General features: G+C 61.0%; 51 protein-coding genes and 1 tRNA gene (2 of these 52 cut by a window edge). 30 read left to right on the forward strand and 22 right to left on the reverse strand.

Going from position 1 to position 56603, the window contains the following annotated elements:
• Both ACIQ1A_RS05980 and ACIQ1A_RS05985 read right to left on the reverse strand, forming a co-directional pair.
• On the reverse strand, positions 1-121 hold the 5' end (the start) of the coding sequence (locus ACIQ1A_RS05980) for a sialidase family protein (RefSeq protein ID WP_395770160.1). Its footprint begins 1091 nt before the window's first position; only the first 121 of its 1212 coding nucleotides appear in the window; its start codon is at positions 119-121; its stop codon lies beyond the left edge, outside the window.
• 29 nt (positions 122-150) lie between these two features.
• Positions 151-2241 carry a TonB-dependent receptor gene (locus tag ACIQ1A_RS05985; RefSeq protein WP_395770161.1) on the reverse strand — a complete coding sequence of 697 codons (2091 nt, stop codon included), beginning with the start codon at positions 2239-2241 and terminating at the stop codon, positions 151-153.
• Between the two features lie 167 nt (positions 2242-2408).
• Between ACIQ1A_RS05985 and ACIQ1A_RS05990 the strand changes: the two genes are divergently transcribed.
• Positions 2409-2639 (forward strand): hypothetical protein, encoded by a 231-nt coding sequence (locus ACIQ1A_RS05990; protein WP_395770162.1) that lies wholly within the window; start codon positions 2409-2411, stop codon positions 2637-2639.
• Positions 2640-2719: 80 nt separating this feature from the next.
• The gene (locus ACIQ1A_RS05995) at positions 2720-5776 is read left to right on the forward strand and encodes a S8 family serine peptidase (protein WP_395770163.1); all 3057 of its coding nucleotides are present in this window, start codon (positions 2720-2722) and stop codon (positions 5774-5776) included.
• 5 nt (positions 5777-5781) lie between these two features.
• Here the strand turns inward: ACIQ1A_RS05995 and ACIQ1A_RS06000 are convergent, their stop codons facing one another.
• The 3 genes from ACIQ1A_RS06000 to ACIQ1A_RS06010 form a co-directional block, all read right to left on the reverse strand.
• Positions 5782-6384: a response regulator gene (locus ACIQ1A_RS06000; RefSeq protein WP_395770164.1), complete on the reverse strand. Its 603-nt coding sequence runs from the start codon at positions 6382-6384 to the stop codon at positions 5782-5784.
• 112 nt (positions 6385-6496) lie between these two features.
• Positions 6497-8701, reverse strand: a complete 2205-nt coding sequence (locus tag ACIQ1A_RS06005) for a primosomal protein N' (RefSeq protein WP_395770220.1) — start codon at positions 8699-8701, stop codon at positions 6497-6499.
• A 656-nt stretch (positions 8702-9357) separates the two neighbouring features.
• Complete coding sequence (locus ACIQ1A_RS06010; protein WP_395770165.1) at positions 9358-10296, reverse strand: DUF3667 domain-containing protein; 939 nt, start codon at positions 10294-10296, stop codon at positions 9358-9360.
• Between the two features lie 43 nt (positions 10297-10339).
• On the opposite strand from ACIQ1A_RS06010, the gene ACIQ1A_RS06015 reads away from it, so the two are divergent.
• The 3 genes from ACIQ1A_RS06015 to ACIQ1A_RS06025 all read left to right on the forward strand — a co-directional run bounded on the left by ACIQ1A_RS06015 (position 10340) and on the right by ACIQ1A_RS06025 (position 14434).
• On the forward strand, positions 10340-11707 hold the full coding sequence (locus ACIQ1A_RS06015) for an MATE family efflux transporter (protein ID WP_395770166.1): 1368 nt from the start codon (positions 10340-10342) through the stop codon (positions 11705-11707).
• 68 nt (positions 11708-11775) lie between these two features.
• Positions 11776-13656 (forward strand): signal peptide peptidase SppA, encoded by a 1881-nt coding sequence (gene sppA, locus ACIQ1A_RS06020; protein ID WP_395770167.1) that lies wholly within the window; start codon positions 11776-11778, stop codon positions 13654-13656.
• Positions 13657-13660: 4 nt separating this feature from the next.
• Positions 13661-14434, forward strand: coding sequence for an SDR family oxidoreductase (locus ACIQ1A_RS06025; protein WP_395770168.1), 774 nt, complete (start codon positions 13661-13663; stop codon positions 14432-14434).
• Positions 14435-14563: 129 nt separating this feature from the next.
• Here ACIQ1A_RS06025 and ACIQ1A_RS06030 read toward each other — a convergent pair whose 3' ends face one another.
• The 5 genes from ACIQ1A_RS06030 to ACIQ1A_RS06050 form a co-directional block, all read right to left on the reverse strand.
• The gene (locus ACIQ1A_RS06030) at positions 14564-15079 is read right to left on the reverse strand and encodes a GNAT family N-acetyltransferase (protein WP_395770169.1); all 516 of its coding nucleotides are present in this window, start codon (positions 15077-15079) and stop codon (positions 14564-14566) included.
• 14 nt (positions 15080-15093) lie between these two features.
• Entirely contained in the window at positions 15094-17583 is a 2490-nt protein-coding gene (locus ACIQ1A_RS06035) for a DNA topoisomerase I (protein WP_395770170.1), read from the reverse strand.
• 112 nt (positions 17584-17695) lie between these two features.
• Complete coding sequence (locus ACIQ1A_RS06040; RefSeq protein ID WP_395770171.1) at positions 17696-18169, reverse strand: DUF494 family protein; 474 nt, start codon at positions 18167-18169, stop codon at positions 17696-17698.
• A complete protein-coding gene (gene dprA, locus ACIQ1A_RS06045; protein WP_395770172.1) occupies positions 18169-19287 on the reverse strand; it encodes a DNA-processing protein DprA in 1119 nt (372 codons plus the stop codon). Before dprA ends, ACIQ1A_RS06040 begins: the two co-directional genes overlap by 1 nt.
• 63 nt (positions 19288-19350) lie before the next feature.
• On the reverse strand, positions 19351-20481 hold the full coding sequence (locus tag ACIQ1A_RS06050; protein WP_395770173.1) for a LysM peptidoglycan-binding domain-containing protein: 1131 nt from the start codon (positions 20479-20481) through the stop codon (positions 19351-19353).
• Positions 20482-20595: 114 nt separating this feature from the next.
• Between ACIQ1A_RS06050 and def the strand changes: the two genes are divergently transcribed.
• Genes def through ACIQ1A_RS06070 form a run of 4 tightly spaced genes read left to right on the forward strand, consistent with a single transcriptional unit; the run spans position 20596 to position 25020 of the window.
• A complete protein-coding gene (def, locus tag ACIQ1A_RS06055) occupies positions 20596-21105 on the forward strand; it encodes a peptide deformylase (RefSeq protein WP_395770174.1) in 510 nt (169 codons plus the stop codon).
• A gap of 6 nt (positions 21106-21111) precedes the next feature.
• The gene (gene fmt, locus ACIQ1A_RS06060) at positions 21112-22026 is read left to right on the forward strand and encodes a methionyl-tRNA formyltransferase (protein ID WP_395770221.1); all 915 of its coding nucleotides are present in this window, start codon (positions 21112-21114) and stop codon (positions 22024-22026) included.
• A complete protein-coding gene (rsmB, locus tag ACIQ1A_RS06065) occupies positions 22023-23327 on the forward strand; it encodes a 16S rRNA (cytosine(967)-C(5))-methyltransferase RsmB (protein ID WP_395770175.1) in 1305 nt (434 codons plus the stop codon). The genes fmt and rsmB overlap by 4 nt, the downstream gene beginning before the upstream one ends.
• Positions 23320-25020: an ArnT family glycosyltransferase gene (locus ACIQ1A_RS06070; RefSeq protein ID WP_395770176.1), complete on the forward strand. Its 1701-nt coding sequence runs from the start codon at positions 23320-23322 to the stop codon at positions 25018-25020. Before rsmB ends, ACIQ1A_RS06070 begins: the two co-directional genes overlap by 8 nt.
• Here ACIQ1A_RS06070 and ACIQ1A_RS06075 read toward each other — a convergent pair.
• Entirely contained in the window at positions 25003-26046 is a 1044-nt protein-coding gene (locus tag ACIQ1A_RS06075) for a hypothetical protein (RefSeq protein ID WP_395770177.1), read from the reverse strand. The two genes, ACIQ1A_RS06070 and ACIQ1A_RS06075, sit on opposite strands and share 18 nt — an antisense overlap.
• 95 nt (positions 26047-26141) lie before the next feature.
• Here ACIQ1A_RS06075 and trkA point away from each other — a divergent pair, with 95 nt between their 5' ends.
• A complete protein-coding gene (trkA, locus tag ACIQ1A_RS06080) occupies positions 26142-27521 on the forward strand; it encodes a Trk system potassium transporter TrkA (protein WP_395770178.1) in 1380 nt (459 codons plus the stop codon).
• Entirely contained in the window at positions 27518-28972 is a 1455-nt protein-coding gene (locus tag ACIQ1A_RS06085) for a TrkH family potassium uptake protein (RefSeq protein WP_395770179.1), read from the forward strand. Before trkA ends, ACIQ1A_RS06085 begins: the two co-directional genes overlap by 4 nt.
• A 10-nt stretch (positions 28973-28982) precedes the next feature.
• Here the strand turns inward: ACIQ1A_RS06085 and ACIQ1A_RS06090 are convergent, their stop codons facing one another.
• From ACIQ1A_RS06090 to ACIQ1A_RS06105, 4 genes are all read right to left on the reverse strand, one after another.
• Positions 28983-29351 (reverse strand): hypothetical protein, encoded by a 369-nt coding sequence (locus ACIQ1A_RS06090; RefSeq protein ID WP_395770180.1) that lies wholly within the window; start codon positions 29349-29351, stop codon positions 28983-28985.
• A gap of 109 nt (positions 29352-29460) precedes the next feature.
• Positions 29461-30951, reverse strand: coding sequence for a PH domain-containing protein (locus ACIQ1A_RS06095; protein WP_395770181.1), 1491 nt, complete (start codon positions 30949-30951; stop codon positions 29461-29463).
• Positions 30932-31429, reverse strand: coding sequence for a PH domain-containing protein (locus tag ACIQ1A_RS06100; RefSeq protein ID WP_395770182.1), 498 nt, complete (start codon positions 31427-31429; stop codon positions 30932-30934). The genes ACIQ1A_RS06095 and ACIQ1A_RS06100 overlap by 20 nt, the downstream gene beginning before the upstream one ends.
• Positions 31426-32319, reverse strand: a complete 894-nt coding sequence (locus ACIQ1A_RS06105; protein ID WP_395770183.1) for a lipid A biosynthesis lauroyl acyltransferase — start codon at positions 32317-32319, stop codon at positions 31426-31428. The genes ACIQ1A_RS06100 and ACIQ1A_RS06105 overlap by 4 nt, the downstream gene beginning before the upstream one ends.
• Positions 32320-32424: 105 nt before the next feature.
• Between ACIQ1A_RS06105 and dtd the strand changes: the two genes are divergently transcribed.
• The 3 genes from dtd to ACIQ1A_RS06120 all read left to right on the forward strand — a co-directional run bounded on the left by dtd (position 32425) and on the right by ACIQ1A_RS06120 (position 34861).
• Positions 32425-32862 carry a D-aminoacyl-tRNA deacylase gene (gene dtd / locus ACIQ1A_RS06110; protein ID WP_395770184.1) on the forward strand — a complete coding sequence of 146 codons (438 nt, stop codon included), beginning with the start codon at positions 32425-32427 and terminating at the stop codon, positions 32860-32862.
• Positions 32863-32948: 86 nt separating this feature from the next.
• Positions 32949-34778: an RNA polymerase sigma factor RpoD gene (gene rpoD, locus ACIQ1A_RS06115; RefSeq protein WP_395770185.1), complete on the forward strand. Its 1830-nt coding sequence runs from the start codon at positions 32949-32951 to the stop codon at positions 34776-34778.
• 7 nt (positions 34779-34785) lie between these two features.
• Positions 34786-34861 (forward strand) — tRNA-Ile (locus ACIQ1A_RS06120).
• 43 nt (positions 34862-34904) lie between these two features.
• On the opposite strand, the gene ACIQ1A_RS06125 is transcribed toward ACIQ1A_RS06120, so the two are convergent.
• A complete protein-coding gene (locus ACIQ1A_RS06125) occupies positions 34905-35564 on the reverse strand; it encodes an outer membrane protein (protein WP_395770186.1) in 660 nt (219 codons plus the stop codon).
• A gap of 173 nt (positions 35565-35737) precedes the next feature.
• Here ACIQ1A_RS06125 and ACIQ1A_RS06130 point away from each other — a divergent pair, with 173 nt between their 5' ends.
• The 5 genes from ACIQ1A_RS06130 to hemC all read left to right on the forward strand — a co-directional run bounded on the left by ACIQ1A_RS06130 (position 35738) and on the right by hemC (position 40003).
• Positions 35738-36580 (forward strand): LytTR family DNA-binding domain-containing protein, encoded by an 843-nt coding sequence (locus ACIQ1A_RS06130; protein WP_395770187.1) that lies wholly within the window; start codon positions 35738-35740, stop codon positions 36578-36580.
• 68 nt (positions 36581-36648) lie between these two features.
• Positions 36649-37314, forward strand: a complete 666-nt coding sequence (locus tag ACIQ1A_RS06135) for an alpha/beta hydrolase (RefSeq protein ID WP_395770188.1) — start codon at positions 36649-36651, stop codon at positions 37312-37314.
• Positions 37311-38345: a sensor histidine kinase gene (locus ACIQ1A_RS06140; protein WP_395770189.1), complete on the forward strand. Its 1035-nt coding sequence runs from the start codon at positions 37311-37313 to the stop codon at positions 38343-38345. The genes ACIQ1A_RS06135 and ACIQ1A_RS06140 overlap by 4 nt, the downstream gene beginning before the upstream one ends.
• Positions 38329-39051, forward strand: coding sequence for a LytR/AlgR family response regulator transcription factor (locus tag ACIQ1A_RS06145; protein ID WP_395770190.1), 723 nt, complete (start codon positions 38329-38331; stop codon positions 39049-39051). Before ACIQ1A_RS06140 ends, ACIQ1A_RS06145 begins: the two co-directional genes overlap by 17 nt.
• A gap of 34 nt (positions 39052-39085) precedes the next feature.
• Positions 39086-40003 carry a hydroxymethylbilane synthase gene (gene hemC / locus ACIQ1A_RS06150; RefSeq protein ID WP_395770191.1) on the forward strand — a complete coding sequence of 306 codons (918 nt, stop codon included), beginning with the start codon at positions 39086-39088 and terminating at the stop codon, positions 40001-40003.
• On the opposite strand, the gene ACIQ1A_RS06155 is transcribed toward hemC, so the two are convergent.
• The 4 genes from ACIQ1A_RS06155 to ACIQ1A_RS06170 are packed head-to-tail and all read right to left on the reverse strand — an operon-like array spanning position 39997 to position 45185.
• Positions 39997-40887 (reverse strand): dimethyl sulfoxide reductase anchor subunit family protein, encoded by an 891-nt coding sequence (locus ACIQ1A_RS06155; protein WP_395770192.1) that lies wholly within the window; start codon positions 40885-40887, stop codon positions 39997-39999. The two genes, hemC and ACIQ1A_RS06155, sit on opposite strands and share 7 nt — an antisense overlap.
• Complete coding sequence (locus ACIQ1A_RS06160; protein ID WP_395770193.1) at positions 40887-41624, reverse strand: 4Fe-4S dicluster domain-containing protein; 738 nt, start codon at positions 41622-41624, stop codon at positions 40887-40889. Before ACIQ1A_RS06160 ends, ACIQ1A_RS06155 begins: the two co-directional genes overlap by 1 nt.
• On the reverse strand, positions 41621-44392 hold the full coding sequence (locus tag ACIQ1A_RS06165) for a molybdopterin-dependent oxidoreductase (RefSeq protein ID WP_395770194.1): 2772 nt from the start codon (positions 44390-44392) through the stop codon (positions 41621-41623). Before ACIQ1A_RS06165 ends, ACIQ1A_RS06160 begins: the two co-directional genes overlap by 4 nt.
• A gap of 37 nt (positions 44393-44429) precedes the next feature.
• A complete protein-coding gene (locus ACIQ1A_RS06170; RefSeq protein ID WP_395770195.1) occupies positions 44430-45185 on the reverse strand; it encodes a sulfite exporter TauE/SafE family protein in 756 nt (251 codons plus the stop codon).
• A gap of 97 nt (positions 45186-45282) precedes the next feature.
• On the opposite strand from ACIQ1A_RS06170, the gene ACIQ1A_RS06175 reads away from it, so the two are divergent.
• Positions 45283-46248, forward strand: a complete 966-nt coding sequence (locus tag ACIQ1A_RS06175; RefSeq protein WP_395770196.1) for a helix-turn-helix transcriptional regulator — start codon at positions 45283-45285, stop codon at positions 46246-46248.
• 8 nt (positions 46249-46256) lie between these two features.
• Complete coding sequence (locus ACIQ1A_RS06180; protein ID WP_395770197.1) at positions 46257-47180, forward strand: patatin-like phospholipase family protein; 924 nt, start codon at positions 46257-46259, stop codon at positions 47178-47180.
• Here ACIQ1A_RS06180 and ACIQ1A_RS06185 read toward each other — a convergent pair.
• On the reverse strand, positions 47159-47716 hold the full coding sequence (locus tag ACIQ1A_RS06185) for a lipocalin family protein (RefSeq protein WP_395770198.1): 558 nt from the start codon (positions 47714-47716) through the stop codon (positions 47159-47161). The two genes, ACIQ1A_RS06180 and ACIQ1A_RS06185, sit on opposite strands and share 22 nt — an antisense overlap.
• A 122-nt stretch (positions 47717-47838) precedes the next feature.
• Between ACIQ1A_RS06185 and ACIQ1A_RS06190 the strand changes: the two genes are divergently transcribed.
• The 8 genes from ACIQ1A_RS06190 to ACIQ1A_RS06225 all read left to right on the forward strand — a co-directional run bounded on the left by ACIQ1A_RS06190 (position 47839) and on the right by ACIQ1A_RS06225 (position 55327).
• A complete protein-coding gene (locus tag ACIQ1A_RS06190) occupies positions 47839-48099 on the forward strand; it encodes a hypothetical protein (protein WP_395770199.1) in 261 nt (86 codons plus the stop codon).
• A gap of 70 nt (positions 48100-48169) precedes the next feature.
• A complete protein-coding gene (locus tag ACIQ1A_RS06195; RefSeq protein ID WP_395770200.1) occupies positions 48170-50260 on the forward strand; it encodes a prolyl oligopeptidase family protein in 2091 nt (696 codons plus the stop codon).
• On the forward strand, positions 50257-52374 hold the full coding sequence (locus ACIQ1A_RS06200; protein WP_395770201.1) for a S9 family peptidase: 2118 nt from the start codon (positions 50257-50259) through the stop codon (positions 52372-52374). The genes ACIQ1A_RS06195 and ACIQ1A_RS06200 overlap by 4 nt, the downstream gene beginning before the upstream one ends.
• A gap of 84 nt (positions 52375-52458) precedes the next feature.
• Positions 52459-52587 carry a lipoprotein gene (locus ACIQ1A_RS06205; RefSeq protein ID WP_395770202.1) on the forward strand — a complete coding sequence of 43 codons (129 nt, stop codon included), beginning with the start codon at positions 52459-52461 and terminating at the stop codon, positions 52585-52587.
• Positions 52588-52607: 20 nt separating this feature from the next.
• Positions 52608-53417 (forward strand): diaminopimelate epimerase, encoded by an 810-nt coding sequence (gene dapF, locus ACIQ1A_RS06210; protein WP_395770222.1) that lies wholly within the window; start codon positions 52608-52610, stop codon positions 53415-53417.
• On the forward strand, positions 53410-54084 hold the full coding sequence (locus tag ACIQ1A_RS06215; protein ID WP_395770203.1) for a DUF484 family protein: 675 nt from the start codon (positions 53410-53412) through the stop codon (positions 54082-54084). Before dapF ends, ACIQ1A_RS06215 begins: the two co-directional genes overlap by 8 nt.
• A complete protein-coding gene (gene xerC, locus ACIQ1A_RS06220; RefSeq protein ID WP_395770204.1) occupies positions 54081-54980 on the forward strand; it encodes a tyrosine recombinase XerC in 900 nt (299 codons plus the stop codon). The genes ACIQ1A_RS06215 and xerC overlap by 4 nt, the downstream gene beginning before the upstream one ends.
• A complete protein-coding gene (locus tag ACIQ1A_RS06225) occupies positions 54977-55327 on the forward strand; it encodes a gamma-butyrobetaine hydroxylase-like domain-containing protein (RefSeq protein ID WP_395770205.1) in 351 nt (116 codons plus the stop codon). The genes xerC and ACIQ1A_RS06225 overlap by 4 nt, the downstream gene beginning before the upstream one ends.
• A gap of 6 nt (positions 55328-55333) precedes the next feature.
• On the opposite strand, the gene ACIQ1A_RS06230 is transcribed toward ACIQ1A_RS06225, so the two are convergent.
• Complete coding sequence (locus ACIQ1A_RS06230) at positions 55334-55816, reverse strand: hypothetical protein (protein ID WP_395770206.1); 483 nt, start codon at positions 55814-55816, stop codon at positions 55334-55336.
• A gap of 101 nt (positions 55817-55917) precedes the next feature.
• Between ACIQ1A_RS06230 and ubiE the strand changes: the two genes are divergently transcribed.
• Positions 55918-56603: the 5' portion of a bifunctional demethylmenaquinone methyltransferase/2-methoxy-6-polyprenyl-1,4-benzoquinol methylase UbiE gene (gene ubiE / locus ACIQ1A_RS06235; RefSeq protein WP_395770207.1), read on the forward strand. It continues 61 nt past the right edge of the window; the window shows 686 of its 747 coding nt (coding positions 1-686); its start codon is at positions 55918-55920; its stop codon lies off the right edge, out of view.

A 56603-nucleotide genomic window follows, 5' to 3' on the forward strand; every position in this document is an offset into this window, starting at 1 on the left:
CGCCATGGCTTAGGCTCGGCTGCGCCGCCGCGGTACCTGCCGGAAGCGGCCAGGGTTCAATGGCCGCCGGCGTGGCGACGGCAGAAAGCGGTAACAGCAGTGCAGCGAGGAATCGAATCATTCCGCCATTCTAACAGTGTCGGCGCGCCTTCAGAAATCGAGGTGTGCGCTCAGCTTCACTTCCCGCGGCGATCCGATGCTGATGTTGTTGTCGTTATGCGCCGAAGCGTAATAGCGCTTGTCAGCCAGATTCTCGATGTTGGCCTGGAGTTTCAGGTGTTCGCTGGCCTTGTAATACACGGCGGCATCGATACGGCTGAAACCCGGCAGCGATACTTTGTTGCTGGTCGTGGTGTACACCGTGCCCCGGCCATTGATGCCGAGTCCAAGCCCCCATTTTTTATTGATATCCCAGCGGCCCCAGACATAGCCTGAGTGTTCAGGAACGAGGGGCAGCACGGTACCGGCCGGAATCGAAGCCGACAGCGCGCGGGTCAACTCGGCATCCTGATAGGCATAGCCGGCCACGATCTGCAGATTGCGGGTGATATTGCCACCGATTTCCCATTCCAGACCACGGCTCCGTTGCGCATCAATCAGCAGGGTCTGCGTGGGATTCGCCGGGTCGGTCACTGCGACGTTGTTGCGATCGAGTTGGTAGACGGCGACGCTGGTGAACAGGCCCTTGCTCAGCTGCCATTTCATGCCGATTTCCGCGTTGGCGAAGGCTTCAGGCGCCAGGTTGGCGGTGCTGGGCGTCAAGGAGGCCAACTGTTCGCCGGCGCGCGGTACGAAACTTTCGGCATAGCTCGCGTACACCGAAAAATCTTCCGAAGGACGGTATATCACGCCGGCACGCGGCGAAACGCGATTGTCCGTGGTCTCGATGCGGGTTCCGCTGCGCTGATTGTGAAAGTCCATGGTGAACCGGTCGAAACGAAGTCCGGCGATGATCTGCCATCGTTCACCGATATGGATCTGATCCTGGACATAGACCGCCGCGGTTTCCGCCGTGCCCTGATTGTCGGCATCGCTGGCGCTTTGGCGGAAATGCACGGGCAATGTCGGTACCGGATTCCCGACCGGCACCAGCTCACTGGTCTGCATGCTGCCGATGGCGCCGAAGTAACCGGTTTCACGGAAATTGGCGGTGTTCTGCCGCCCCAGTTCCGCGCCGACCACGATGCGATGGGTGACGTCGCCGCGGATGATATCGACGACATAATCGGTCTGGTTGAAGATATTGGTCCGGTCGGTCCGGATGTTATAGGCCAAAATCTCAACGCCGGTGCCGCCGGCATTGACCGCGCCCGGATACACGTTCTGGTAGAACTTGCCGTAATCGGCGATACGCGTCCGGTTGCGCAGCACGGCGCCGTCCATGTCGTGTTCGATCAGGGCGTCGAAGCTTGCGGCATCGGTATCGGCAGTGCTGTCCTGGGCATTGCCGAAAAAAAGACTGCGTCCGGTGTTCAAGGGCTTTCCGAGATAGGACGGAATGCCGCGGTCAACCGTACGGGTATCCGTGAACAGTTCAGCGTTGAGTACGACGCGGGTATTGCCATCGATGCCGAAGGCCAAGCTCGGCGCGAAGCCGCGCAGATTGCTGCTGACGTCATTGCGGAAGCTGCCGGCATTTTCAAGCATGGCATTGAACCGGTAGGCGACCGTATCGCTCAGCGCTTCGCCGACATCGGCCTCGGTGCGGAGAAAGTCGGCGCTGCCGGCTTGGATGGAAAACGACTGGTGGTGACCGCCATCCGCCTGTTTGCTGACGCGATTGATGACGCCGCCGGAACCGCCGCGACCGAAAATCATCGCGTTCGGTCCTTTCAGTACCTCCACCTGGCTGACGTTATAGAGGTCCCGGAAGTATTGGACATCATCGCGGATGCCGTCCGTGAAGAAATCGCCGGTGCTGGCATTCCCGCGCATGACCGGAGCATCCCGGTGTCCTTCGCCTTGTGCCATGCCGACGCCCGGCACATAGCGTAGGATGTCCGACATGCCATGCAGGGCTTGGTCGTCAATCTGCTGCTCGGTGACGACGGTAATCGCCTGCGGCGTGTCCTTCAGTGCCGTTTCGGTTTTCATGGCGCTGCTCGGGTCACTGGCCTGGTACCGGAACGGAAATCCCTTGACCTCGATCTTGTCCAGGACCGCCGGATCTTCCGGACTGGCCTGGGCGACTGAAGAAAGGGCCATGGTCAGGCTGAGTGCGAGTAAAGAGCGCGCGTGCATGCAAGGCAGTACCAATAATCTAAATGAGAATCAATCTTATTAATATTTAGCACAAATAGCAAGTCCTGCGCTTGAAAATACAGCTAAGCGCTTGATTTATTGTGATGAATTGACCGATGATGGTGTTAAGCGTACGGCAATCACCTTTAACTATTGCGAGTAATAACATGAATTCAAGTCAAGGCAGTACCGGTAATGTCATTGCAGCGCTTTGCAGCCTTTTCATTCCCGGCTTGGGGCAGTTGATTCAAGGTCGTTTGCTCTCGGCAATGTTCTGGTTTCTGACCGCTTGCATCGCCTTCGTGGTGACCTGGCTGATCACATTAAGTCTGCTGCCCTTCGGCTGGTTTCTGGTCAGCATTTTCTCCTGCATCAGTGCCGCCCGCTTCCGGGCTTAATTTCGAAAGGCGTGACCGTCTTCACAACACGGTGTGCTTTTTCCGTTAGAATTGAATCACATCCTTTAGTGAGTAAAGCCATGCGCCATTTTCATCTGACGCCCATGCTTGCCATTCTGCTGCTGGTCGGTTGCGGTGGCGGCGGTGGTTCCACCAAGCCCGATCCCGAACCGACGGTTGCCTGTTCGCAGCGTCTGGGGACCGGGAGTTTCGTCACCTCCACGGTCAACAACCCCGCGGTCAGCGATTCCACCTGCCCGACCGGATCGACGTTGACCACGGCGGGCAGTTCGTACACCACGACCACGACCACTTATTCCTGTCCGAATCCGAACAGCAACACCAATCCGGTTGCCGCCACCAGCACATCGGCACCGATTGTGACCCAGACCAAAGTGTGCACGGTGACGCCGGTATTGACCTGCGCCCAGAAGGACGGTCAGGGTGCATTCGTTGACAGCAGCACCACCGAGACCATCAGCGATGGCACCTGTCCCGTCGGGCAGTTCATGGTGCAGAACGGGCTCTCGAATGTCACCACCACCACCACCTACAGTTGTGCCGACCCCAGCAGCACGGCCGATCCAGTAGCCTCCATCATTACCGGCAGCCCGGTGCTGCGGCAACCCAAAGTCTGCAATCTCAACGCACCCATCAACTACAGCACCTACTTTCGTGATAAAACCGGCGTGACCGAGGCCAATGCCGCCGGGTTCACCGGCGCCGGCGTGAAACTGGTGGTCTACGACAACGGCTTCAATATCAATAATGCCTCGCTCAAGAACCGATACAGCATCACCTTCGGCGATCTCACCGATGACGATCCGGACAATACCAGTCACGGCACCAGCGTTTCCGCCATCGCCGCTGGTGCCGCGGTCGGCAATTATCCCGGCGGTGTCGCGCCGAACGCCGTTCTGGCATTGAGCGATTGGGATGCTCCGATTCAGCAGATCATCGATTGGGGCGCCAAGGTCTACAATTTCTCCTTCGGCTACGACCCCGAAAGTGCAGGAGCCACGCAGACGCAGATCTCGACCTATGTCGATCCATGGGTTTCCGAGATGCGTGCCATCAAAAATTCCGGAGCGTTCATCGCCATTTCCGCCGGCAACGAATCCAAGGACAGCGTCCAGATTCTCGCCGGTGCGCCGGCATTCTATCCGGACCTTGATAACATTCTGGCAGTCATTGCCATGAGCCCGCAGTTCGGCAACATCGCCGGTTATTCCAACCGCTGCGGTGCCGTCGCCAAAGAATTCTGTATTGCCGCACCGGGAACGGTGAATCTGTTGTTGCCGACGGTCAATGCCGGTGACACGATTACGGCCGATTCCTATTACAGCTTTGACGGATCTCCCGGCTTTGCCGGCACATCCACCGCCGCGCCCATCGTCAGCGGCATCGCTGCGCTGGTCTATGAAGCCTTTCCCGGCATGACCGGCAGACAGGTACGCGACACCTTGATTACCACGGCCACCGATCTGGGCGAACTCGGCGTCGACGATATTTATGGCGTCGGTTATGTCAATGCCCAGAAAGCGGTGCTCGGTCCGGCCGCGCTGCGAACGACCTTTACGGCAGCAGTGCCCGACGGCGCGACCTGGAATTTCGGAAACGATATCAGCGGCGATGGTGATTTGATCAAAGTCGGTGGCGGTGGTCTGTCGCTGACCGGCAACAACACCTATGCCGGTCCGACCCGCATCGACAGCGGCTTCCTGAATCTTTCCGGCAGTCTCGGCAGTGATGTGTTCATGAATGGCGGTGCATTCAATGCCTATGGCGGCATCGTCAACGGCAACGTGCATGCCGATGCCGGCACGCTCGGTCTGGCCGCCGGAAGCACGCTGCAGATCAATGGCATGCTGGATCTGAACGGTGCCGGCCTGACGCTGCTGGCGCCGTCCGGTTATACCAGTCAGTGGCAGGGTACCGTACTGACCGCCGCATCCATCACCGGCAGTACCGAAAGCCGGATGGATTCACCTTGGTTCAGCAGCAGCGCCACGGTGCAGGAGGCGCGTATCGACGCCAGCATCCAGCGCCGCGCGGTGACCGATGTCCTGGAAAGCTACAGTGCGACGCAGCTGAATTCGGCAGCCAACCTCGAGGCGGCATTTGCGCAGCTCGATCGTGGCGTCGGCAGCGAAGTTCTCCGTCAATCGGCGGCCGCCTTGCAATCCACCGACCCCGATCGCGCGGCGGCGGCGATTCTGGCCTTGTCCGGACAGTCGCAGACCACCATGAAAGATGTCGTGCTTGAAACCGGCGATGCCCTGCAGCCCCTTCTGAACGAGCGCCTGCGCGACATCGAGCGCGTTGATGGCGAACGTGGCGGCGCATGGTTCATGTTCGCCAGCCCGGATTCGCGTAAACGTGAAGCCGGTTTCCTGGATACCGACATCAACAGTACGCTGTGGGCCGCCGGTGCCGACTGGCGCTGGCAGGATGTCAGCATCGGCGCCGCAATCTTCACGGCCGATGACCGCATACAGTACGGCGGTGTCCTCGATCAGATCCGCGGTGATCGTGCCGGCATTGCCCTTTATGCGCGCCAACAAGGCGAGACGTGGTACTGGCAAGGTTATGCCCTGTATTCGCAATTCGACAGCCGTACCACGCGGACATTGGATACCGGACTCAACGATACGCTGGCGGAAAGCCGCAGTGAAGGCGATTCACGCGGGCTTTCCATCGAAACCGGCCGTAAATTCGGCGAGCATTTCGGATTGGCCTTGCTCGCCAGTGCCGATTGGGCCGAATTGGATGCCTATGCGGAAACCGGCAGCACCGGTCTGGAGCTTGGTTTTCCGGCTGCCAGCCTGAGCCGGGTGCTGCTTGGTCCGGATCTGCGCTATGGCCGTGCGCTGAAGAACGGTTTTGCCTGGGATGTGCAGGCCGGTTACCGGTTCGTACTCAATGATGTCGATACCGGGATGCGTGCCTACTACACCGGGCTGCCGGGTACCGGCTTCACCGTGGATGGCATGCCGTATCCGGATGGCTTCCTGAGCTGGGGCCTGGGTCTGGGTTATCGCCGCGGGGAGTCGCACTGGTACCTGCGTGGCAATGGCCAAGACAGCGGCAATGCTGATCGCTTCACGCTCTCCGCCGGTGTCCGTATCGGTTTTTGATCCGATCAGATCAGGCCCAGGCTGAGCGCGTACTCCTGCAACTCCGAGTGCGAGCGGGCCTGGGTTTTCTGCATGATGTGGCTGCGGTGCGCATACAGGGTCTTGTCGGTGATGCCCAGTTCGGCCGCGATGGCTTTCGGGTTCTTGCCCTGCAGCAGGGCCCGCAGCACATCGCGTTCGCGCGGACTGAGCCGGATTTCCGAGTGTTGCATTCCGCGCGCGATGTCCGAAGACAGATAGCGGTTGCCGTTGACCACGGTGCGGAGGGCCAGCACCAGTTCTTCAGCCGCACGGGTCTTGGTGATGTAGGCATTCACGCCGAATGAAAGCGCCTTGGAAACGAAACCGGGGTTTTCATGCATGCTGAGCACAATCACCAGCAACTCCGGATAACCGGGCCGGATGCGTTGCAGCAGCGGGAAGCCGCCGCCCTCGGGCATGTTCAGGTCGATGATCAGCAGATCGGGTTGGTGCCTTTCCAGCAGAGGTTCGAGCTGGCTTGGCCGCTCGCATTCGGCACAGACCTGCAGATCCGCCTCGCTGTTCAGCAGATGCTTGATGCCGTCTCGCAGGATGGCGTGGTCATCGAGGAGCGCGATCTTGATCATGTCCCATTATGCCAAAGAATCCGTATCGGTACGCTAGCCCTCAATGGACGTCTGCATATCCGCTGGCGATACGGATTGCGTGTGCATGTCCTGCTGCGCCAGCCCGGCGAGGCTAAAGAAAATCGCAGGGATCGACGTCGAACGACCAGCGCACCTTCCGCGACGACTTGAGGGCGTGTACTTCAACGCGGATGGCGGCCAGAAGGTTCTGCAGCTCATGGCGCTGCGTTGCATTCAAGACCAGCTGCCAGCGGTAACGGCCCGCCCGGCGCGGCATGCCGGCCGGCAGGACACCTGAGCTGTGCACCGCCAGTTTCAGTTCACGCCGCCGCGCATCGACAAGCGCGGATACTTCTTCCAGGAAGTGTTGGGCCGTCTCGCTGTGCACCGATTCAGCGCGCAGCAATGCCATGTGGGTAAACGGCGGCAGTTCCGCCAATTGGCGTTCATCGAGGGCCTTGCGGGCGAATTCCGGATAGCCGCCCGCGAGCAGATCCGCCAACAACGGGTGGTCCGGATGATGCGTCTGGATCAGTACCTTGCCCGGTTTATCGGCGCGGCCGGCGCGGCCGGCGACCTGGATGAGCAGCTGCGACAATTTTTCATGGGCGCGGAAGTCCGATGAGAACAGGCTTTCATCGACACCGACCACGCCGACGAAACGCAGATTGGGAAGGTCATGTCCTTTGGCCAGGATCTGGGTGCCGACCAGAATGCCGGCAGCATCGCCGATTTCCGCCAATTGAGCGGCCAGTCCATCGCGCCGGCGCGTGGTGCCGCTGTCCACGCGGATGCAGGGAAAATCCGGGAACGCCGCGGTCAATCCTTCTTCCAGCCGTTCGGTGCCGAAGCCCTGCGCTTGCAGGGCCAGCGAACCGCAGTCGGGGCAGGCCGGTGGCCGCGGTTTTTGATGCCCGCAATGATGGCAATGCAGGCGCCGTTGTCCGGCGTGCAACGTCAGTGCGGTATCGCAGCGTGGGCATTGTGCCGTGAAGCCGCAGTCGTGGCAGAGCAGTGCCGGTGCGTAGCCCCTGCGGTTCTTGAACACCAGTGCCTGGCCGCCGTCATTGAGACAGGCCGCGATACCGTCCAGCATCGCTTGACACAAACCGTGCTGCAGCCGGATTTTCCGGATATCAGTGATTCGTACCGCCGGCGGCTTGGCCGATCCGGCACGTTCCGGAAGACGATGTCTCCGGTAGCGCCCGATATCGGCGTTGTGCCAGGATTCCAGAGACGGGGTTGCGCTCCCGAGCAGCACCGGAATCTCGAGGGACTTCGCACGCAGCACGGCCATATCGCGCGCGTGGTAGTGGAAACCATCCTGTTGTTTGTAGCTGCTGTCGTGCTCCTCGTCGACGATGATCAGACCGGCTTCCGGCATTGGCGTGAATACCGCCGAACGGGTGCCGATCAACACGCGGCCGATACCCTCGGCCATGGCCGTCCAGGCCTGTGCCCTGTCACCATCGGAGAGATTGGAGTGCAAGATGTGCACCGGTACCGGCAATCGTGCCCGGAAGCGCGTCACGGTTTGCGGCGTCAACCCGATTTCCGGAACCAGGACCAGCGCCTGTCGGCCGCGCGCCAGACAGTCGCGCACAGCCTGGATGTAGATTTCGGTTTTGCCACTGCCGGTGACACCTTCGATCAAATGCACGGCAAAGCCCTTTGCCGCCTGCAGTGCTTGCACGCATGCCTGCTGATCGGCATTCAGCGCCGGACCGTCCGTCGTCGGCGTTGTGCCTGTCATGTCGGCACGGTTCAAGGCGACCCGCTCAACCCAGGTCCGTGTCTGCAGACTGCGCATGCTGCTGCGCCAGCCCTTGGTATCGGAATCCAGCAAGGCCTCGGGGACGGCGCCGGAACGCAGACGCGTTGCCAGTGCCTGCGGTTTGCTGTTCCGACGCAGACTGTCGATACCGGCATCGCCTTCGACGGTCAATTGCCACGCATACATGCAGACATCCGGCGGTGCCTTGCCTTCGCGCAGCAAGGCCGGCACGGCGGCGCTCAGGACCTCTCCAAGCGGCGCCTGATAGTAATGCGCGGTCCAGCGCAGGGTCTGCAGCAGCTCCGCCGTCATCACCGGCGTCCGGTCCAGGCGAGTGACAATCGGTTTGAGGGCTTCCGGTGGCGTTTCCACCACGCCCACGGCGCTGACCCAGCCCACTAATTCGCGGGCACCGAAGGGCACCCGAACCCGGCAGCCGATCCAGTCCTGGTCTGGAGCCTTACCGTCCTCAGTCAGATAGTCGAACAAGCCCGGCAGCGGCAGGGGCAGAGCGACTTTCAGGCAGTAGGGTGGTATCGGCAAGCGGGGCGTCTCGGGTTTGGCCGGAATCGGTGGATAAGCGTGTGGATTCAAGGGTTCTAGAATAGTGCAAATGACCATGCGCCGTTGCATGTCGATGCAGCGGCCGCTCCTTCCGGCAATTGTGTCGTCTTTGCAAACAACATGTTAATGAAGTGTGTCCACCGATAACGATGCGCACGGGTCGGAAAAACGCGAATCAAATACTTAGCACAATGCTGTGTACAAGTATCAGTCGCTTAGCCGTGAGCTGTCTTCCATGCAGGCAATTCAAGGCCGCGCTGGATGGATTATGTCCTCACTTGCAGGTGATTATTGAGCGTGTCTTCCAAGACTATGGACTATCTTGTTCATCTATATCAAGAAACCGTATTATCCACACAGATTGTGGATAACAATGTGGATAGGGCTGCGTACAAGCGGTGTCGGGCTCTTTGTGGCGGTCGTTTCAGCAACTTGATTATTTTTTAATCAATTTGAAATAATATAATTAATTCAATGTGTTATAAGACTCATGGACGGCTTTGAGCGGTCATTTTGGCGCTTAACGGCGCGGAGCTGCCGTTTTTTTCACCTGTTGAAAAGGTTCCACACGCAAAGCCTTATTCAGAGCGCATTCAGTGAAAAATCCATTAAAAACCGTGTAATGTTTCACGGAATTACAGCATCAACAAACCGATCAGAACATTCAGGATTACACCGAAGGCCAGCAAATTCAGATAGCAGAATCCGAGCAACATGAATGTGAATACCGTCATTTTCCAGCTTTGCCGGTAAATCCGCTTCAGGCCGATCAGGAAATACAGCGGAACCCAGGCGAGCAGTGCGCTACTCGCCAGCCCAATCAGATTGTGCCACCAACCGGCGGCAACCCAGCCGGTCATTGCCGACAGCACCACCCCGATGGAAATCGCCAACAACAGAAAGGCATGGTTATGCAGGGCAACAATCAGATGCTCCATATACAGGCGTTTGCGGAACAGATAGGCGAGCTTCAGCAGCAGCGCAAAAAACGGCAACAGCAACAACAGGGCTTGCGGCGTGGCGGCCAGACCGGCATGTAGCAACTGCGTCCAGTCTTTATTGCGGACGGTTTTTTCCAGTCGTCCAAGGCGCTCGTTCATCAGGTCATTGGCGGCATCCGGCAAGCAACCGACCGCGATTGGATTTTTCTTGGCATCCCAGGCCTTGCCGTTGAAGTTGCCGATGCTGAGGTTCATGTCCTCGCCGGTTTTGGCTTTGTCCGGTTCGACGGCGGTCTGGGCGGTTTCCGCTTCAACGGCGGTGTCGAAACTTTGCTGGATCAGAAAGAACGCCACGATGCTGAGCAGGAAGTACAGCTTGATCGGGCTGACGTAGCGCGTGCGCCGGTCGGCGAAGTATTCATTGCTCAGCTGGCCAGGCTTGAACAGCAACGCTTTCAGGGTCTCCAGCAGGCGGGTGTCGAGATTCAGGACATCGTTGAAGAACTCGCCGGCCAACTGCCGGAAATGCCGTACCGGGGATTTCTGCTTCTGCCCGCATTGCGCGCAGTAAATGCCGGTCACCACCGCAAGGCAGTCGCCGCAGCGTCGTTGCCGCGCATTCGGCATCGTCATGGCGTGTGCTCCGTGATCTGGTTTAAACTGTGTGACTCCCCGAGTGGCCACTATGACGCATTCCCCCTCTTCCTGGCAACGGCTGCGCGCCGAGTCACGGATCACCTTCACGCTCGCATTGCCCATTGCCATCGGCCAGTTGGCGTCCATGGCCATGAGCGTGGTCGACACCCTGTTGGCCGGTCGGCACGGCCCGATCACCTTGGCGGCGGTCGCGGTCGGTAGTGCCATCTGGTCGCTGGCGATGTTGATCTGCATCGGGCTGATGATGGCGATTCCGCCGACGGTCTCCCAGCTCAACGGTGCCGGGCGCCGTTCGGAAGTCGGCCCGGTCTGGCGGCAGGCGCTGTGGCTGGCACTGGCGGTCGGTTTGTTATTGCAGCTGTTCATGCGCTGGAGCCCGCAGCTGCTGGTATGGATGCAGATCGCGCCTGAAGTTCTGGCGCCGGCTACGGCGTTCCTGCATGCCATCAGCTGGGGCGCGCCGGCACTGGCCCTGTTTTTTGCCACCCGTTATCTGAGCGAGGGTCTGTCCTGGACCCAGCCGACCCTGGTGTTCGGCATCGCCGCACTGATTCTGCTGATTCCCATCGGTGCCCTCCTGCTGTTCGGTTACGGCCCGGTTCCGGAGATGGGTGCGGCCGGCCTGGGCTATGCGACCGCCATCGTGATGTGGCTGGAGTTCATCGCCTTCGCGGCCTATCTGCAGTATTCCAGTCATTTCCGCGATCTCGGCCTGCTTTCGCATTTCGAATGGCCGAACCTCAAAACCATCCGCGAACTGCTGGTGCTCGGTGTGCCGATGGGCATCGCCATTTTCATGGAGGGCAGCCTGTTCGTGGCCACAGCTCTGTTCATCGGGCGCTTGGGTGCGGTCGATGTGGCGGCACACCAGATTGCGTTGAATGTGGCCAGTGCCAGCTTCATGATTCCGCTCGGAGTGGCCTTGGCGACCACGGTCCGGGTCGGCCATGCTGTCGGTGCCGGTGATATATCTGCGGTGCGCTGGGCCATGCGTGCGGGGCTGCTGCTGGTCTTGATCACCCAGACCCTGTCGGCCCTGATGCTGATCTTCGGCGGGCATGTCATCAGCGGTTGGTATACCGATGACGCCGCCATTGCCGGCTTGGCCGCGACCTTGATGATCTATGCCGCCGTATTCCAGTATCCAGACGGTATCCAGGCCCTGTCCGGCGGTGCCCTGCGCGGGCTGAAAGACACCACGGTGCCGGCTATCATCACGATATTCGCGTACTGGGCGGTCGGGCTCAGTTCCGGCATTTATCTCGGCTTGGTGCTGGGTTTGCGTGCACCCGGCTTCTGGATTGGCCTGAGCATCGGCCTGAGCGTGGCCGCGGTACTGCTGTTCCTGCGCTTCCAACGCGCGGTCGATAAACTCACGCGGCAATGACGCATGGCACACGAATGCGCGGGCTGAATCGGGTATTCTAGAAGCCTGATTCGAGGAGTTCATCCGCCATGAGCGACGCCAAACCGGGGCCGATCCGCACCTTCTTCCAGTTTCTGTGGAACGCGGTCAATTTCACCAATCATCTGGTGTTCAATCTGATCATGCTGATCATCCTGATTAGCATCTTCGCAGTGATTTCAGCCGGCATGTCGTCCAAGTCGTTCACGCCGCTGCGCGACAACACCGCGCTGGTGCTGGATCTTGAAGGCGTGTTGGTCGAGCAGCGCACGGTCGACTCCATCAGTACCGCTCTGGCCGAAGCCCAGGGCGGCGGCGAGCGCGAAATCCTTTTGCGCGACGTACTGAACATCATCAAAGCCGCCAAGAAAGATCCGCACATCACCCATCTGGTGCTGAACACCGACGGCTATAATGCGCCGGGCATGGCGTCCACCCGCGAAATCGCCGCCGCCCTGAAGGACTTCAAGACCAGCAAGAAGCCGGTGTATGCTTTTGCCGACAACTACGAACAGAAACAATACCTGTTGGCGGCGCAGGCTGACAAAATATTCCTGGATCCCGAAGGCGCGTTCTTCCCCGAAGGTCTCGGCCGTTACCGCTTGTTTTACCGCGAAGCCCTGCAGGACAAGCTCGGCTTGGACGTGCACCTGTTCCGCGTCGGCGAATTCAAGTCAGCCGCCGAGCCCTATATCCTCGATGCCGCTTCGGAAGAATCCAAGCAGGCCGATCTGTACTGGATGAACGACATCTGGCAGCGCTATCTGCAACAGGTCGGCAAAGCCCGTGGCATCGCTCCGGAAGCCATCAGTGCTGCCATCAATGAACTGCCGCAGCGTCTGGCTGCCGCCAAAGGGAATCTGGCGCAGCTGGCCTTGAACGAAAAGTGGGTGGATGGTTTGAAAACCGCCTACGAGATGGAGTTGTATCTGGTCGATCAGGGCGTCGCCTTTGATGACGAAAGCGGCAGCTTCCAACAGATCGACATGATTGATTACCTCGGGCACGTCAACGGCAATCAAATGGCCAAACCGAAATCCAATGCCGTTGCAGTGGTGGTCGCCCAGGGCGAAATCGTCGATGGTGAACAGCCGCAGGGCATGGTCGGCGGCGTCACCACCTCGGCGCTGATCCGCGCTGCGCGCGAGGACGACGAAATCAAGGCGCTGGTGCTACGGGTCGATTCGCCCGGTGGCAGCGTGTTCGCCTCCGAACAGATCCGCCGCGAAGTGGAGTTGACCAAAGCCGCCGGCAAGCCGGTGGTGGTGTCGATGGCGAACGTGGCCGCCTCCGGCGGTTACTGGATTTCCATGAATGCCGATCGCATCTACGCCGATGAATCGACCATCACCGGATCCATCGGCATCTACGGCCTGATGATCCGCGCGCCGCGGACGCTGGAAAAAATCGGTGTGCGCTCCGATGGCGTCACCACCACACCCTGGGCCGGTGCCTTCGACATGACCCGACCGCTGGACGAACCGACCAAACAGGTCGTGCAGAGTGTCATCGAACATGGCTATGCACAGTTCATCAGCAAAGTCGCCAAGGCCCGCAAGCAGGCTTCGGAAGCGATTGACAGCAACGCCCGTGGTCGTGTCTGGAGCGGCGCCCAAGCCAAAGAGAAAGGCCTGGTCGACGCCTTCGGTGGCCTGCAGACCGCCATTGATGACGCCGCCGTCCGCGCCAAGCTTGGCAAGAACGATTACCGCGTGGATTACATCGAAGAACCGATGTCGCCGTTCGAGCAGTTCATTTCCAATCTCGCCGGTAACAGCGAAACCCAGGGTCTGGTGCGTTGGGCTTCGCCGGCACTCGGCCTGATCCAGCAGACCCGCTTGGGCCAACAGATCCGTGCTGACCTGCAATGGCTCGACCGCAACACCAGCAAGCCGGTGAATGCCATCGCCCATTGCTTCTGTACGTTCTGAGGCCATGCAAACACGCTGGCGTCTGCAGGGACAGACCGCGCTGATTACCGGCGCCAGTGCCGGCATCGGACGCGCTGCGGCGCGCGAGTTGGCCGGCCTCGGTGCCGAAGTCCTGCTGGTGGCGCGCGATGAAACCAAGCTTGCCGAAGCCGCCGCCGAAATCGAAGAAGAATGCGACGGCGCGGTAGTGCGCTATTTCGCCGCCGATGTCAGCGATACCGAGCAGCGCCAGGAAATCTTCGACTGGATCACCGATCTGGATCTGCCGCTGTCGATACTGGTCAATAACGTCGGCACCAACATCCGCAAGCCCACGTTGGAGCTCACCGAAAACGATTTCGACGCCGTGCTCGACACCAATGTGCATGCGCTGTTCGAGCTCGCGCGTCTGGCGCACCCCTTCCTCAAGCAGCACGGCAGTGCCAGCATCGTCAATGTCGGCAGCGTGTCCGGACTCACCCACGTGCGCACCGGCCCGCTGTACGGCCTGAGCAAGGCGGCCGTTCACCAGCTCAGCAAAAATCTGGCCTGCGAGTGGGCCAGTGACGGCATCCGCGTCAACTCGGTCGCGCCCTGGTACATCCGCACCCGGCGCACTTCCGAAGCATTGAGTAATCCGGATTATTTCGAGGAAGTGATTTCGCGTACACCGATGAAACGCATCGGCGAGCCGGAAGAAGTGGCGGCCGCCATCGCGTTTCTGTGCCTGCCGGCGGCCAGTTACATCACCGGCGAATGCATCGCGGTGGATGGCGGGTTCCTGCGTTACGGTTTTTGACGCTCGGCCTGCTTCGCGCAGGACATTCGCCAATCCATATGTTCGCGGTTACGACACTATCCGAGATGATCCGCATATTGGTTATTGCAAGAATCCCCCGTGCTGAATGTCTGCCGCGGTGCTTTTAAGCTAAGGAGCCGCAATCAAATAGCGCTGTATCAGGTCGGCGGACTTTCCGTCTGATATCTCCGAAACCAGCACGCCGCCATTGGCCATGATCATTCTGGCGGACGCCTCGTTGTGCTTATGGCAGTGAATGTGCAGCTCAGCGATGCCCCGCTTGCGCGCTTCTGCGATGGTGAGCGATAAAAGCAAATCCCCAAGGCCACGGCCACGCGCCTGCGGCCGAATGCCCATGCCAATGTGGCCGCCGGCGTTGAAGATTATTTCGTTCAGGAAGTGGCGGAGATTCGATACCCCGACCAGCTCTCCGTGTTCAACAAGCCAATAGGTCGAGCTGGGCACATACCCTTCCGGCAAATTCCGCCCGGCTTCGAAATCATTGAGCCGGCGCAGCAGCGCAGGAAAGTTCTTGTGGTCGAAGTCCAAGGGAAACGGGTAGCGTTCCTCGTCGCCGAGTTCCTCGATGTAAGAACAGTAGCTGCTCTCGTACTTTGTACTTGGACGGACCAGTTCGACAGACATGCGGTATGCGGGTATCAGGCGTTTGCGGTTTTCTTCGCTGCTTTCTTGATAGACTTTTTGGCGGCTTTCTTAGTGGCTTTCTTGGCCGCTTTCTTCGCCGTAACTTTCTTCTTCGCCGTTTTCTTGGTGGCTTTCTTCGCCGGCGCCTTCTTGGCGGCGGGTGCTTTTTTCACGGCGGTTTTCTTGGTGGCCTTCTTGGCGGCACGGCCAAATTTGCGTACCGGCTTGCCTTCGGCCAGCAGGGCTTCGCATTCGTCCTGCGTCAACGAAGCCGGCTCGCGGTCTTTCGGAATCTTGGCATTGAACGCGCCATCGGTGATGTATGGACCGAAGCGGCCGTTGAGGATCTGGATGTCGGTACCCTCGAAGGTCTTGATGAAGCGGTTGGCCAGGTATTCGCGGCGGCCGTGAATCAGTTCAACCGCCTTATCCAGCTCGATTTGATAGGGGTCAATCTCTTTCGGAATCGAGGCGAAGGTGTCGCCGTGTTTCACGTACGGCCCGAACTGGCCGATGGCGACCATCACCGCCTTGTCCTCGAAATCACCGAGATTCTTCGGCAACTCGAACAGCTTGAGCGCCTCAGGCAACTGCAGGGTGAAGATGCTCTGCTCGGGCCGCAGCGAGGCAAATTTCGGTTTGTCTTCGTCGTCCTTGCTGCCGATCTGCGCGAACGCACCGTATTTACCCATGCGCACCGACACCGGTTTGCCGGAAACCGGATCGGTACCGAGATCGCGCTGACCGGTGCCTTCCGAACGGTTGACTTCGTCGGTTTTTTCATCAAGCGTGGTCTTGAACTGTGTCCAGAATTTCTCCATCAACACCGTCCACGGTTCTTCGCCGCGCGATACCGAGTCGAGTTCGTCCTCGAGCTTGGCGGTGAAGTCGTAATCGACATAACGTTCGAAATGAGAAGTCAGGAAGCGGTTGACCAGGCGGCCGACGTCGGTCGGCCGGAACGCGCGGCTTTCCAGCAATGCATAGGCCTTGTAGATCAGGGTCTGGATGATGCTGGAGTAGGTCGACGGACGGCCGATGCCGTACTCTTCCAGGGTTTTCACCAGACTGGCTTCGGTGTAGCGCGGCGGCGGCTTGGTGAAATGCTGTTCGCCGAGAATGTCGTCGAGCGTGACGCTCTGGCCTTCGGCCAGCGGCGGCAGCTGAGAGTTGGCTTCCTCATCCTCGCTGTCTTTCTGATCCTTGCCTTCTTCGTACACCAGCAGGAAACCCGGATCGACCACGGTGGTGCCGGTGGCGCGGAAGCCGTGCTGCGGGCCGGCGGCAAGTTCGACACTGACCGTGTTGAGCGTGGCCGGAATCATCTGGCAAGCCACGGCGCGCTTCCAGATCAGCTCATACAAGCGGCGTTCGTCGTCACTGAGGTATTTGCCGATGCGGGCCGGGGTGCGGCCGGCAAAGGTCGGTCGGATGGCTTCATGAGCCTCCTGGGCGTTCTTCGATTTCGACTTGTAGACATTGGCTTCGGTGGGAACATTGTGCTTGCCGAATTCACGCGCGATGACATCACGCAATTGGCCGAGCGCCTCACCGGACAGGCTGGTGGAGTCGGTGCGCATGTAACTGATCAGGCCAACGGTTCCTTCTTCGCCGATATTGACGCCTTCATACAATTTCTGCGCGACCTGCATGGTCTTCTTGGTGGTGAAGCCCAGTTTACGCGCGGCCTCCTGTTGCAGGGTCGAGGTGATGAACGGCGGCGATGGTCGGCGCTTGCGTTCCTTGCGGTTGACCTCCGCTACTTTCAGGGCGCTGCCGGCAGCGGCCTTCAGGCGCGCCAGTGCGACTTCGGCGGTCTTGCCATCGGTAATGCTGAATTGTTCGAACTTGGTGCCATCGAGTTTGACGCAACGGGCGCTGAAAGCCTGGCCTTTTTCCTGCAGCTGGGCAGTGAACGACCAGTGCTCGCGACTGATGAAGGCCTCGATCTCATCCTCGCGTTCGCAGATTAGGCGCAGCGCCGGCGATTGCACGCGACCGGCCGACAGGCCGTTTTTGATCTTGCGCCACAGGATCGGAGACAGATTGAAGCCGACCAGATGGTCGAGCGCCCGCCGCGCCTGGTAGGCATCGACCAGATTGCTGGCGATGGCACGCGGATGTTCGACCGCGTGCGCGATGGCCTTCGGGGTAACCTCGGTGAACACCACCCGGTGCAGGGCCTTGTCCTTGAGCAGGCCCTTTTCGGCCAGGATCTCGCCGATATGCCAGGCGATGGCCTCGCCTTCGCGGTCCGGATCGGAAGCCAGATAAATGGCGCTGGCGTCCTTGGCGGCCTTGGTGATGGCGTCCACGTACTTCTGGTTCTTTTCCTGCACTTCGTAGCGCATGGCGAAGTTGTCATCGACATTGACCGCGCCGTCCTTGCCCGGCAGGTCGCGGACATGACCGTACGAAGCCAGGACCAGGAAGTCCTTGCCGAGGTATTTATTGATCGTTTTGGCTTTCGCCGGCGATTCAACAATCAGTAAATTCTTTGCCATGCATTGCTCCGGAAAACGGGTGAAACAGAAGCCGAAGCCCGCACGGGGCGGGCTGGTTCTTTTTTATTAAGGCACCAAGTTGGGGGGTGCTGTCAAGTCCGGGGGGTTCCGGTCAGTGCACCGGCTCGGGGTCGTCGATGAAAATCTGGCTTTCCATCCAAGCGAATGCGGCCTCGGAACCGGGCTGGTTGAACAGCACCATCAGCACCACCCATTTCAGGTCGTCCAGTGCGATTTCATCCTGATCCAAGGCCATGGCGCGGTCGATCACCAGCTCGCGCTGCTCGGCCGAAATCACCCCGCGCTGCTCAAGGAACATCAGGAAGCCGCGGGCCTCGACATCGAAGCGGTCGAGCTCGGCTTCCGCGAACAGACGCATCGGCCCCTGCAGGGCGCTGGTTGCCGATTGCGGGCGGTCCTGCGCCAGGGTTTCCAGCCAGTCGAATGCTTTGCTGACTTCAGCGGGCGAAAAGCCGGCCTGGATCAGGTTGTTTTGCAGAGTGTCGGGGTCTTGAACCAGCTCGGGGTGGTCGTAGATGTAATGCTCGAAGAGGTAGAGTAAAACGTTCAGTATCGATTCTTTCATTACCCTCTCGCTGACGGTGCGTCTGGCATCCCTCTGTGGTAGCGGCCGAAGCGGTTTTCAACCCAACCCGACAGCTCCATGCCTATCAAAATGGACGAGATATCCGCCGCTGTCAATCCCGTGCGCAGACAGAGCGTGTCGATGGCCACATCATCGTGTCCAAGTGCTTGCCAGACCTGTTGTTGTTGGGCGTTCAGTTGCGAAGGGACGGGCCTGTCCAGCGCCGGCTTCGGGGACAAGTGCGCAGTGGCAGTCGTCTCGGCCGACATGCTGTTCAGGCTGCAGCCGAGGATATGGCGGACTTCTTCCGGCTGCTCGACCAGAAACGCGCCTTCGCGGATCAGCTGGTGGCAGCCATAGGCGACCGGATTATGAATCGAGCCCGGCACGGCCATCACCTCTTTGCCGAATTCAGCCGCCAAACGGGCGGTTATCAAGGCGCCGGAGCGGATGGCGGCCTCAATCACCAGGGTGCCCTGGCTGAGTGCCGCAATGATGCGATTGCGGGCCGGGAAGTGGCAGCGCAGCGCAGGTACACCGGGCGGGTGTTCGGTGATGACCGCTCCGGTTTCGCAGATACGCCGGTACAGCGCCGCATTGCTGCGCGGAAACGCCAGATCCGGCCCGGTGGCCAGCGCCGCGATGGTATGGCCGTTCAGCAGGGCGCCCTCATGGGCGGCGGCATCGATGCCACTGGCCAGTCCGCTGGTGATGGTGTAACCCTGTGCGGCCAGCGTGCGGGCGAAATAATGGGCGCATTCGGTGCCGGCGGCGCTCGGTTGGCGGGTGCCGACGATGGCGATCTGCGGGTGCCAGAGCAGATCGCGGCGCCCGCGCACGAACAGAAAGGGCGGCGGCGACGCGGTCTGGCGCAAGGGCGGTGGATAATCGGGTTCATGCCAGGCAATGACATGGTTGCCGGGTGTTTCCAGCCAGGTTCGTCCGCGATCCAGGAGCGCCTGCTTCGGCTTCAAGCCCGACTTCAGGCTACGGTCAAGCTGGCACAGGGCTTCCCATGCCATTGCCGAGTTGCGGTAATGCATCAGGGCGTCACGGATTTTCCCGGAGCGGGCGGTGCTGTGGATCAGCTGCAGGCAGGCCAGTGGCGCATCAGTCATGCCTGAAACGATAACGGCGCCCGAGGGCGCCGACTATCGGAAAAGCTTCCGGTAACGCGCGGATTAATTCGCGTCGGGGTGGCGCAGGAAGTAGCCCGGCATGATCGGCAGCGCGTTGTTCATGACGATGGCATAGCTGACTTTGTCGAAGGTGCGGAAAACCATCAAGGTCCCCACGCGCTCCTGCGGCATGTGTTTGCGGTCGCTCTGCGCGGCGATTTCGTTGTCGTGCTTGATGCGGTCGGCTTCGACATCGCCCGGGCGCCAGATCGAGTAGGTGTTGCCGTTGCGGATGCCTTGCAGGCTTCCGAGCGGGATTGCCACGATGGTGCGGCCACCGGCGATCATGCCGTCACGCACGGCGATGATGCGCATTTCCGCGCCGATATCCGGACCGGGGCTCGGATAGTAATAGGGGTCATAGCCGCCGCCGGCCGCCGGAGCCACACGATCGCCCTGGCGGATTTCACGATTGGCCTCGGTCACCATGACCGTCGCGGTGTCGCCGCTGAGTTTGCTGACCACGCCGTTGGCCACACGGACCATTTCGGTGCCGACATAGGTCCGCGAGCCGGGCTTGTCGGAAGTGGTGTTCCAGAGATGTTCGCCATCCAGCGCCATGCGGTCGCCGCGGGCATCCAAGTGCGAGGTCGACAGACGGTTGTGGCCATCCATATAGCCGCTGCCGAAGTGCGTGGTGGCGCGGAAGATTTCGACATTTTCACCGACCCCGACATCCTGCAGGCCGTGCACATAAATCGCCTTATCGGTGGTGCCGAGCAGGTGGCCTTCCTGATTACCCAAGACATAGGGCATGGTCTTGAAATCGCTGGAGATGCGCAGATCTTTCAGGTAGGCGCGATACACCGAAGTATCGATTGCGCCGACCGGGGCGCCGCCACTGCTGCGGGCACCGGAATCATTCACAGTCAGGTAGGGCTTGCCGTCGATATAGACCAAGCGGACCACATCACCGGGGTAGATCAGGTTCGGGTTCTTGATCTGCGGGTTGCCTTTCCAGATCTGCGGCCACTGCCAGGGTTTGTCCAGAAAACGGCCGGAGATGTCCCAGAGCGTATCGCCCTTCACCACCACGTATTCGGTGGGGTGGCCGGTTTTGAGCATATCGGCGGCTGCCGTTTGCATGACCAGCAGGCTGGCGCTCATGGTCAGAGCGATGAGTAATTTGCGCATGGTGAACTCCCCTAACACCTTAATTATTAACTAACAATATAGCCGAAAAAGCACCGATGAATGCAACAGGGGGTAAAATAGCCCTCTGTTGAATTTGGAACTGGGATACCGTTCATGAGTTTACTCACCATCTTGGAATACCCCGACAAGCGTCTGAGAACGGTTGCCACACCCATCGAGGGTGTGGATGCCGCCTTGTCCGGCTTGATCGACGACATGTTCGAAACCATGTACGAAGCGCCGGGCATCGGCTTGGCGGCGACTCAGGTCAATTTCCATAAGCAACTGTTAGTGCTTGATATTTCAGAAGATAAAAGCCAGCCGATGGTGTTCATCAACCCGAAAATCGTTGTCAAGGACGGCAAGCAGGTCTATCAGGAAGGCTGTCTGTCGCTGCCGAACATCTATGCCGATGTCACCCGTTACAACCAGATCACCGTGGAAGCCCTTGACCGGCACGGCCAGCCATTCACGCTTGAGGCCGACGGCCTGCTCGCGGTCTGCATCCAGCACGAAATGGACCATCTGATCGGCAAGGTGTTCGTTGATCATCTGTCACCCTTGAAGCGTGCCTTGGCCGAAAAGAAACTCGCCAAAATGCGCAAACTCAGCGCCGAGGCCTGAGTGTCGCTGCGCATCGTTTTTGCCGGCACGCCGGAATTCGCCGTGCCCGCACTGCGCGCCTGTGCCACGCGCGGTGAAGTGGTGGCGGTGTACACGCAGCCCGATCGTCCCGCCGGCCGTGGCCGCCAGCTGCAGATGTCGCCGGTCAAACAAGCCGCGCTCGAACTCGGTCTACCGGTGCAGCAGCCGCTGAATTTCAAATCGGAAGAAGCGCTGGCCATTCTGCGTAGCCACGAGGCCGATCTGATGGTGGTGGTGGCCTATGGCCTGATTCTGCCGCAGACAGTACTGGATATGCCACGTTTGGGCTGCTGGAATGTGCACGCTTCGCTGCTGCCGCGTTGGCGCGGCGCCGCGCCGATTCAGCGCGCCATCGCAGCCGGCGATACGGTGTCCGGCGTCTGTCTGATGCAGATGGAAAAAGGTTTGGATACCGGCCCGGTGCTGCTGCAGCTGAAAACACCGATTGGGCCGAAGGACACCGGCGGCAGCCTGCACGACCGGCTTTCGCAGCTCGGTGCGGAAGTGCTGCGTGACGGCCTGACCCTGGCCCGCGCCGGCATGACCTTGCAGGCCGAAGCGCAGCCGGAAGCCGGCGTCAGCTATGCCCGCAAAATCGACAAGGCCGAAGCGAAACTGGCGTGGAGCTTGAGCGCGAAAGCCCTTGCCGACCAGATCCGCGCCTTCAACCCCTGGCCGGTGGCCGAAACCGAATTGCAGGGCGAGCGCGTGCGTGTGTATCAGGCACAAATTCTGGCCGAAGACTCCGGCAAGCCGCCGGGCACGGTTCTGGCGGCCGGCAAAGCCGGCATCGACATCGCCTGCGGGCAGGGCGTTTTGCGTCTGCTTGCGCTCCAGCGTGATGGTGGCAGGGTCCAGTCGGCGTCGGAATATCTCAATGCCCGGCCACTGACATTTTGAATACAGCCGGCGCCCAGCTCCGCGTTTCCGCGGCACGGGCCGTGCATCAGGTTTTGCAGGGGCGCTCGCTGAAAGCGGTGTTGGCACAGGAGCGCACCGCCTTCGCTGATGGCCGTGACCGCGCGCTGTTGGAAGCGATGACGGTCGGCACCATCCGCCATCGGCGCAGCCTGGAGTTCGCACTCGGCCGTTTCCTGAGTAAACCCCTGGCACAGAGCGAGCCGCTCAGTCACGCCCTGCTGTTGGTCGGGCTCACCCAATTGCATCTGTTGATGCTGGCGCCGCATGCCGCGGTTTCGGCGACCGTGGAGGCCGCGCGCGAATTGGGTAAAGCGGCGCATGCCGGATTGATCAATGCGGTATTGCGCCGCAGCCAACGCGAGGGTCTGCCGGTCAGTGACGATATCGGCATCCATGAAAACCATCCCGACTGGTTGTTGACACGTCTGCGTGCGGACTGGCCGGAAGCCTGGGCCGACATCGTTGCCGCCAACAACCGCGTGGCGCCGCTGTGGCTGCGTATCCCCGGAGCCGCGCAGCAGCGCGACGCGTCTGCCGCACAATTGCAGGCGCAGGGCATCGCCCATCGGATTTCCGAGATCGCGCCGCAGGCCATCCGTATCGATGACGCCATCGCACCGACGCAACTGCCGGGTTGGTTGGAGGGTCGTGTGGCCGTGCAGGATCTGTCGGCGCAGCTGCCGGCCATTGCGCTGGCGGTGAAAGCCGGCGAAACGGTCTGGGACATGTGCGCCGCTCCCGGCGGCAAGTCGGCGCAGTTGCTGGAAGCGGCGCCGGCCATGCTGTTGCTCACCGACAACGAAGCCGATCGCCTGCCGAAAATCAAGGAGCTGTTCGCGCGCCTCGGTTTTGCCGAAGACGCCGCCGCTTTGCAAACATTGGATGCCACGCAGCCGCTTCCGGAATCCCTGCCGCAGCAGTTCGATGCCATTCTTCTTGATGCGCCGTGTTCGGCCACCGGCATCATCCGCCGACAACCGGATGTGAAGTGGCATCGGCGCGAGAAAGACATCGGCACGCTCAATACCCTGCAATGGCGCCTGCTGAAAAACGCCTGGCGGCATCTGCGTCCGGGCGGGCGTCTGCTGTACAGCACCTGCTCGGTGCTGAAGGCGGAAAACGAATCATTGATTGCTCAGTTCCTGCAGCAGCATGCCGATGCAAAGGCTTTGCCGCTGGATGCCCGTTTTGGTAGAGTCAGCGGAGTCGGCCGGCAACGGATGCCTGGCGAGGATGATGGTGATGGTTTCTTCTACGCCTTGCTTGAACGAAATGTCTAAGTATTCAGACCCCACGCTTTCCACTCGGACGATCTGGTGGTTTTTCGCCATCGCTTTCGTGGCCCTGTTCGCCGGCTACGGCCTGCGCGATCCCTGGCCGGCCGACGAACCGCGCTTCGTGCTGGTCGCCAAGCAGATGGTGGAGAGTGGCAATTGGCTGTTTCCGCACCGCGGCATCGAACTCTACCCCGATAAACCGCCGGTGTATTTCTGGCTGCTGGCACTGTCGTATTTCCTGATCGGCAGCTGGCGCTGGAGTTTCCTGTTGCCCTCGCTGCTGTCGGGCATGGCCGTGCTGTGGCTGGTGTATGACCTCGGCAAGCGCCTGTGGCAACCGCGTGCCGGCCTGTGGGCGGCGGCGGCCGTGCTGGTGTCGCTGCAGTTCATGTATCAATTCAAGCGCGCCCAGATCGATCCAACCCTGGTGTTGATGACCACGGCTTCGTTTTATCTTATCGCGCGGCATGTGCTGCTGGCGCGCGACTGGCGCATGCTCTGCGGCGGCTTCGCCTTGGCCGGCTTGGGCGTGATCACCAAGGGTGTCGGGTTCCTGCCGTTGCTGGCACTGCTGCCCTTGGCGGCATACCGGCACGGGCAATGTACGCCGATGACGGCGGCACGGCGCGGCGACGGCTGGCGTTGGCTGGGGGTGTTCGGCTGTTTTCTGTCGCCCATTGCGCTGTGGTTGTCAGCTATCGTGTACCTCGGTCTGAACTCGGGCAATCCAGAGCATGCCGAATACCTCAACAACATCCTGTTCAAGCAGACCGCCGAACGTTATGCCAATCCCTGGCACCATTATGAACCGTTCTGGTACTTCGCCGAAATCATCGCCCTGTTCTGGCTGCCGTTCTCGCTGAGTTGGTTCTGGCTGATTACGCCCTGGCGCAAGGCATTTGCCGAACGCGATCTGCGCGTGCTGTTTCCGTTGCTATGGGGCGTGCTGGTGCTGCTGTTCTTCAGCATCAGTTCCGGCAAGCGCGACATGTACATCCTGCCGGCCCTACCAGCCTTTGCCCTGGCGGCGGCACCCTACCTGCAAAGCATCAGTGAACGCCACGGTTTCCGCAGGGCACTGCTGGCGTTCGTGCTGGTACTCGGCCTGATCTTCACCGGGCTCGGCATCGCCGCTTTGAGCGGGCAAGCCGGTTTTGCCGAAGCGCTGGTCAGTGAACGCGGCCTTGGCGCGGAAGTGCGTTGGCTGTGGTGGATGCTAGTGGTCTGCGGCGGCATCAGTCTGGTGCTTGGCTTGTGGTCGCGTACGCGGCGGGTGCTGACCGCCACCGCCATCAGCCTGGGCGCGTTTTGGCTCGGCTATGGTTTGGTGGCCTATCCGGTGCTCGATGCCAGCAGTTCGGCGCGCAATCTGATGCACCAGGCCTTCGTACAGGCCGGACCGGGCACGGAGATCGGCATGGTGGCCTGGAAAGAACAGAATCTTCTGCAGGCGCGCGGCAACGTCACCGAGTTCGGATTCCGGCAGCCCGATGCCGTGCAGCTCGCGCGCGGCATGGCCTGGATGCGGGAAAGCCCGCAGACCCGGCTGCTGCTGGTGCACGAAAACAAGGAACTGGCCTGCATCGATTACGGCGGCCCGGGCACGCTCGCGATGGAGAAGGCCAACCGCCGCAGCTGGTGGCTGGTCAACATCGACGCGCTTGCCGGCTGCGGGGATTCAGCGCGCGCGGAATAGACCGTCGGCTGCGATTTTACCCAGCAGCTGGATCAGCACGCGCGCATCCGGCGGCAACACCAGCTCAGGCAAGCCCGGCGGATCCGAGAGGCGCAAAGGTGCTTCTTCGGCGGTCTCCGCTGGAATCGTCGGCTCCTGAAAGCGAACGCCGTAATGCTGCGCCAACCAGTCGTAATCAGCCCGGTGGCGTTCGTACACCATGCGCGCCACCGCCGGGCGCAGGGTGATGCGTGAGGGTGCGGGCATGCTGGCCTGGACCAAAGTTTCGATCTGTTTGTACAGGCCGGTCTGTATCCGCACCTGGTCCGGGGAAAACTGCGCGGTATCCAGATGCCGGTACAGGTTGTACAGGCAGAACAGGGTTTCCGACGACATCGAGCGGTTCGAATCGACCCGCTTGTCCGGATGCGTAGCGATTCCGAAGAATTCCGAAATGCGGCTGTAAGCATCGGCGACCACACAGCCCTCGAGCAGCTGGCCACGCTCGAACGCGCGCACTTCGACATCGCCCGGAAACACCGATTCCCAGGTTTCGATCTGTTCGCGGAAATTGAAGTAAAGAAGGCGCGGATCCATGCGCGGCAGATCATCGCGGAATTTCACCGCCTGTTGGATGCCCGAGGCGTAGCGGGCGGTGGCTTCACGCACATACAGCAGAATCCGGAAGCGGCCGTAGCCCATGGCTTCCACATCACTGCGGAAGCGCCTTACCGCGTCGGCATCGATGGCGCTCAGATATTCCGAGGACAGCACGGCATTGTCCGCGTCCGGGAAGTGTTCCGGTATGCGCTGCCAGAAGTTGCGACGCACCAGCGCCACCGCCTCAGGATCCGGCATCTGCAGACGGATGGTATGGTCCAGGGTGTCGAAGGGTTTGTACATCGCGGCCAGCACCGAGTGCGTGCGCAGGCGCGGGTGATGCAGGAAGCGGAAGCCGGTGTCGCTGCCCCGGTTGGCCAGCAGGCTGTCCTGCAGTGCGGTGCTGCCGGCTTTGTGACTGCCGATGTGGACGAATAGACGGCGCATGGGGGAATTCCGAGGGGAATGCCCACAGTGTAACAAACGGTGCGCCGGCTCGAGGACTCCGTTATCATGGACGCCATGAACGCAGGGAAGTTGCCATGAAAATTCTCATTCTCGGCGCCGGCCAGGTCGGCAGCTCGGTGGCGGCGGCGCTGTCGGTGGAAGACCAGAACGACATCACCGTGGTCGACAGCGATGCTCATCGCCTGCGTGAGCTGACCGAAAAGCTCGACATCCGTGCGGTGGTCGGCCATGCTTCGCTGCCCAGCGTGCTGGCCCAGGCTGGGCTCGATGAGGCCGAACTGCTGGTCGCGGTCACCTCATCCGATGAAGTCAACATCATCGCCTGCCAGATCGCCGCGCAGCAGCCAGATGCACCCACGCGCGTGGCGCGCCTGCGTGAACTCGAATATCTGGCCTTGGCCAAACAGGGCCTCGGCGGCGAAGCCGCGGTCACCGCGGCCATCAGTCCGGAAGAGCTGGTCTGCCGGCATGTGGAACGCCTGATCGCCACGCCCGGTGCATTGCAGGTGCTGGATTTCGCCGAAGGCCGCGCCCAGCTGGTGGCGGTGCGCGCCCTGCACGGCGGCGCTTTGGTCGGCCATGAAATCCGCGAACTGCGCCGGCATCTGCCGCAGGGCATGGACGTGCGCGTGGCCGCCATCTTCCGCAAGGGCAAGGCGGTCAAACCGGAAGGCATAACCGTCATCGAAGCCGGCGACGAAGTGTTCTTCCTCGCCCACCAGAACGCCATCAAGGCGATGATGAGCGAGTTCCGTTCGGCCGACAAACGCCTGACCAAACGCATTTTCATTTCCGGTGGCGGCGGCATCGGCCGGCGTCTGGCGCGCTCGCTGGAAAAACGCTATTCGGTGAAAGTACTCGAACGTTCGCGTGACCGTGCCCGCGCCATCGCCGAGGATCTGCTCAACACCATCGTGCTGGTCGGCGATTGCGCCGACGAGGATCTGCTGCGCGAAGAGAACATCGACCAGACCGACGTGTACTGCGCACTCACCAATGACGACGAAGCCAACATCCTGTCGGCCATGCTGGCCAAGCGCCTGGGTTGCCCGCGCGTGGTCGCGCTGATCAACCGTGCGTCCTACGCCGAGCTGGTCGAAGGCAGCACCATCGACATCGCCATCAGCCCGCAGTCGGTCACCCTCAGCGCACTGCTCTCGCACATCCGCGAGGGCGCGCCCGAGCGCGTCTATTCGCTGCGCCGCGGCGCCGCCGAAGCCATCGAGGTGGTGGTGCGCGGCGACCGCCGCAGTTCGCGCGTGGTCGGCCGCGAGCTGGACGAACTGGCGCTGCCGGATTCGACCACCATCGGTGGCATCGTGCGCGGCGATGAACTGCTGATCGCCCACCACGATGTGGTCATCGAACCGGGCGACCACATCATCCTGTTCGTTGCCGACAAACGCGATCTGCCAGCCGTCATCGCCCTGTTCAAAGAAGTGGACTGGCAGTGAGCAACCGTACCGGCGCCATGCTGCGGGTGTTCGGCGCGGTCATCGCGCTGTCGTCGCTGATCATCCTGCCTTCGCTGTTACTGGCCGCGTTGTGGGATGAGCCGACGGTACTGCCGTTTCTGGAAGCGATGCTCCCGACGCTGGCGGCCGGTACCCTGCTCTGGTATGCCTTCCGCCACAGCCACTTCGAACTGCGTCTGCGCGATGGCTTCCTGATCACCGCCGGCATCTGGATCATTGCCAGCCTGATCACCGCCGTGCCGTTCTTTCTGGCGCTGCCCGCATTGAGCTATACCGATGCCGTGTTCGAGGCGACCTCCGGGCTGACCACGACCGGTGCCACGGTGTTGACCGGCCTGGATAATCTACCGAAGAGCCTGCTGATTTTCCGGTCCTCGCTCAATTTCTTCGGCGGCATGGGTATCGTGATTCTGGCCATTGCCGTGCTGCCGATGCTGAAGATCGGCGGCATGCATCTGTTCAAGGCCGAAAGCACCGGCCCGGTGAAGGACAACAAACTGACCCCGCGCATCGCCGAAACCGCACGCACGCTGTGGATCGTTTATCTGGGACTGAACGTGCTGTGCGCGCTGGCTTATTGGTTCGCCGGCATGAATCTGTTCGATGCCGTCAATCACGCCATGACCACCGTGGCCACCGCCGGCTTCTCCACCCACGATGCCAGTTTCGGCTACTGGGACAACGCGCTCATCGAGGGCATCGCCATCGTATTCATGCTTCTGGGTGGAGTGAGTTTCAGCCTGCACTGGTATGCCTGGCGCGCGGCCACGGTCAACCACTATCAGGCCAACAGCGAGCTGCGGGTGTTTGCGGTGATGGTGGCGGCGGTCGTGCTCATCGTCACGCTCTACCTCTGGTTTTCGGGTGAGATTACCGGGTTCGACCAATCCCTGCGCCATGCCGCATTCCAGACCGTATCGCATCTGACCACGACCGGTTATGCCAGCACCGGCTTCGCGCATTGGCCGGGAATGTTGCCGATTCTGATGATCATGCTCGCCTTCATCGGCGGCTGTTCGGGTTCCACCGCCGGCGGCATGAAAGTGGCGCGGGTACAATTGGTCGTGCAGCAGGGCCTGCGTGAACTGAAACAGCTGGTGCATCCGAAAGCGCAGTTCCTGGTGACCATGGGCGGCAAGCGCGTTTCGGAAAGCGTGGTTATCTCCGTGGCCGGCTTCTGCGCCCTCTACATCAGCGTATATCTGGTACTGGTGCTGCTGCTGTCCGCCGATGGATTGGACCTGACCACGGCGTTCTCGGCTGCTGCTGCCTGTCTGAACAATCTTGGCCCGGGGCTGGGCCAAGTGTCTTTCCATTTCCAGGTGCTCAGCGATTTCTCGACCTGGCTGATGAGTTTCGCCATGCTGGTCGGCCGCTTGGAAATCTTCACCATCCTGGTGCTGTTTATTCCATCGTTCTGGCAGGAATAATCTGCGGAAATCAGCCGTTTTCGCCATCGCGGCCGGAGAAGTCATCATTGTCCCTGAGGTGACGGATGAGTCGGTCGGAAATCAGATTGATTCCGATCCCTGCAAATAGGGCCGGCAGCAGATACAGCGAAAGCGTCAGCTCCGAGGCGAACAGGGCGTCGTCCGCAAGCGAGGGTGAATGTTTCGATTGCGCGGCCAGCGTCTGCAGAAGGTAGAACGCGGTTCCGGAGATAACCACCAGAACAAGGCCTAGGCTGAATATGGTGCTTCGCGTAGGGGTGCGTTTCGAATGGAGCAAACGCCAGAGAAGCATCGGCGCGACCATCGACATAATCACAAGAAGCCAGAATTCCAGCTCGGCAAAAGCGGTTGTTCCCATTAAATACTCCATATTCAAAGATTTTTAGATGAAAATTCACCCTTGCTGGATATCTGTACTTACAGTTAAACCAAAAGATGAGTTTTGCGATACTCGCCGGCTGTGTTCTCTATGATATTTCAGCTGCGAGCGTATCATGCAGTTGCACCGCCTCGTCGAACGGCAGATAGCATACGGCCAGCGCCGGTTCGCCCATGCCCGCATTCACCGTGTCGCAGAATACCGTAGCCATGCCATGCCGGCGGTCGAACGGTGATTGCTTCAGGTAGACCGCCTGCACTTTGCGGGTTTGCGCAAAGCGCCAGTGCTTGCCGATCCAGCCCTCGCGCACCGCAATCAAACCATTGGCGTGGGCATAGCCCGCGTGCCGCGCCCAGATTTTCGACTGCACATACAACCACGGAATGCCAAGCAGCGGCAGCAATCCGTAAACCCCGAACCAGAACACGCACGCCGTGCTGACCGGCAACAGGAAAAACGCCGGCACTTTGAACCGGCGCTGCCAGGCGTTCGGATGCAACGGCAGCCACTCGGCCACCGGCCAGGAGCCCTCCGGCAACACCGTTCCGATGATGTGCCCGATGCCGGCTTCGTCGGCAATCGGGGCCAGCGCCCAATGCGATTCCAGCTGTTCGTGCTTCTGGTTGCTGCCGGCGGCGGCATCCACCCGCAACGCGTAGCGTTTGAACCGACGCTGCAGCCAGCCCTGTTCCAATGTCCAAGCCTGAATGCGGGTGCGCGGGAGCGAGCCATTGAAACGGCTCAACAACCCCCGCGTGATCGACAGCCGGTGCGCATCGCTGCTGAGCACGAAGCCGTGGTAATGCAGCAGCGCCTGCAGAATTGATATCAGGCGCAGCAGAGTGAATGCCGCCAGCAGCACCAGCATGCCGCCCAGCACATAGGCGCCCGGTCCGCTTCCGAGATCGTCGCGGTGATTCATCAGCCAGCCGCCGACATGCTCGAAGATCGCCTGCGGCAGTTCCCAGTTGAATTGATAGGCACCGCCGATGCCGGCCGCCACCAACAGCATGCCCTTGTTCGAGATCAGGCCGAGTTTGAGCAGTTCCCGGGTCGGCAATTGCAGCAGCACCTGTGCTTCGGCTGCGGGTGCTTCGGCATCAACCGAACTTACGGGCAGTTCCGAACTGCGGATGATGCCTTGCAGGGCTTGCGCTTCGGCAAAGCCGAGGACGCGCATGCGGCCCTCTTCCTTGTCTTCGCCGCCGCCGGTTTCCAGGCGCACTTCCGCCACGTTCATCAGCCGGTGCAGCAGGCCCTGATGCAGGGTCACGTTCTGGATGCGGGTGAACGCGATATCGCGCACGGTTTTGTGCAGCAGGCCCGAGCGGATTACGATGCGGTCGCTGCCGATGCGGTAACGGAAGCTGTAATAACGCGCCACCGCCAACGGCACCATCACCCCAACGCCGAGCAGGCCCCACAGTTCATAGCGGTCGCCCTGCCCGGTAAACAGAAGGATGATGATCGGCACAATGAATTGCCGCAGCACATTGAACAGCTCGAACAGCCACGACAGCGGATGCAGCCGCTGTTCGGGAATGGCTTCCACCACAGCCTCAGAGGGCGCTGTCGTCACGGCGGCGTTCCGGAATCAAGGCGTCGCGCAGATCGGTGGCGGTCTGCAGGCTGAAGCCCTGCTGCTTCAGGGCGTGGCTTTCGGTGCCGGCGGTGTGGATCACCAGCGTGGCCAGTCCGCGCGAACGCTCCATCGGGCCGTTGTGGATGTCCAGATGCTGCACCCGCGAACGCGGAATGAAAATTTCCTGCTGCCACCAACGGCCTTTGCGCAGGCGGAAGCCGGCATCATCCAGGCGCCAGCGTGTGCACTGCCAGCGGTTGCGGCCGAAGGAAATACCGAGCAGCAGACACAGGGCGGCCACCGGCAAGGTAATGGCCAGGCCTGACCAGCCGGGCATCAGCGTCAGCGGCACCACCGTGGCCGGTGCAATCGGAATCAGGAATGGCAGCAGTCCGAACCAGAACATCAAGGGCTTTGCCGCCGGCTCCAGGCCGTTCCAGCCTTCGGCATCCAAATCATTCAGTGTGCTGTTCATTTGTAGGGGTTCTTTGCGTTCGGGTCTTGTCGGATGCTAAAGCGTTTGTAGGTCCATTGGTACTGCCGGAAGTCACGCTCGGCAATGGCCTGCACGCGCCGGTTCATGGCGGTCAATGCGATGTCCAGGTCGGCATCATGCAAAGCCGGTTCCTCGGCCTCGAACACCACATCGAAACCATCACCGCGGCGTTCGGTATAGGCAAACAGCACCGGCGTGCCCGTGCGTTGCGCCAGTTTCGCGATCAGGCTCAGGGTCAGCGCCGGGCGGCCGAAGAAAGAAATGAATTCGCCGCCACCCTTGCGCGGTTGCTGGTCCGGGGTGATGCCGACCACTTCACCGTTCTGCAGGGCGCGCATCAGCGGTCGCATGGCAGTGGCTTCGGCCGGCACCAGCTGTACATTCGCGCCGTTGCGCGCTTTTTGCAGGAAACATTCCAGCCCGGCTTTCTCCGAGGCCTTGTAGACCAGGCTGAATGGCCCGCGGGCCGCCATGAATTCGATCAGCAGCTCCCAGTTGCCGTAATGCGGTACCGCCAGCAACACGCCACGGCCTTGGGCCAAGGCGGTCTGCAGATGCGTCTCGCCATGCACCCGTTGTACTAGGCGCAATACCCGCGCCCGCGGTCGGGTCCAGATGGCCAGGGTTTCCATCAGACTTTGGCCCATCGAGCGCATCAGTTCACGGGTCTGGGTTTCACGCAGGGCGGCATCGGCCTGCGGTTGGATCAGGGCCAGATTGCGGCGGGCGATGCGGGTTTCGCGGCTGTCCAAACGGTAGGCCAGCCCCCCGAACGCCGCGCCCAGTGCGCGCAGCGCGGCCATCGGCAACAGGCCGATCAGGCGCGCAAAACCATACAAGAGGGTGCCGAACCAGGCGAAACGGGTCATCGGGTCAGTGTAACGGATTCACCCTTTTCCGGACATTGGCGGAACTTTTCGGTAAGCTCTTGGTCTAAATGTCACACACACCGCAAGCCCCGGCCCGAACAACGCATGATTGCCCTTATCCAGCGCGTCAAACAGGCCAGTGTCGCGGTGCAGGGCGAAACCATCGGTGCCATCAATACCGGTCTGTTGGCCTTGGTGGCGGTGCAGCCCGGCGATACCGAGGCATCCATTGAGCGCATGGCCGAGCGTCTTTTGGCCTACCGGGTATTCAGCGATGCCGAGGGCCGGATGAACCTGTCAGTGCAGGCTGTGGCCGGCGGGGTGTTGTTGGTCAGCCAGTTCACCTTGGCCGCCGATACCCGATCCGGTCTGCGTCCGAGCTTTACCTCGGCCGCGCCACCGGAACAGGCCTTGGCCGGTTTCAACGCCCTGGTCGAGGCGGTCCGCCGCCGGCACGATCCGGTGGCGACCGGGCGCTTCGGTGCCGACATGCAGGTCAGCCTGGTCAATGACGGCCCGGTGACCTTCTGGCTGGAAACATAAGTCAATTGGATTCAATAAGTTACTAAGAAAACCGGCCTTCTGTTATAATAGTCGGTTCCCCCTCAACCCTGGCCAGACGAGCGCATATGACCACCCCACGCAATATCAAATCGGAAATCGAGGAACTCATCGCCAAGGGCGTGGATCAGGGCTACCTGACTCTGGCCGACGTCAACGACCATCTGCCGGAAGATCTGATCGACGCCGACGAGATGGAAAACATCATCGGCATGATCAGCGGGATGGGCATCGATGTCCTTGAAACCGCGCCTGATATCGAAACTTTGCTGTTGTCCGGCCGGGGCAGTGGCAGCAGCGTCGACGTGGTCGCCGCCGAAGAAGCCGTGGCCGTGCTGTCCTCGCTCGAGAACGAAGCCGGCCGCACCACCGATCCGGTGCGCATGTACATGCGCGAAATGGGCTCGGTTGATCTGCTCACCCGCGAAGGCGAAATCGTCATCGCCAAGCGCATCGAAGAAGGCCTGAACAAGCTGCACACCGGCTTGGCCAATTTCCCGTGGATTGCCCAGCAGATCCTGTCCGATTACGAAGAACACAAGGCCGGCCGCAAGCGTTTGTCGGAAGTGGTCATCGGCTTCCTTGATCTGGAAGGTGACGAGCCGGAACTGCCGCCGGTGGTGGAAGTGGTGGAAGTGGATGACGATGCCGATGGCGAAACCGCCGTGGTTGACACCGGCCCGGATCCGCTGGAAGTGGCGCGCCGCATGCAGCTGCTGGCCGACCTGACCACGAAATTCCACAAGGCCGTCGATAAATACGGCCTGGAAAACACCCGCGCGCAGAAGCTGCGTCTGGCCATCGCCGACGAAGTACTGCGCCTGAAGTTCCCGCTGGTGCAGACCGATTCCCTGCTCGGCCGCCTGCGCGAAGTAATCGGTGAAATCCGCCGTCACGAAGCCGCGGTGCTGAAGCTGGCGGTGGATGCCGCCAAGATGCCGCGCAAGGATTTCATCAAGGCCTGGAAAGGCAGCGAGACCGATCTGAAATGGGCGGAAACCGTGATCGGCCGCAAACAGAAATGGTCCTCGGGCATCCGCGAACACAAGGACGCCATCGTCGCGCAGCAGGAAATCCTGGTCGCCATCGAGAAGGAACTGTACGCGCCGCTGGTCGAAATCAAGCGCGCCAACGATGAAATGCGCTACGGCGAGGAAATGGCACGCAAGGCCAAGAAGGAAATGGTCGAGGCCAACCTGCGCCTGGTCATCTCAATCGCTAAGAAATACACCAACCGCGGCCTGCAGTTCCTCGATCTGATCCAGGAAGGCAACATCGGCCTGATGAAAGCGGTCGACAAGTTCGAATACAAGCGCGGCTACAAGTTCTCGACCTACGCCACCTGGTGGATCCGTCAGGCCATCACCCGTTCCATCGCCGATCAGGCGCGCACCATCCGCATTCCGGTGCACATGATCGAGACCATCAACAAGCTCAACCGCATTTCGCGCCAGATGCTTCAGGAAATGGGCCGCGAGGCTTCGCCGGAAGAACTGGCCAAAGCCATGGAAATGCCGGAAGACAAAATCCGCAAGGTGATGAAGATCGCCAAGGAACCGATTTCGCTGGCGACCCCGATCGGCGACGACGAAGACTCGCATCTGGGCGATTTCATCGAAGACAGCAACATCGAGTCTCCGATGGAAAACGCCACCAACATCGGTCTGCGCGAAGCGGTCAATTCGGTGCTGGCCGGCCTGACGCCGCGTGAGGCGAAAGTGCTGCGCATGCGTTTCGGCATCGACATGAACACCGATCACACCCTGGAAGAAGTCGGCAAGCAGTTCGATGTGACCCGCGAGCGCATCCGCCAGATCGAAGCCAAGGCCCTGCGCAAGCTGCGCCATCCCTCGCGCGCCGACATCATGCGTTCCTTCCTCGATTCGGACAATCCGTAAGCCCTGCGGGCCTATAGCTCAGCGGTTAGAGCAGGGGACTCATAATCCCTTGGTCCTAGGTTCAAATCCTAGTGGGCCCACCAAACAAAACCCCGCCGGATGGCGGGGTTTTTTTGGGCTAGGCCATTAAAACTGCCAACCCAAAGCCACGGTTGCCGCCCAAGGTTGATAGTCGGCTCGAATCTGGCCCAAAGTCCCGTTTTCAGACTCTAAACGCACCGATGAGGCTTTCAGGTAGCGTAATCCGGCATCCATGAAAAAACGTTCGCCGAGTCGGTACCGTGCCCCGAAGAGTAGCTGGATGGCCGTATCCGAACCGCTGTAGGAGCGTTCGATGCCATTGTTCTCGAAATCAAAATCCACCTCCGTGAGCTTTACAACGCCGGCGCCGAGGTAGGTAGTGGTGTGCGTAGAGCCGAACAAATCGAAATCATAGACGGCATTGAGCGCAAACCCGGTTGAGGCATAGTCACCTTTTCCAACCGGTGCCGGCGGCAACAGCCCGGGGTCCTTGGCATCGACGCTTTGATAGATGAACTCGCCTTCCACCCGCCAGCCAGAGGGAAAGCCATAGCCCAAGGCTGCGCCAGCCAAGCCGCCAGATGAAAGTCGGCTGTTCGCCGTCTGAGGGTTGCCGTTCCCGGTAAAGTCCATAGCTTGATCGGATTGCGACGCTACACCGAAAATGGCGGTTGTGTACCAGCCGCCTTCGTTGGCATAGACGCTTCCAGGCGCCGATGCCAGTGCAACCAGGGTCAGGGCGCAGGGTATTTTGAAAAGATTCATAGGGGTCCTCAGGTTTTGATTGAGCGGGCAGGATGCCTCGCCTTTTTATTCTAAATTTTGCTAATCGGTAGTTTGTGAAGAAAAACAAGCAATTGCATGAGTGGCTTGCTTCTTGCACCAAAGGCAGACGAGGGCATCGACACATTCACGCAGCCGTAACGTAAAATCAGTCCATGTTCATTATGTCCTTGCGTCGTCAGGTGGTTTATTTGACCTTGTGCCTGGCGTTGTTGTTTGCCATCCTCGAGCCTCAGTCATCGCGTGGACTTGTTTTCGGTTGGGCCTTGGGCTTTTGGCTTGCACACATCGGCTGCGGACTACTGTTGGCCATGGTTGCAGCTCACGGGCTGACCCGTTGTTCTGCCTTGAACACATGGCCAGCTTGGTTGCAATTGCTGTTGGCCGGCTTATTCGGAAGTTTGGCTTTTGCACCAGTGGCCCTGGGCTTGGGGGCGATGTTTCCGTCCACCTCGGACACAATGATGTCCGATGATTGGTTGGACGTTTGGGAGCTGGCCGGCGGTTGGCAAGCATTGGTTGCCGAATGGCTGCAGTTGCTGCCCAGTTATTTGTGTGCTTGGATGCTCATCAATGCCGTGCCTCTGGTGCAGATGGCTGCGCCGAATTTGGTACCTGCACAGGCTCAGCCGGTTCTTGATTCAGATACACGTGCAGTAAATCCTCCGGACGCAAGTACCGCTTGGCTTAATCAATTGCCCATTGCGATTGGACGTAGTCTGTTAAGAATTGAAGCCGATTTGCATTATCTGAAGGTATTTACCGAAAATGGCCGAGTCATGCTGCTGGGTAATCTATCGGCGGCGACCGAACAGCTGGGCGAGCTTGGAGTCCGTGTTCACCGATCGCATTGGGTTGCCATCGATCAGGTCAAGCGGGTGCACCACACAAGTAAAGGCTGGTGTTGCGAGCTTAGAGACGGAAGCAAAATCCCTGTCAGCCGCCGTCGGGTGCGTGAAGTGCATGACCGTTTAGGTCGTGATTTCGTGGTCAACTGATTCGAAGGCCGGTATTGCCCTCACCTGATGGCTCTGCGCTATGATGCTGTGAACACTTGGAAAAAAAGATGCTGCAGACCGTTGAACACGTCACCTCGAAATACCCCGCCTGGAGCATCATCTGGCTGCATGGCCTGGGTGCCGACGGCAACGACTTCGCGCCAATCGTGCCCGAGCTGGTGCGCGACGGCTGGCCGGGCATCCGTTTCGTGTTCCCGCACGCCCCGGTGCGGCCGGTTACCATCAACGGCGGCATGGCCATGCGGGCTTGGTATGACATCGTCGGTGTCGAAATCGACAAGCGCGCCGATGAGGCCGGCATCCGCGAATCGATGGCCGAGTTGGATGCGCTGATCGGACGCGAACGCGACCGCGGCATACCGCTGACGCGCATCATTTTGGCCGGATTCTCGCAGGGCGGTGCGGTGGTGCTGGCGCATGCTCTGCGCCTGCGTCTGCCGATTGCCGGTGTTGCCGCCTTGTCCACCTATCTTCCGCTCGGGCCGGCCAATGCCGCCGAGCTGACCGAAGCCGGCAAAACCATTCCGGTGTTTATGGCGCACGGCCGGCAGGATCCGGTCGTGCCCTTGGCTCTGGGCGAGCGCAGCTGCCAGCAATTGCAGGCGCTCGGTCTCGGGGTCGAATTCAAAACCTACGCCATGCCACACAGCGTCTGTGCCGAGGAGATCCGCGATCTCGGCGATTGGCTGAGCGCCCGTTTCAGTCTGCGATGACGACCGGCAGCCGTTCCCTGTTGCCTGATTTCTGCCGGCTGCCGCGCATCGCCGCAGTCTGCGGCATCACCCAGCTGGCGGTTATTTTGCTGTTTCTGTCCCCGTTGGGGGTTTATCCCGCCAGCATGACCAGCTTTTTGGCGGCGTCCGCATTCGCACAGTGGTTGGCGCTGGCTTCGGCACTGCTCCTGTGTAAGGCCGGACCGGTATTGTCGCGTTTCAGCTCGCCACTGTCGTACGCGCTGGCGGCCACGCTCAGCGGCATGCTCTCGGCGCTGGCGGCCTGGCTGGTGTATGTCCTCGACCGCGAGTTTCAGTACCGCGCCCTGCAGCATCTGCATCCGGCGCAGTTCTGTTTAGGCACCGCCTTGATGATGGCACTGCTCTCGGCGGTGATGCTGCGCTATTTCTATGTCCGCGACCAGTGGCGCGATCAGGTCCGTGCCAATGCCAAGGCTTCGCTGCAGGCCCTGCAGGCCCGCATCAATCCGCACTTCCTGTTCAACTCGATGAACACCATCGCCGCATTGGTAAGGCGTGATCCGCAGACGGCGGAAACCGCCATCGAGGATCTGTCCGATCTGTTCCGTGCCGCGCTCGGCGATGAGAATGCCGAAGCCACGCTGGCCGAAGAACTGCAGATCGCCCGGCAGTTTCTCGCCATCGAGCAGCTGCGGCTCGGCTCGCGGCTACGGATTGATTGGCAATTGCAGAATAATCTTCCGATGCAACTGCGCATGCCGCGCCTGACCCTGCAACCGCTGTTCGAGAATGCGGTCATCCACGGTATCGCGATGTTGCCGGAGGGCGGGGAAATCCGGGTCACGGCCGAGTCCGATCGGGGCATGCTGCAACTGAGTGTGTGCAATCCGGTCGGCGATAACCAGTCCACCGCGGGCCATGGTCATGCCTTGGAGTCCATTCGCCAGCGACTGGCGCTTTACTACGGCAACAGTGCACGCCTCACCACCGACAGCAGCAATGGGCTGTTCTGCATCCGAATCGGGATTCCGCATGCCCCGGCCGCTTGACATCGTCGTGGTCGATGATGAAGCGCTGGCAGTCGAGCGTCTGGCCGGCTTTCTAGCCGACATGCCGGACTGCCATGTGCTGGCGACCGCTGCCAACGCCGCACAAGCGTTCAGCATCGCGCAGTCGCAGCAGCCGGATCTGATGCTGCTCGACATCGCCATGCCCGGCGAGTCCGGACTGGATCTGGCCAAGCGTCTTCAGCAGCTGCCGAATCCGCCTATGGTCGTGTTCTGCACGGCCTTCGACCAACATGCCGTGGCGGCTTTCGAAGCCCAGGCCGTGGATTACCTGCTCAAACCGGTGCGCCGCGAACGTCTGCGCGAAAGCATCGAACGCGTCCTTCGTCTGAAACGCGCCACGGCCGCCGATGACGGCCGGGATTTCATGGCCGCTTCCTTCGGCGGCATCATCCGCCGCATCGCGCTGGCCGATATCCATTACCTGCATGCCGATGACAAATACACCATCGTGCACCACCGCGGCGGCGAGCATGTGCTCGACCAGTCGCTGAAAGATCTGGAACAACAGCATCCGCTGCGATTGCTGCGCATCCACCGCAATTGCCTGGTCAACCGTGCGCAATTGGCCGAGCTGCGCCGTGATGGCGAAGGCCGGATCTGGGCGCAGCTGAAGGACAGTCCGAGGCCGCTGGAAGTCAGTCGCCGTTGTGCCGGCGAACTGAAGGACTGGTTCAAGGGAAATTGATGCGTGCGCCCACAGGCAATGCGATAATGGCCGTATGAAAACGCTCCGATTAGCCACCCGTGAAAGTACGCTTGCGCTGTGGCAGACCAACCATGTCGCCACGCTGCTGCGTGCCGCCCACCCCGGATTGCAGGTCGAACTGGTGCCGATGACCACCCGTGGCGACCAGATTCTCGATGTATCGCTGTCGAAAATCGGCGGCAAGGGTCTGTTCCTGAAAGAGCTGGAAGTGGCCATGCTGGAAGGCCGCGCCGATGCCGCCGTGCATTCGCTGAAGGATGTGCCGATGCAGCTGGAGCCGGAGTTCGCGCTGGCCGCCGTGCTGGCCCGCGACAATCCCTTCGATGCCTTCATTTCGGAACAGTACGCACGTCTCGAGGATCTGCCGGTCGGCGCGGTGGTCGGCACGTCGTCGCAACGCCGGCAGGTGCAGTTGAAACAGCTGCGCCCGGATCTGCAGGTGCGCGATCTGCGCGGCAACATCAACACCCGCCTGGCCAAATGTGCGGCCGGCGATTACGACGCCATCATCCTGGCCTGCGCCGGGCTCGAGCGTCTCGGCCTGCAGGAGCATATCCGTTCCGTGCTCGCACCGGACATGTGGTGGCCGGCGGTGGCGCAGGGCGCAATCGCGGTCGAAACGCTCGACGCCAACCCGGAGGTTTCCGCACTGTTCTTGCCGCTCAACTGCAAAGAGACGGAAATCCGCGTATGCGCCGAGCGCGCCCTGAACCGCCATCTGTATGGATCCTGCCATGTTCCGGTAGCGGCCTATGCCGAGTTCATCGACGACCGCCTGCGGCTGACCGGCTGGGTCGGCGACGCCGCAAACAACGCGTCCATAAGCGCGCAGGGCATGGGCGACGCCGCGCATCCGGATGCCTTGGGCGAGTTCGTGGCCGAGAAGCTGTTCGCGCGCGGAGCGGCGGCGATGCTGAAGCTGCCTCAGTAATACAGGCTCACCACATGTTTGGCTTCGGCGAAGAACAGCCAGCGCCCGATGAACACGCCGAGCATGCCGGAGATTGCGGCGATGCTATAGAGCCAGGGCAGATTCAGCGTCCAGGCACCGAGGCAGGCAATCAGCGGCAGCGCGAAGCCGAGGCCCCGGCAGCATTCGCGAAAGCGTTCGCTGTGTTTGCGCGCCAGCACGTGCACCATTTCCCGGGTGATGTAATTGGCTTCGGTGTGCGGATGTTCGAACACGTGCACGCTGCGTTCCTGCGGCAGGCCCAAGGCGCTGCTGCGCGTGAGCGCCAGCGGCCGGTCGTTGTTGCGCCAATAGCGGGTCATCAGCCAAAGAATCAACATCGCGAATATCGCCAGCACCGGCGCGAAGGTCCAGATGGCATAGATGCTGGCCAGCCACAGACCGCCGGTATAGATGCTGCTCATCAGATAAATCGGAACCACGGTCACATGCTGCCACGCGGGTACCGTGTTCAGGCTGTGGTAGATCATCACGGTGCAGACCACGGTAGCCATGCTCAATGCCATCAGTGCGACGGCCAGCGCTTTCTGCACCATGCCATGCTGCGGAAAAAACACCAAGGCCACCGCGGGTACAAAGCACAGCACGGCCAGCACGCCTTCGCGCGACAGCCAGGAGCTGCGCCATTGCGAGAATGCGCGCCAGGCGCGTTCGCGTCGGCCCAGATGCAGGGTCGAACTGAGCAGCCCGGAAATCACAAACAAGCCACCCATGCCGAGCGTGACGTAGTCACGGATGCCGAAATCGCGGTCGTGGCCGAGCAGGGACGCACCGAACCAGAACCACAGACCGTAACCGGCGCCGGACAGCGTGCTGAAAAAAATGACGGACAGGGCGGGATGCATCAGCGGCTCAGGAGTTTATCGAGCCAGCGCAGGGCACCGGGCAGTTGCGTGGAATCGAGGCGCTCGTTTTCGGTCTCGGTACATACCGGCTGTTTGTTGCGCGCCGGCAGATAGCGGTTGACCGGCTGGTAGCCGAGCTCCGGCATCAAGGCCATGCCGCCGCGCTCGCGTGAGCGCAGCGAGACTTCGGAATCCGGATCGTTGAAGTCACCGAAGCCGCGGGCCCGTGTCGGGCAGGCCTGCACGCAGGCCGGTTGCCGCTGCGCTTCGGGAATGCTCTCGTTGTAGATGCGGTCCACGCACAGCGTGCATTTTTTCATGATGCCTTCGCTCGGCGAATATTCGCGTGCGCCGTACGGGCAGGCCCAGGAGCACAGCTTGCAGCCGATGCAGGTGTCCGGATTGATCAGCACGATGCCGTCTTCGGCGCGCTTGTAACTGGCTCCGGTCGGGCACACGCTGACGCAGGCCGGCGTTTCGCAATGCAGGCAGGAGCGCGGGAAATGCAGGGTGCTGGCGGGCTGGGCATCAAGCGCTTCCAACTCATAACTGTGCACGCGGTTGAACCAGACGCCGTCCGGCGCGGCGCCGTAGGCATCGGAGTCCGGCAGTGGTGCCGATATGCCCTGGTCGTTCCATTCCTTGCAGGCGACCGCGCAGGCATGGCAGCCGACGCAGATGTCGAGATCGATCAACAGACCGAGCTTCTTGCCGCCGGTTGCAGGCAATGCGGTCATGCCGTCGCTCCCAGCGGCGTAAACTGCGGCGTGCTGAAAGCCTGCGGCTCTACCTTGCGCAGCGCCACACGCAGATCGAACCAGGCCGCCTGACCGGTAATCGGGTCGGCATTGGCGTAATCGGCATCGGGGGTCAGATCGGAAATCAGCGGGTTGAGCAGGAAGCCCTGGTTGCTTTCCGGTGCATCTGCGGAAAGTCCCCAGCTGCGCTTGCGTTTGCCGAGCGCGTTCCAGGTCCACACCGTATCGGGCTGCACGTTGTTGGTCAGTTTCACCGGTACGGTGATGGCGCTCAGATGCGAGCGCAGCTCCGCCCAGTCGCCGTCGGCCAGACCATAACGGGCGGCGGTGTCCGGATGCAGATAAAGAAAATTGCGTGCCATGATCTGCCGTAGCCAGGCGTTCTGTGATCCCCATGCGTGGTACATGAAGGGCGGACGCTGGGTCAGTGCATGCAGCGGGAATTCGGTGGAATCGGTCTGGGCGTGTTCGAACGGTGCGTACCAGAACGGCAAGGGATCGAAATAGCGGCGCACGCGTTCGCGCTCGGCCTCCGGCGGCTGCACCGTGCCGAAACCTTCGGCGGCCAGCCGGAATTTCTGCAGGGTTTCCGAATACAGCTGCAGCACCACCGGTTCGGTGTTGGCAATGAAGCCCATCGCTTTGGCCCATTCCAGATAATCACGGTTGGCCATTTTGAAATAGCGTCCGGATTCCGGAACCGCGGCATGCCAGAAGCCGCCGTTGTCGATGTAGCGTTGCAGTTGTTCCGGATTCGGAGCACCTTTGCCGTGGCTGTTGCCATCGCTGCCGCGCCAGCCGGCCAGCAGGCCCACACCGGGTGCGCGTTCATGGCGGACGATGTAGTCGGCATAATCGCGGTACAGCGGCGCGCCATCGGCATGCACCAGACCGGGCAGGCCCAGACGCGCACCCAGATCGATCAGTACCGATTGGAAGCCGCGCACATCGCGGTCCGGCGGCAGCACCGGATGCCGGAGCGCATCGGAAGCGCCATCGGCATCGGAAATCGGGCGGTCGAGCATGCTGACCGCATCGAAGCGTTCCAGATAGGTGGTGTCCGGCAGGATCAGGTCGGCATAGGCGCACATCTCGCTGGCGTAGGCATCGGCATAGATGATGGTGGGAATCCGGTAATTGCCGTGTTCGTCCTTGTCGGTCAGCCAGTGCAGCGTGCCATGCGTGTTCATGGCCGAGTTCCAGCTCATGTTGGCCATGAACATCATCAGCACATCGATTTTCCCGTGCGCGCCGGAATGGGCATTGCGCAGCACGGTGTGCATCATGCCGTGCACGGCTAGCGGGTATTTCCAGGAATAGGCTTCGTCCACCCGCAGCGGCGCGCCGTGCGCATCCACCAGCAAATCTTCCGGGCCGTGGATGAATCCCAGCGGCATCGCGTTCAGGCGGCCTTCCGCATCGCGGCTGCGGCCCGGCCGGTTGCCCGGCGGAATCGGGCGCGGGAACGGTGGCTGGTAGCGAAACGAGCCCGGGGCGTCGACCGCACCGAGCAGCAGTTGCAACAGATGCAGGGCTCGGCAGGTCTGGAAGCCGTTGGCATGCGCGCTGATGCCGCGCATGGCATGCATCGCCACCGGACGCATCGGCATGTCGGTGTGCCGGCGGCCGTTGCTGTCGGTCCAGGCAATCGGCAGACTGCGTTGGTGGTCGAATGCGGCGGTGGCCAGTTCGGCGGCCAGACGGCGGATGGTGGCTGCCGGCACGCCGCAGCTTTCGCTGGCCATTTCCGGCGAATAATCATCGCTGCCGTAGCGCGCCAGAACATGCTCGAACACCGGTTTGGCCACGCGGCCGTCGGCCAGCAGATGGGTGCCGGTCACCACCGGTGAGATGCCGGTGGCATCGGCCGGTGTTTCGGCGTGGGTGTCCCGGTTCCAGCACAGGATGCGGTCGTCGGCATCGCGTGCGAACAGACCGTGTTCGGCGGTGCCCGGCGCTTCCACGACCAGGTGGTGGGCATTGCAATAGCGCACCAGATAATCCAGATCAATCCGGCCATTGCGGATCAGCTCATGGATCAATGCCATCGCCAGCAGGCCGTCGGTGCCGGGCCGGATGCCGATCCATTCATCGGCAATGGCGCCGTAGCCGGTGCGCACCGGATTGATCGCGACGACTTTTGCGCCACGCGATTTCAGACGGCCCAGACCGAGTTTGATTGGATTGGAATCATGGTCTTCGGCCACGCCCCAGAGCATCAGGTAGTCGGTGTGCTCCCAATCCGGTTCGCCGAATTCCCAGAAGCTGCCGCCGAGCGTGTATAGGCCGCCGGCCGCCATGTTGACCGAACAGAAGCCGCCATGCGCGGCGTAATTGTAGGTGCCGAATTGCTGTGCCCACCAGCCGGTCAGCGCCTGCGATTGGTCGCGCCCGGTGAAGAAGGCCAGACGGTTCGGATCGACGGCGCGCGCCGCCGCCAGTTTTTCCGTGGCCAGCTGCAGGGCTTCATCCCATTCGATTTCTTCAAACCGGTTTTCACCGCGCTCGCCGACGCGCTTCATCGGCTTTTTCAGGCGCGCAGGAGAGTAATGCTGTTTGATGCCGGCCGAACCCTTGGCACAGATCACGCCGCGGTTGACCGGATGATCGGGATTGCCCTCGATGTAGCGGACCTTGCCGTCTTTGAGATGGACCTGGATGCCGCAGCGACAGGCACACATGTAGCAGGTGGTGCGTGCGATGCGGTCGCCGGGCGGATCGTTCAGGGCCAGTACGGGGTCGGTCATGCCCTTATTGTGGCATAAACACCTATAAGGTTCGGCTTCAGCCGCCGAAGCTTTTCCAGAGCGTGCGCCCGCTGACCACGATGATCAGCAGACCGACCACGGCCATCATCGGTCGGTGTGGAACGCGTTTGGCGATCAGGCCGGCCAGCGGTGCCGCGCAGACGCCGCCGAGGGCCAGCGCCAGGACGATTTCCCAGTGATCCAGACCGATGGTGGCAATGAATACCGCCGATGCGGTCAGGGTCACGAAAAACTCGACGGCATTGACCGTGCCGATGGTGTAACGCGTATGGTTTCCGCGCGCCAGCAGCGTCGAGGTCACGATCGGTCCCCAGCCGCCGCCGCCGATGGCATCGATCAGTCCACCGAAAAAGCCCAGCGGGCCGACGCGTTTTTCAACGTGGATGGGATTGATTTCGCGAAATGATTTCAATAGCACGTAGATCCCCATCAACACCAGATATCCGGCAATCCAGGGCTTGAGCATGTCGCCGTCCAGTTCCGTCAGTATATAAGCGCCGAGGCCGGCGCCGATCATGCCGGGAATGACCAGGCGTTTGAAGAGCGGACTGTGGACATTGCCGAAGCTGTGATGCGAGACCGCCGAGGCACCGGTGGTGAAGGTTTCGGCCATGTGCACAGTGGCACTGGCGGCTGCAGGCGGTACACCGGCTGCCAGCAGGAAGGACGAGGCGGTCAGACCATAAGCCATGCCGAGGGCGCCGTCGATTATCTGGGCGCCGAAGCCAATCAGCACGAACAGCAGGAAGGTTTGATCAATGAAATCGGGCATGTCGGAATCCGGACGACAATCGGGACGCACCCGTAGCCGTCAATTTACTCCGTTAACGTCTGCCTAGGCAAATAAGGGAATGCTATTATATTAAGCAATGGACCGTTATGACCGTATCTTCGCCCTGCACAAGCGTCTGAAAGCCGCACGCTATCCGGTGGCCGCCGATACGCTGGAAGAGGAACTGGGCTGTTCGCGCGCCACCTTGTACCGGGATGTCGGGTTTTTGCGCGATGTCCTGCACGCGCCGCTGTTGAGCACCGATGCCGGTTTCTTCTACGACCGACTGCAGAGCGACCAGTTCGAACTGCCCGGGCTGTGGTTCAGCTCCGATGAACTGCATGCCTTGCTGGCCACACACGAACTGCTCAACCGCAGCGGCGCCGATGTGCTCGGCGGCGCACTGGCGCCGCTGAAGAAACGCATCGATCTGCTGTTGGCCAATCAGAGCCAGGGCCGGCGCTGGCCGATTGAGCGCATCCGGGTGATCGGCTCTTATACCCGCCAACGGGATGAAACCGCGTTCCGTCAGGTGGCTGGGGCAGTGCTGTCGCGCAAGCGCCTGCGCTTCGATTACACCGCGCGCTCGACCGATCAATTGACATTGCGAACAGTGTCGCCGCAGCGGCTGACCCATTACCGTGATAACTGGTATCTGGATGCCCTGGATCACGAGCGTGATGCCCTGCGCAGCTTTTCTGTCGACCGCATGAAGCATGTCAAGGTGCTTGACGACGATGCCGATGATGTCAGCGAGCACGAACTCAATCTGCAGCTGACCGATGGCTACGGTATTTTCTCTGGTGCGGCCCGGCACACCGCCACCATCGTGTTTTCCGCCGAAGCGGCGCGCTGGGTGTCCGAGGAACACTGGCACTCCAGGCAAGAGGGCCGTTTTCTCGATGATGGCCGTTATGAATTGAAAGTGCCTTATTCCAATCCGCGCGAGTTGCTGATGGACGTGCTGCGTTACGGTGCTGATGCCGAAATCATCGCGCCGGTTTCTCTGCGCGAGTCGGCCAAATCCAGTCTGCAGTTGGCGCTCTCCAATTACGGCGTTTAATCACCCCCATGCATCAGGATGACGGCAAAAGTATCGCGTTGGTCCTCGGTGCTGGTGGTGCGCGAGGTCTGGCGCATATCGGTGTCATCGAGGAACTGCAGGCCCGAGGCTATCGTATCGAAGCCGTCGTCGGCTGTTCGATGGGCGCACTGGTCGGTGGCATCTACTGCGCTGGACGTTTACCGGAATACCGGCAATGGGCCTGCTCACTGACGCGTCGCGAGGTGTTCCGGCTGGCCGATTTCGCATTCGGGCATCCCGGCTTTATCAAAGGCGACCGTGTCATTGGCGTGCTGCGCGAACTAGTTGGCGAGCACCGCATCGAAGATCTGCAGATTGCGTTCAAGGCCGTTGCTACCAGCCTCGATTCGCGTAGCAAAGTATGGCTCGATCACGGTCCGCTGTTCGATGCCATCCGTGCCTCGATCGCCATCCCGATGCTACTCACGCCGCACCACTATCAAGGACAGGATCTGGTCGATGGCGGATTGCTGGCACCTTTGCCGGTATCCGGTGCGCGCGAATACGCCGGACTGCGGGTCATCGCGGTCGACATCAACGCCGCACATCCGGTGCTTGCACCCCCGGTCGCGACGGCGTCGTTAGCAGATGTTAGTGCTGTGGCCGAAGCCGAAACTCTTAGCGCAATCGAAACGGGTTGGACGCGTCTGCTGCAGAGTGTTGGCCGCCGCGGACCTTCGCCGCCGAGTATGAAGGTGAACCGTAGTCTGATGGATTTGATGTCGCGTTCGCTGAGCACCATGCACGGTTACATGACTGAAATGCAGCTGGAGCGCGACCCGCCCGATGTCTTGATCGGCATCGCATACGATGCCTGTGCCATCTACGAGTTCTGGCGCGCCGAGGAAATGATCGAGCTGGGCCGTCAAGCCGCAGCGCGAGCTTTGGATCAATCCGAAGGCGGCAGCTGATCAGGCGTCTGCGGGACGCGTTTCAGTGCGGCCGGATCGTAGCCGTAAGCCCGCAGTTTTTCCTGCAGACCGGCCAGGGTGGCGTCGTCCATCACCGGGTCACGGGCAAATACCCAGGCCAACGAGCGGTCCGGATTGCCGATGAGTGCCCAGCGGTAGTCGGGCGAAACTTCCAGAATCAGCAGTTGTGCGCGGATCAGTCCACCCCAGAAGCGCACCTGCCAGTGGGTGTTGCGGGTGTCCGGATAAACCCGTGCCGTCGCCTGCATGCGCTTTTCCGGCTGGTCGAACGCCTTCCGGTAGGCGAAAACATTGTCGATGTTGCCATCCGGCTTGAGGGCATAGATGTCGGCGGTCGCTACTTTGCCGTTCTCGGCGAAATACGGAATGTGCGAAATCACCCACCAGCGCCCCATGTAGCGCTCGAGATCGACATCGGCACTGCTGGTCAGCGGCGCCGGCTTGCCGGATTTAGCGTAGCTGTAGGCGGTCAGGCTCAGGCCGATGACCACGATTGCGATGAGGATTTTGCTCATGTGCCGTGCTCCTAAAACACTAGAATGCGCCGGCACTGCTGAAGGCGGTGTCAATTTCAGCCACTCTCAGGATTTGAGAAGCCGCATGCTGATACTGGCCCGAGACCCCTCTGGAGACCGCCATGAACGCACACATCTTCTACCGATACTGTTGGCAACTGCCTCTGCTGGCCTTGTTTTGCCTGGCGTTGGTGCCGGACCTGCCGTGGTGGCATCCCGCCGTGGGGCTTTGGCCCTTGTGGCTGCTTGCCCTGACGGGCGTAGCACTGGTGCGCGGCCTGCAGGTGGCGCACCGGCCTGTGCCGGCGGTCCGTACTTCGCAAGTGCTTGTTTTCCCTGCGCTCAGGAAACAACCCAGGGGGGCGTCCCGCAAGGCTGCGTGAAAGCGCACGGCGACGGTGAGGGGATTTATGGTATTTTCGGAGTCCCCTTTTTCCTTCAGGAAATGAATGCATGCGCCTTTCCGCCTTGATGTTGCTTGCCGGTCTGTCGGCTCCGGCCGGAGCCCAGAACATGAGTGAAGATCCGTATCTGTGGCTGGAAGGCGTTGAAGATGCCAAGGCGCTGGATTGGGTACGCACCCGCAACGCCGTCTCCGAAAAACAGTTGGCCGGCGATCCGGGTTTCGACGCCCTGCGCGGCAGCCTGCTGGAAATTCTCGATTCCAACGCCCGCATTCCCTACGTCAGCAAGATGGGCGCTTACTTCTACAACTTCTGGCGCGACAAGAACAATCCGCAGGGCGTCTGGCGCCGCACCATACTGGCCGAATATCGCAAAGAATCACCCGAGTGGGAAGTGTTACTCGATATCGATGCGCTCGGCAAAGCCGAGGGCGTCAATTGGGTCTGGGGCGGTGCCGATTGTCTGCGTCCGGCCTACGACCGCTGCCTGATTTCGCTGTCGCGCGGCGGTGCCGATGCCGAGGTGACCCGTGAGTTCGATGTTTCCGACAAGGCTTTCGTCACCGGCGGCTTCGCACGGCCCGAGGCCAAGGGTCAGATCGGATGGATCGACGCCGATACCGTCTATGTCAGTACCGACTTCGGTCCGGGATCGATGACCAGCTCGGGTTATCCGCGCCTCGCCAAGGAATGGAAGCGCGGCACCCCGATGTCCGCGGCCAAAACCGTCTATGAAGGCCAGGAATCCGATATCTCGGTCGGTGCGTACCGCGACCACACGCCGGGCTTCGAACGCGATTTCGTGTACCGCGGCCTGACCTTCTACACCAACGAGCTTTACCTGCGCGGCAAGGCCGGAGCGCTGACCAAGCTGGATCTTCCGGATGGCGCCCAGAAAAGTGCATTCCGCGAATGGCTGAGCGTGGAGCTGCGCCAGCCGTGGACGGTCGGCGGCCGGGACTATCAGGCGGGCAGCCTGTTGGCCATCCGTCTCGAGGCGTTCCTGTCGGGAGCACGGAATTTCGACGTGTTGTTCGAGCCGGCGCAGAACACCTCGCTGGCCAGCAGCGCGGTGACCAAGGACCACGTGATTCTCAATGTGCTGGAAGACGTCAAGAACCGTCTGTATGTGCTGACGCCCGGAAACAACGGCTGGACCCGCGCGCCGCTGGTCGGGGCCCCGGCTTTCGGCACGGTCGGCATCAGCGCCGTGGATGCTGAGGAGTCCAACGACTATTTCATGACCGTCACCGACTATCTGACCCCGACCTCGCTGCTGCTGGGCACGGTCGGCACAGCACCTGAAAAACTGAAAGAGCTGCCGAGCTTCTTCGATGCCAGCCAGCATGAAATCAGCCAACAGTTCGCCACCAGCAAAGACGGCACCCGCGTGCCCTATTTCATGGTGTCGAAAAAGAATCTGGTGCGCAACGGAAAAAATCCGACGCTGTTGTATGGGTATGGCGGTTTCGAAGTGTCACTGACGCCGAGCTATTCGGCAGGCGTGGGCAGGGCCTGGCTGAGCCAGGGTGGCGTGTATGTGGTCGCCAATATCCGTGGCGGAGGCGAGTATGGGCCGCGCTGGCACCAGGCAGCACTGAAAGCCGATCGCAACAAAGCTTATGAAGACTTCGCGGCGGTGGCCGAAGACCTGATTGCGCGCAAGATCACCACGCCTAAGCACCTCGGTATCCAGGGCGGCAGCAACGGCGGCTTGTTGATGGGCAACATGACCGTGATGTACCCGCAGCTGTTCGGCGCCGTGGTCTGCCAAGTGCCGCTGCTGGACATGAAGCGCTATCACAAGCTGCTGGCCGGTGCGTCCTGGATGGCGGAATACGGCAATCCCGACACCGACGACTGGAGCTTCCTGAAGGCCTATTCGCCCTACCAGAACGTGCGCAAGGACGTACGTTATCCGCCGGTGCTGTTCACTACCTCGACCCGCGACGACCGCGTGCATCCGGGCCATGCCCGCAAGATGATGGCACGCATGCAGGACCAGGGCCATGACGTGACCTACTACGAAAACATCGAAGGCGGCCATGGCGGCGCGGCCAACAACGCCCAGTCGGCCACTATGTCGGCGCTGGCCTACACCTTCCTGAAACAGAAACTTTTCCCGGGGACCGAGCCATGAAATCCATCTGCAATGCCCTGCTGCTCGCCTCGTTGACCTGGAGTGCCCTCGTGTCCGCCGAATCCCCGAAACCGCCCGTGATCGCCAAGAAAGCGCATGCCGTGACCGCGCCGCACGGCGCCATCCGCAACGACGATTACTACTGGCTGCGTGATGACACGCGCAAGAACCCCGAAATGCTGGCGGTGCTGAACGCTGAAAACGCCTACGCCGATGCCATGCTCGCTTCGTCCAAGCAGACCGCCGGAAAACTCTATGCGGAAATCACCGGCCGCATCAAGCAGGATGATTCCTCGGTGCCGTTCCTGCGCAAAGGCTACTGGTATTACACCCGCTTCGAAACCGGCAAGGATTACGCCATCATCGCCCGCCGCAAAGGCAGCATGGAGGCGCTGGAAGAAATCCTGTTCGACCAGAATGTCATGGCCGAAGGCAAGGGCTACTTCGCCATCGGTGATTATGAGATCAGCCCGGACAACCGTCTGGTGGCCTGGGCCGAGGATGCGGTCGGACGCCGCCAGTACACGCTACGCGTCAAGGATCTGGTCACCGGCGCCGTGTTCACCGACACGGTCGAAAACATCGAAGCCAACATCATCTGGGCCGACGACAACCGCACCCTGTTCTACATCGAGAAGGATCCGATCACGCTGCTGAGCAAGCGGGTCAAGACCCATGTGCTGGGCACGGCCGCCAAAGATGATGTCTTGGTGTACGAAGAGACCGATGACAGCTTCTACATGGGTATCAGCCGTACCCGCTCCGATGCCTATATCTGCATCGGCGTGCAGAGCACGGTCAGCTCGGAAATGCGTTGCACCTCGGCGGCCAAGCCCGGAAAATTCACCGTATTCGCGCCCCGCCAGCGCGATGTCGAGTACAGTGCCGACCATCTCGATGGCCGCTGGGTCATCCGCACCAACTGGAACGCACCGAACTACCGGCTGATGACGCGCGACGATACGGCCGCCGACGGTGAGCGCAAGGCCTGGAAAGAGCTGGTGTCGCACGCCGGGGATGTGTTCATCGAGGGCTTCGAGCTGTTCAAGGACTACATCGCCATTGAAGAGCGTTCCAATGCGCTGCTGCGCCTGCGCACGCTCGCCGCCGATGGCAAGAGCGCGTTCGTGGCCAGCGACGAGCCGGCCTACACCATGGGCCTGAACGTCAATGCCGAACCGGACACCGATTGGCTGCGCTATGCCTATACCTCGCTGACCACGCCGAACACCGTCTACGAAGTGAACATGGGCACCGGCGAGCGCCGGCTGCTCAAGCGCGATCCGGTGCTGGGCGGCTATACGCCCGAGGATTACGTGACCGAACGCCTGTGGGCAACAGCCCGCGACGGCAGCCGCATTCCGGTGTCGGTTGTATACAAAAAAGGCTTCAAGAAAGACGGCAAGGCCGCGCTGCTGCAGTATGCCTACGGCAGTTACGGTGCCAGTACCGATCCGCGCTTCTCGATCATCAACGTCAGCCTGCTCGACCGCGGCATGGTTTATGCCATCGCGCACATCCGCGGCGGCCAGGAAATGGGCCGCGCCTGGTACGACAACGGCAAATTGCTGAATAAGAAAAATACCTTCACCGACTTCATCGATGTCACCCGCTTCCTGGTCAAAGAAGGTTATGCCGCGAAGGACCGCGTTGCCGCTTACGGCGGTTCGGCCGGCGGACTGCTGATGGGCGCTATCGCCAACATGGCCCCGCAGGACTACACGCTGATCATCTCGCAGGTGCCGTTCGTGGATGTGGTCACCACCATGCTCGACGAAAGCATTCCGTTGACCACCAACGAGTACGATGAGTGGGGCAATCCGGCCGACCGCAGCTACTACGACTACATGCTCAGCTATTCGCCCTACGACAATCTCGAACGCAAGGCCTACCCGACCGTGTTCGTCGGCACCGGCCTGTGGGATTCGCAGGTGCAGTATTTCGAACCGGCCAAGTACGTAGCCAAGCTCCGCGAATTCAAGACCGGCCCGAATCCGGTCGTATTCCGGGTCAATATGGAAGCCGGCCACGGCGGTAAATCCGGGCGCTTCCGGCGCTATCAGGAAAGTGCCGAACAGTTCGCCTACATGCTGGAAGTGCTGGGCGTTCGCTAAGGCGCTGCGCGAGATCAGTCCAAAGGGCCTGCAATGCAGGCCCTTTTTCATGCCTGCCGGGCCGGGAACGGCTATACTTTCCCCATGAAACGACACGCCCTGAGAACCCTCATTGTGCTGCTCTGCAGCAGCCTGTTGCTGGCCGCCTGCGGCAACAAAGGTCCATTGGTCAAACCCGAACCGGAAAAGACCGAGGCCGGAGCCGCGCAGTGAGTTCCCTGCGTTTTGCCAAAATGCAGGGTGCCGGCAATGATTTTGCCGTCATCGATTGCAGGGACGGCGCAGCCCTTCCGGATGCCGAACAGATCCGTCGCATGGGCGACCGCCACTTCGGCATCGGATTCGATCAGTTGCTGATCATCGAGGCACCCACATCACCCGGCGCCGTCGCGTCCTATCGTATCCTCAATCAGGACGGCAGTTTCGCCGGACAGTGCGGCAACGGCGCGCGTTGCGTCGCGCACTGGCTGGTGCGCAGCGGCGTCACCACGGCCCCCGAGTTCCTTCTCGACAGCCCGGCCGGCGTGATCACTGTGCGCCGGACCGGAAATGATTATGCACTCGGCATGGGCCATCCGCGCTTCGCGCCGGAGCAGATTCCCTTGCTGGCCGAAGCCGACGTGCTGCAGTATTTTCTGCCGCTGGATGGCGAGCAACATGCGTTTTCCGCCGTCTCCATGGGCAATCCGCATGCGGTTTTCCGGGTCGACAGCGTCCTGGATGCGCCGGTCGAACGCTGGGGCAAAGCGGTCCAGGCCGCGCATGTGTTTCCGGAGGGCGTCAATGTCGGTTTCGCGGAAATACAGGATCGCGCCAATATCCGGTTGCGGGTGTTTGAACGCGGCGTCGGCGAAACCCTGGCCTGCGGTTCCGGCGCCTGTGCCGCGGCGGTCAGTTTGATGCGGCAGAACCTGGTGGCGCGTTCGCTGGCGGTGCATTTGCCGGGCGGAACGCTTATGATTGATTGGCCCGAGGATGCGGCGGCGGTCACCATGACCGGCCCTGCGGTCTGGGTCTATGACGGAGAATGGCGAGATGATTGACGACAGTGCGGAAAAACTGAGCGCGCATGAAGTGGCGGTGTGGCTGCGACGGCATCCGAATTTCCTCGCCCAGTTTCCCGATCTCGCGCTCAGTCTGGTGGTGCCGAAAGAAGACGGCAAGACCGCCTCGCTGTCGTCCTACCAGTTGGAAATCCTGCGCGACAAAAACCGCGACCTGACCCGACGTCTCAACGAGCTTGGCATGAATGCCCAGGATAACGAGCGCCTGACCCAGCAAATCCATGCCCTCAGTCTCGGCCTGCTGCGTGCGCGTCAACCCGCCGATGTCATACAGACGCTGGCGGCCTGTCTGAAAGAGGACTTCGCAGGAGAAAGCGTGCGTGTCATCAGTTTCATGTCGGTGCCCGGCATGTTGGGCGACTGGTTCAGCCATATTCCTGCGGAAGATCCGCGCCTGCAGCCCTTTGCCGACTGTCTGGCCAATGGCGAGCCGATCTGCGGACGCCTCAATCCGGAAAAACTGCCGGTACTTTTCGGTGACGACCGCACCCATACGCAATCCATCGCACTGATTCCGGTTGCGGACGTCGGACTGATCGCGGTTGGCAGCGCCGATCCGCACCGCTTCTATCCCGGCATGGGCACCCTGTTCCTGCGCTGGATCGGCGAACTGTTCCAGACGGCATTCATCCAATCCCGGCGATGAGCGGCATTGCCGCCGGCGTCGATCGCTTTCTCGACTATCTGGCCGTCGAACGGCAGGCCTCGCCGCACACCCTGAGCAATTACCGCCGCGATCTGCTGGCGTGGCAGGACTATTGCCGGCAGCAGAACATCGATAATCCCGACCAGCTGCAATTCGCCCACATCCAGCAGTTCATGGCCCAGGAGCATCGCCGCGGTCTTTCCGCCAAGAGCGTGCAGCGTCGGCTCTCGGCCTTGCGCAGTCAATTCAAGTTTCTGATGAAACGCGGCGAACTGCGCGATGATCCCAGCACCGGTCTGCGCGCCCCCAAGGCCGCGCGCAAGCTACCGCAGGTGCTGGATGTCGACGAAGCCGTCCGTCTGGTCGAGCTGCCGACTGCCGGCGGACTCGGTCTGCGTGACCGTGCCCTGCTCGAACTGTTGTATTCATCGGGCCTGCGCGTGTCGGAGCTGTGCGCATTGCGTTGGCAGGATCTGGATCTCGATGACAGTCTGGTGACCGTGTTTGGCAAAGGCAGCAAGACCCGGATCGTGCCAATCGGCAGTCATGCGCTGACGGCTTTGCGGGACTGGCATGCCGCCGGTGCCGCAGCGGCTCATGCGCCGGTATTCCCCGGCCGTGGCGGAGCCGCCATCAGCACCCGTGCCGTGCAGCTGCGCCTTCGCCAGTTGGCACAGCAGCAGGGCATCTGGAAACGCGTGTATCCGCATCTGCTGCGGCACAGTTTTGCCAGCCATATGCTGGAATCCTCCGGCGATCTGCGCAGCGTGCAGGAGCTGCTCGGCCATGCCGACATCGCCACCACCCAGATCTACACCCATCTCGATTTCCAGCGTCTGGCCACGGTCTATGACGCGGCGCATCCGCGTGCGAAACGCAAAAAAGAAAGTCCATGAACCCCAAGCCGACCGACCTGATTCTGCACCGCGCCTCCCATCTGCTGGAAGTGGCTTTCGACGACGGCAGCCGATACCGCCTGCCCTGCGAATACCTGCGCGTCGAGTCGCCCTCGGCGGAAGTTCAGGGTCACAGTCCGGATCAACGCGTGTGGGTCGCTGGCAAGCGCGACGTCAACATCAGCGCCATCGAGCCGATCGGCAATTACGCGGTGGTACTGCGTTTCAATGACGGCCACGAAACCGGTATCTATACCTGGAGTTTTCTGAAGGAGTTGGGTGAGCAGTATGAAGTGCGCTGGGCGCGCTATCTCGACATGCTCGCGCAACAGGGACTGAGCCGCTAGTTCCGATCAGAGATCGTCTTTGCCGCTGAGTTCCAGTTCCATGTCATCGGCGGCCTCGGCCGCGATTTCCAACGCGCTTTCCAGTTCTTCGGCATCGATGGTGTCCGGTAGTTTGATGACGTAATACAGGACCTCGTCACGGACTTCCCAGCTGCCGAGTTTGTATTCGCCGCTGCTTTCCAGGAGCTCCCGGGCTTTGGTACCGGACAGCGGGTAATCGCCGAGCTTGAGCGCCGGGGCGAAAATCTCCCGGATATCGAAAGCGCCGACGCTTTCGGTTGTTCCGGAAACGAATACCAGCTGGGAACGATTGTCCTGTTTGTAGGAGAAGGTCAGTTTGAAGTCGCCGTCTTCGTACACCTCGTATTTCATGGCGCGCGCATCCAGACGTTTCTTCACGCTGGCATCGCCTTCGGGCGCCGCCAGGGCAGTGGAACAGGTGAACAGAAGGCTCATGATCAGGAGGACGGTCGGGCGCAGGCTGGCCATGGGCGATCTCTTTCGGAAAGGAGCCCCATTCTGGGATATCCGGCGGGTTCCGTCCAGCCGTTGGGCCGTGAAAAGGCGGCTAGAGCGTGTGATAATAGGCCATGAACGATAAAACCACCCATTTCGGCTTCCGCGACGTTCCGGTCGAAGAAAAGAAAAAACTGGTCGGCGAAGTGTTCACCTCGGTCGCCGGCAAATACGATGTGATGAACGACCTGATGTCTCTGGGCGTGCACCGGTTGTGGAAGCGCTACTTTACCGGCACTTCCGGCATCAAGCACGGCGACCGCGTCCTTGACCTGGCCGGCGGCACCGGCGACATTGCCAAGCTGCTGCTCGAGCGCGTCGGCGATACCGGCGAAATCATCATCGGCGACATCAACCGCGAGATGCTCGGTGTCGGCCGCGACCGATTGACCGACCTCGGCCTGATCAAGGGTCTGCGTTATGTGCAACTGAACGCCGAAGCCCTGCCGTTTCCCGACAGCAGCTTCGACGCCATCACCATGGCCTTCGGTCTGCGCAATGTCACCGACAAGTTGACGGCGCTGAAATCCATGCACCGCATCCTGAAACCCGGCGGCAAAGTGATGGTCCTCGAATTTTCGGAAGTGCAGGCCGAGTGGTTCCGTCCGATTTACGATTTCCACTCGTTCAAGGTGTTGCCGAAGCTCGGCGAACTGATTGCCGGCGATGCGCACAGCTACCGCTATCTGGCCGAGTCGATCCGCAAGCACCCCAACCAAGCGGGTCTGAAAACGATGATGGAACAGGCCGGTTTCGAGCA

It is taken from the genome of Arenimonas sp. (genome assembly GCF_044353605.1).
GTDB lineage: Bacteria > Pseudomonadota > Gammaproteobacteria > Xanthomonadales > Xanthomonadaceae > Arenimonas.

Bases quoted from the DNA above. Each gene is read 5' to 3' on its own strand.
- ACIQ1A_RS05985 (WP_395770161.1), bottom strand. From the start codon at position 2,241: ATGCACGCGCGCTCTTTACTCGCACTCAGCCTGACCATGGCCCTTTCT.
- ACIQ1A_RS05990 (WP_395770162.1), top strand. From the start codon at position 2,409: ATGAATTCAAGTCAAGGCAGTACCGGTAATGTCATTGCAGCGCTTTGC.
- ACIQ1A_RS05995 (WP_395770163.1), top strand. From the start codon at position 2,720: ATGCGCCATTTTCATCTGACGCCCATGCTTGCCATTCTGCTGCTGGTC.
- ACIQ1A_RS06000 (WP_395770164.1), bottom strand. From the start codon at position 6,384: ATGATCAAGATCGCGCTCCTCGATGACCACGCCATCCTGCGAGACGGC.
- ACIQ1A_RS06010 (WP_395770165.1), bottom strand. From the start codon at position 10,296: ATGACGATGCCGAATGCGCGGCAACGACGCTGCGGCGACTGCCTTGCG.
- sppA (WP_395770167.1), top strand. From the start codon at position 11,776: ATGAGCGACGCCAAACCGGGGCCGATCCGCACCTTCTTCCAGTTTCTG.
- ACIQ1A_RS06025 (WP_395770168.1), top strand. From the start codon at position 13,661: ATGCAAACACGCTGGCGTCTGCAGGGACAGACCGCGCTGATTACCGGC.
- ACIQ1A_RS06030 (WP_395770169.1), bottom strand. From the start codon at position 15,079: ATGTCTGTCGAACTGGTCCGTCCAAGTACAAAGTACGAGAGCAGCTAC.
- ACIQ1A_RS06035 (WP_395770170.1), bottom strand. From the start codon at position 17,583: ATGGCAAAGAATTTACTGATTGTTGAATCGCCGGCGAAAGCCAAAACG.
- ACIQ1A_RS06040 (WP_395770171.1), bottom strand. From the start codon at position 18,169: ATGAAAGAATCGATACTGAACGTTTTACTCTACCTCTTCGAGCATTAC.
- dprA (WP_395770172.1), bottom strand. From the start codon at position 19,287: ATGACTGATGCGCCACTGGCCTGCCTGCAGCTGATCCACAGCACCGCC.
- ACIQ1A_RS06050 (WP_395770173.1), bottom strand. From the start codon at position 20,481: ATGCGCAAATTACTCATCGCTCTGACCATGAGCGCCAGCCTGCTGGTC.
- def (WP_395770174.1), top strand. From the start codon at position 20,596: ATGAGTTTACTCACCATCTTGGAATACCCCGACAAGCGTCTGAGAACG.
- ACIQ1A_RS06070 (WP_395770176.1), top strand. From the start codon at position 23,320: ATGTCTAAGTATTCAGACCCCACGCTTTCCACTCGGACGATCTGGTGG.
- ACIQ1A_RS06075 (WP_395770177.1), bottom strand. From the start codon at position 26,046: ATGCGCCGTCTATTCGTCCACATCGGCAGTCACAAAGCCGGCAGCACC.
- trkA (WP_395770178.1), top strand. From the start codon at position 26,142: ATGAAAATTCTCATTCTCGGCGCCGGCCAGGTCGGCAGCTCGGTGGCG.
- ACIQ1A_RS06090 (WP_395770180.1), bottom strand. From the start codon at position 29,351: ATGGGAACAACCGCTTTTGCCGAGCTGGAATTCTGGCTTCTTGTGATT.
- ACIQ1A_RS06100 (WP_395770182.1), bottom strand. From the start codon at position 31,429: ATGAACAGCACACTGAATGATTTGGATGCCGAAGGCTGGAACGGCCTG.
- ACIQ1A_RS06105 (WP_395770183.1), bottom strand. From the start codon at position 32,319: ATGACCCGTTTCGCCTGGTTCGGCACCCTCTTGTATGGTTTTGCGCGC.
- dtd (WP_395770184.1), top strand. From the start codon at position 32,425: ATGATTGCCCTTATCCAGCGCGTCAAACAGGCCAGTGTCGCGGTGCAG.
- rpoD (WP_395770185.1), top strand. From the start codon at position 32,949: ATGACCACCCCACGCAATATCAAATCGGAAATCGAGGAACTCATCGCC.
- ACIQ1A_RS06125 (WP_395770186.1), bottom strand. From the start codon at position 35,564: ATGAATCTTTTCAAAATACCCTGCGCCCTGACCCTGGTTGCACTGGCA.
- ACIQ1A_RS06130 (WP_395770187.1), top strand. From the start codon at position 35,738: ATGTTCATTATGTCCTTGCGTCGTCAGGTGGTTTATTTGACCTTGTGC.
- ACIQ1A_RS06135 (WP_395770188.1), top strand. From the start codon at position 36,649: ATGCTGCAGACCGTTGAACACGTCACCTCGAAATACCCCGCCTGGAGC.
- ACIQ1A_RS06140 (WP_395770189.1), top strand. From the start codon at position 37,311: ATGACGACCGGCAGCCGTTCCCTGTTGCCTGATTTCTGCCGGCTGCCG.
- ACIQ1A_RS06145 (WP_395770190.1), top strand. From the start codon at position 38,329: ATGCCCCGGCCGCTTGACATCGTCGTGGTCGATGATGAAGCGCTGGCA.
- hemC (WP_395770191.1), top strand. From the start codon at position 39,086: ATGAAAACGCTCCGATTAGCCACCCGTGAAAGTACGCTTGCGCTGTGG.
- ACIQ1A_RS06155 (WP_395770192.1), bottom strand. From the start codon at position 40,887: ATGCATCCCGCCCTGTCCGTCATTTTTTTCAGCACGCTGTCCGGCGCC.
- ACIQ1A_RS06160 (WP_395770193.1), bottom strand. From the start codon at position 41,624: ATGACCGCATTGCCTGCAACCGGCGGCAAGAAGCTCGGTCTGTTGATC.
- ACIQ1A_RS06165 (WP_395770194.1), bottom strand. From the start codon at position 44,392: ATGACCGACCCCGTACTGGCCCTGAACGATCCGCCCGGCGACCGCATC.
- ACIQ1A_RS06170 (WP_395770195.1), bottom strand. From the start codon at position 45,185: ATGCCCGATTTCATTGATCAAACCTTCCTGCTGTTCGTGCTGATTGGC.
- ACIQ1A_RS06175 (WP_395770196.1), top strand. From the start codon at position 45,283: ATGGACCGTTATGACCGTATCTTCGCCCTGCACAAGCGTCTGAAAGCC.
- ACIQ1A_RS06180 (WP_395770197.1), top strand. From the start codon at position 46,257: ATGCATCAGGATGACGGCAAAAGTATCGCGTTGGTCCTCGGTGCTGGT.
- ACIQ1A_RS06185 (WP_395770198.1), bottom strand. From the start codon at position 47,716: ATGAGCAAAATCCTCATCGCAATCGTGGTCATCGGCCTGAGCCTGACC.
- ACIQ1A_RS06190 (WP_395770199.1), top strand. From the start codon at position 47,839: ATGAACGCACACATCTTCTACCGATACTGTTGGCAACTGCCTCTGCTG.
- ACIQ1A_RS06195 (WP_395770200.1), top strand. From the start codon at position 48,170: ATGCGCCTTTCCGCCTTGATGTTGCTTGCCGGTCTGTCGGCTCCGGCC.
- ACIQ1A_RS06200 (WP_395770201.1), top strand. From the start codon at position 50,257: ATGAAATCCATCTGCAATGCCCTGCTGCTCGCCTCGTTGACCTGGAGT.
- ACIQ1A_RS06205 (WP_395770202.1), top strand. From the start codon at position 52,459: ATGAAACGACACGCCCTGAGAACCCTCATTGTGCTGCTCTGCAGCAGC.
- dapF (WP_395770222.1), top strand. From the start codon at position 52,608: ATGCAGGGTGCCGGCAATGATTTTGCCGTCATCGATTGCAGGGACGGC.
- ACIQ1A_RS06215 (WP_395770203.1), top strand. From the start codon at position 53,410: ATGATTGACGACAGTGCGGAAAAACTGAGCGCGCATGAAGTGGCGGTG.
- xerC (WP_395770204.1), top strand. From the start codon at position 54,081: ATGAGCGGCATTGCCGCCGGCGTCGATCGCTTTCTCGACTATCTGGCC.
- ACIQ1A_RS06225 (WP_395770205.1), top strand. From the start codon at position 54,977: ATGAACCCCAAGCCGACCGACCTGATTCTGCACCGCGCCTCCCATCTG.
- ACIQ1A_RS06230 (WP_395770206.1), bottom strand. From the start codon at position 55,816: ATGGCCAGCCTGCGCCCGACCGTCCTCCTGATCATGAGCCTTCTGTTC.